This window comes from Aliiroseovarius sp. F47248L (assembly GCF_023016085.1).
Lineage (GTDB): Bacteria > Pseudomonadota > Alphaproteobacteria > Rhodobacterales > Rhodobacteraceae > Aliiroseovarius.
The window spans coordinates 1,533,571-1,591,241 of record NZ_JALKBF010000001.1; the positions used below are offsets into that span (position 1 = coordinate 1,533,571).

Annotated in this window: 52 protein-coding genes (2 of these 52 only partly in view); 27 read left to right on the forward strand and 25 right to left on the reverse strand. The window is 57.7% G+C overall.

The genetic code is table 11. From position 1 onward, the window contains the following. The 9 genes from MWU51_RS07625 to MWU51_RS07665 all read right to left on the reverse strand — a co-directional run. A protein-coding gene (locus MWU51_RS07625; protein WP_247036074.1) for a DUF2484 family protein crosses the window boundary here: on the reverse strand, positions 1–138 show its 5' portion. It extends 102 nt beyond the left edge of the window; the window shows 138 of its 240 coding nt (coding positions 1–138); it begins with the start codon at positions 136–138; its stop codon lies off the left edge, out of view. Further along, positions 135–1,331 (reverse strand): APC family permease, encoded by a 1,197-nt coding sequence (locus MWU51_RS07630; RefSeq protein ID WP_247036076.1) that lies wholly within the window; start codon positions 1,329–1,331, stop codon positions 135–137. The genes MWU51_RS07625 and MWU51_RS07630 overlap by 4 nt, the downstream gene beginning before the upstream one ends. A gap of 104 nt (positions 1,332–1,435) precedes the next feature. After that, complete coding sequence (gene murC, locus MWU51_RS07635; RefSeq protein ID WP_247036078.1) at positions 1,436–2,833, reverse strand: UDP-N-acetylmuramate--L-alanine ligase; 1,398 nt, start codon at positions 2,831–2,833, stop codon at positions 1,436–1,438. Positions 2,834–2,882: 49 nt separating this feature from the next. After that, positions 2,883–3,989, reverse strand: coding sequence for an undecaprenyldiphospho-muramoylpentapeptide beta-N-acetylglucosaminyltransferase (gene murG / locus MWU51_RS07640; RefSeq protein ID WP_247036080.1), 1,107 nt, complete (start codon positions 3,987–3,989; stop codon positions 2,883–2,885). Further along, positions 3,986–5,155, reverse strand: coding sequence for a putative lipid II flippase FtsW (gene ftsW, locus MWU51_RS07645; RefSeq protein ID WP_247036083.1), 1,170 nt, complete (start codon positions 5,153–5,155; stop codon positions 3,986–3,988). Before ftsW ends, murG begins: the two co-directional genes overlap by 4 nt. Positions 5,156–5,333: 178 nt before the next feature. Next, complete coding sequence (locus MWU51_RS07650; protein WP_247036085.1) at positions 5,334–6,260, reverse strand: DMT family transporter; 927 nt, start codon at positions 6,258–6,260, stop codon at positions 5,334–5,336. 104 nt (positions 6,261–6,364) lie between these two features. Continuing rightward, entirely contained in the window at positions 6,365–7,798 is a 1,434-nt protein-coding gene (locus tag MWU51_RS07655; protein ID WP_247036086.1) for an NAD(P)(+) transhydrogenase (Re/Si-specific) subunit beta, read from the reverse strand. A gap of 13 nt (positions 7,799–7,811) precedes the next feature. Further along, a complete protein-coding gene (locus MWU51_RS07660) occupies positions 7,812–9,383 on the reverse strand; it encodes a Re/Si-specific NAD(P)(+) transhydrogenase subunit alpha (RefSeq protein ID WP_247036088.1) in 1,572 nt (523 codons plus the stop codon). A 179-nt stretch (positions 9,384–9,562) separates the two neighbouring features. Continuing rightward, positions 9,563–10,021: a methyltransferase gene (locus MWU51_RS07665; RefSeq protein ID WP_247036090.1), complete on the reverse strand. Its 459-nt coding sequence runs from the start codon at positions 10,019–10,021 to the stop codon at positions 9,563–9,565. 142 nt (positions 10,022–10,163) lie between these two features. Here MWU51_RS07665 and kynU point away from each other — a divergent pair, with 142 nt between their 5' ends. After that, a complete protein-coding gene (gene kynU / locus MWU51_RS07670) occupies positions 10,164–11,366 on the forward strand; it encodes a kynureninase (protein WP_247036091.1) in 1,203 nt (400 codons plus the stop codon). Position 11,367: 1 nt separating this feature from the next. Here the strand turns inward: kynU and MWU51_RS07675 are convergent, their stop codons facing one another. Next, complete coding sequence (locus MWU51_RS07675; RefSeq protein ID WP_247036093.1) at positions 11,368–12,279, reverse strand: pirin family protein; 912 nt, start codon at positions 12,277–12,279, stop codon at positions 11,368–11,370. Positions 12,280–12,457: 178 nt separating this feature from the next. On the opposite strand from MWU51_RS07675, the gene MWU51_RS07680 reads away from it, so the two are divergent. Then, complete coding sequence (locus MWU51_RS07680; protein WP_247036095.1) at positions 12,458–13,651, forward strand: hypothetical protein; 1,194 nt, start codon at positions 12,458–12,460, stop codon at positions 13,649–13,651. On the opposite strand, the gene MWU51_RS07685 is transcribed toward MWU51_RS07680, so the two are convergent. From MWU51_RS07685 to MWU51_RS07695, 3 genes are all read right to left on the reverse strand, one after another. Further along, positions 13,641–14,291: a hypothetical protein gene (locus MWU51_RS07685; protein ID WP_247036097.1), complete on the reverse strand. Its 651-nt coding sequence runs from the start codon at positions 14,289–14,291 to the stop codon at positions 13,641–13,643. The two genes, MWU51_RS07680 and MWU51_RS07685, sit on opposite strands and share 11 nt — an antisense overlap. An 8-nt stretch (positions 14,292–14,299) precedes the next feature. Continuing rightward, the gene (locus MWU51_RS07690; protein WP_247036099.1) at positions 14,300–14,830 is read right to left on the reverse strand and encodes a TadE/TadG family type IV pilus assembly protein; all 531 of its coding nucleotides are present in this window, start codon (positions 14,828–14,830) and stop codon (positions 14,300–14,302) included. A gap of 95 nt (positions 14,831–14,925) precedes the next feature. Further along, on the reverse strand, positions 14,926–16,755 hold the full coding sequence (locus MWU51_RS07695) for a TadE/TadG family type IV pilus assembly protein (RefSeq protein ID WP_247036101.1): 1,830 nt from the start codon (positions 16,753–16,755) through the stop codon (positions 14,926–14,928). 326 nt (positions 16,756–17,081) lie between these two features. Between MWU51_RS07695 and MWU51_RS07700 the strand changes: the two genes are divergently transcribed. Next, positions 17,082–18,512 carry a Glu/Leu/Phe/Val dehydrogenase gene (locus MWU51_RS07700; protein ID WP_247038762.1) on the forward strand — a complete coding sequence of 477 codons (1,431 nt, stop codon included), beginning with the start codon at positions 17,082–17,084 and terminating at the stop codon, positions 18,510–18,512. Positions 18,513–18,575: 63 nt separating this feature from the next. Here the strand turns inward: MWU51_RS07700 and MWU51_RS07705 are convergent, their stop codons facing one another. Further along, positions 18,576–19,955, reverse strand: coding sequence for an N-acetylmuramoyl-L-alanine amidase (locus tag MWU51_RS07705; protein WP_247036102.1), 1,380 nt, complete (start codon positions 19,953–19,955; stop codon positions 18,576–18,578). 83 nt (positions 19,956–20,038) lie between these two features. After that, positions 20,039–21,016, reverse strand: a complete 978-nt coding sequence (locus MWU51_RS07710) for a DsbA family protein (protein WP_348646722.1) — start codon at positions 21,014–21,016, stop codon at positions 20,039–20,041. A 12-nt stretch (positions 21,017–21,028) separates the two neighbouring features. On the opposite strand from MWU51_RS07710, the gene MWU51_RS07715 reads away from it, so the two are divergent. Then, complete coding sequence (locus tag MWU51_RS07715; RefSeq protein WP_247036105.1) at positions 21,029–22,183, forward strand: aminotransferase class I/II-fold pyridoxal phosphate-dependent enzyme; 1,155 nt, start codon at positions 21,029–21,031, stop codon at positions 22,181–22,183. A gap of 262 nt (positions 22,184–22,445) precedes the next feature. Beyond that, positions 22,446–24,536 carry a Hint domain-containing protein gene (locus MWU51_RS17060; protein WP_281502653.1) on the forward strand — a complete coding sequence of 697 codons (2,091 nt, stop codon included), beginning with the start codon at positions 22,446–22,448 and terminating at the stop codon, positions 24,534–24,536. A 39-nt stretch (positions 24,537–24,575) separates the two neighbouring features. Here MWU51_RS17060 and MWU51_RS07735 read toward each other — a convergent pair whose 3' ends face one another. The 4 genes from MWU51_RS07735 to MWU51_RS07750 all read right to left on the reverse strand — a co-directional run bounded on the left by MWU51_RS07735 (position 24,576) and on the right by MWU51_RS07750 (position 28,551). Next, positions 24,576–25,046: a cytochrome c gene (locus MWU51_RS07735; protein WP_247036108.1), complete on the reverse strand. Its 471-nt coding sequence runs from the start codon at positions 25,044–25,046 to the stop codon at positions 24,576–24,578. A 70-nt stretch (positions 25,047–25,116) separates the two neighbouring features. After that, on the reverse strand, positions 25,117–25,902 hold the full coding sequence (locus MWU51_RS07740; RefSeq protein ID WP_247036110.1) for a gamma-glutamyl-gamma-aminobutyrate hydrolase family protein: 786 nt from the start codon (positions 25,900–25,902) through the stop codon (positions 25,117–25,119). 72 nt (positions 25,903–25,974) lie between these two features. Continuing rightward, the gene (locus MWU51_RS07745; RefSeq protein ID WP_247036112.1) at positions 25,975–26,403 is read right to left on the reverse strand and encodes a heme-binding protein; all 429 of its coding nucleotides are present in this window, start codon (positions 26,401–26,403) and stop codon (positions 25,975–25,977) included. A gap of 24 nt (positions 26,404–26,427) precedes the next feature. After that, positions 26,428–28,551 (reverse strand): malate synthase G, encoded by a 2,124-nt coding sequence (locus MWU51_RS07750; protein WP_247036113.1) that lies wholly within the window; start codon positions 28,549–28,551, stop codon positions 26,428–26,430. 189 nt (positions 28,552–28,740) lie between these two features. On the opposite strand from MWU51_RS07750, the gene pepN reads away from it, so the two are divergent. Continuing rightward, positions 28,741–31,293 (forward strand): aminopeptidase N, encoded by a 2,553-nt coding sequence (gene pepN, locus MWU51_RS07755; protein WP_247036115.1) that lies wholly within the window; start codon positions 28,741–28,743, stop codon positions 31,291–31,293. A gap of 170 nt (positions 31,294–31,463) precedes the next feature. After that, positions 31,464–31,904, forward strand: coding sequence for a PACE efflux transporter (locus MWU51_RS07760; RefSeq protein ID WP_247036117.1), 441 nt, complete (start codon positions 31,464–31,466; stop codon positions 31,902–31,904). On the opposite strand, the gene MWU51_RS07765 is transcribed toward MWU51_RS07760, so the two are convergent. After that, complete coding sequence (locus MWU51_RS07765; RefSeq protein WP_247036119.1) at positions 31,886–32,482, reverse strand: transglycosylase SLT domain-containing protein; 597 nt, start codon at positions 32,480–32,482, stop codon at positions 31,886–31,888. The two genes, MWU51_RS07760 and MWU51_RS07765, sit on opposite strands and share 19 nt — an antisense overlap. A 331-nt stretch (positions 32,483–32,813) precedes the next feature. Between MWU51_RS07765 and gatB the strand changes: the two genes are divergently transcribed. Both gatB and MWU51_RS07775 read left to right on the forward strand, forming a co-directional pair. Next, positions 32,814–34,328 (forward strand): Asp-tRNA(Asn)/Glu-tRNA(Gln) amidotransferase subunit GatB, encoded by a 1,515-nt coding sequence (gene gatB / locus MWU51_RS07770; RefSeq protein ID WP_247036122.1) that lies wholly within the window; start codon positions 32,814–32,816, stop codon positions 34,326–34,328. Positions 34,329–34,449: 121 nt separating this feature from the next. After that, positions 34,450–34,863 carry a DUF4177 domain-containing protein gene (locus MWU51_RS07775; protein ID WP_247036124.1) on the forward strand — a complete coding sequence of 138 codons (414 nt, stop codon included), beginning with the start codon at positions 34,450–34,452 and terminating at the stop codon, positions 34,861–34,863. A 14-nt stretch (positions 34,864–34,877) separates the two neighbouring features. On the opposite strand, the gene MWU51_RS07780 is transcribed toward MWU51_RS07775, so the two are convergent. Further along, complete coding sequence (locus tag MWU51_RS07780; RefSeq protein WP_247036125.1) at positions 34,878–35,135, reverse strand: BolA family protein; 258 nt, start codon at positions 35,133–35,135, stop codon at positions 34,878–34,880. 74 nt (positions 35,136–35,209) lie between these two features. On the opposite strand from MWU51_RS07780, the gene MWU51_RS07785 reads away from it, so the two are divergent. The 5 genes from MWU51_RS07785 (at position 35,210) to MWU51_RS07805 (ending at position 41,324) form a co-directional block, all read left to right on the forward strand. Then, a complete protein-coding gene (locus MWU51_RS07785) occupies positions 35,210–35,836 on the forward strand; it encodes a J domain-containing protein (RefSeq protein ID WP_247036127.1) in 627 nt (208 codons plus the stop codon). Positions 35,837–36,075: 239 nt separating this feature from the next. After that, entirely contained in the window at positions 36,076–37,062 is a 987-nt protein-coding gene (gene cobS / locus MWU51_RS07790) for a cobaltochelatase subunit CobS (RefSeq protein WP_247036129.1), read from the forward strand. 84 nt (positions 37,063–37,146) lie between these two features. Next, positions 37,147–39,021, forward strand: a complete 1,875-nt coding sequence (cobT, locus tag MWU51_RS07795; RefSeq protein WP_247036131.1) for a cobaltochelatase subunit CobT — start codon at positions 37,147–37,149, stop codon at positions 39,019–39,021. A gap of 97 nt (positions 39,022–39,118) precedes the next feature. Beyond that, a complete protein-coding gene (locus tag MWU51_RS07800) occupies positions 39,119–40,918 on the forward strand; it encodes an aminopeptidase P family protein (RefSeq protein WP_247036133.1) in 1,800 nt (599 codons plus the stop codon). A gap of 64 nt (positions 40,919–40,982) precedes the next feature. Then, positions 40,983–41,324, forward strand: coding sequence for a DUF427 domain-containing protein (locus MWU51_RS07805; protein ID WP_247036135.1), 342 nt, complete (start codon positions 40,983–40,985; stop codon positions 41,322–41,324). 34 nt (positions 41,325–41,358) lie between these two features. On the opposite strand, the gene MWU51_RS07810 is transcribed toward MWU51_RS07805, so the two are convergent. Continuing rightward, entirely contained in the window at positions 41,359–42,447 is a 1,089-nt protein-coding gene (locus tag MWU51_RS07810; RefSeq protein WP_247038768.1) for an anhydro-N-acetylmuramic acid kinase, read from the reverse strand. A 141-nt stretch (positions 42,448–42,588) separates the two neighbouring features. Here MWU51_RS07810 and tyrS point away from each other — a divergent pair, with 141 nt between their 5' ends. From tyrS to trpE, 4 genes are all read left to right on the forward strand, one after another. Next, positions 42,589–43,842 carry a tyrosine--tRNA ligase gene (gene tyrS, locus MWU51_RS07815; RefSeq protein WP_247036136.1) on the forward strand — a complete coding sequence of 418 codons (1,254 nt, stop codon included), beginning with the start codon at positions 42,589–42,591 and terminating at the stop codon, positions 43,840–43,842. 176 nt (positions 43,843–44,018) lie between these two features. Further along, positions 44,019–45,200 carry an aminotransferase gene (locus MWU51_RS07820; RefSeq protein ID WP_247036137.1) on the forward strand — a complete coding sequence of 394 codons (1,182 nt, stop codon included), beginning with the start codon at positions 44,019–44,021 and terminating at the stop codon, positions 45,198–45,200. Between the two features lie 81 nt (positions 45,201–45,281). Continuing rightward, positions 45,282–47,126, forward strand: a complete 1,845-nt coding sequence (locus MWU51_RS07825; protein ID WP_247036138.1) for a SurA N-terminal domain-containing protein — start codon at positions 45,282–45,284, stop codon at positions 47,124–47,126. A gap of 31 nt (positions 47,127–47,157) precedes the next feature. Then, positions 47,158–48,669, forward strand: coding sequence for an anthranilate synthase component I (trpE, locus tag MWU51_RS07830; RefSeq protein ID WP_247036139.1), 1,512 nt, complete (start codon positions 47,158–47,160; stop codon positions 48,667–48,669). A 65-nt stretch (positions 48,670–48,734) separates the two neighbouring features. On the opposite strand, the gene MWU51_RS07835 is transcribed toward trpE, so the two are convergent. The 3 genes from MWU51_RS07835 to MWU51_RS07845 all read right to left on the reverse strand — a co-directional run bounded on the left by MWU51_RS07835 (position 48,735) and on the right by MWU51_RS07845 (position 50,941). After that, the gene (locus MWU51_RS07835) at positions 48,735–49,709 is read right to left on the reverse strand and encodes a DUF3179 domain-containing protein (RefSeq protein ID WP_247036140.1); all 975 of its coding nucleotides are present in this window, start codon (positions 49,707–49,709) and stop codon (positions 48,735–48,737) included. A gap of 97 nt (positions 49,710–49,806) precedes the next feature. Further along, entirely contained in the window at positions 49,807–50,448 is a 642-nt protein-coding gene (locus MWU51_RS07840; RefSeq protein WP_247036141.1) for a peptidylprolyl isomerase, read from the reverse strand. Further along, positions 50,441–50,941, reverse strand: a complete 501-nt coding sequence (locus tag MWU51_RS07845) for a peptidylprolyl isomerase (RefSeq protein ID WP_247036142.1) — start codon at positions 50,939–50,941, stop codon at positions 50,441–50,443. Before MWU51_RS07845 ends, MWU51_RS07840 begins: the two co-directional genes overlap by 8 nt. Positions 50,942–51,102: 161 nt before the next feature. On the opposite strand from MWU51_RS07845, the gene MWU51_RS07850 reads away from it, so the two are divergent. The 9 genes from MWU51_RS07850 to MWU51_RS07885 all read left to right on the forward strand — a co-directional run. After that, positions 51,103–52,293 (forward strand): phosphoglycerate kinase, encoded by a 1,191-nt coding sequence (locus tag MWU51_RS07850; protein ID WP_247036143.1) that lies wholly within the window; start codon positions 51,103–51,105, stop codon positions 52,291–52,293. A gap of 182 nt (positions 52,294–52,475) precedes the next feature. Next, positions 52,476–52,601 (forward strand): hypothetical protein, encoded by a 126-nt coding sequence (locus MWU51_RS17065; protein WP_281502654.1) that lies wholly within the window; start codon positions 52,476–52,478, stop codon positions 52,599–52,601. Then, positions 52,598–52,768 (forward strand): hemin uptake protein HemP, encoded by a 171-nt coding sequence (gene hemP, locus MWU51_RS07855; protein ID WP_247036144.1) that lies wholly within the window; start codon positions 52,598–52,600, stop codon positions 52,766–52,768. The genes MWU51_RS17065 and hemP overlap by 4 nt, the downstream gene beginning before the upstream one ends. Before the next feature lie 222 nt (positions 52,769–52,990). Then, on the forward strand, positions 52,991–53,884 hold the full coding sequence (locus MWU51_RS07860; protein WP_247036146.1) for a fructose bisphosphate aldolase: 894 nt from the start codon (positions 52,991–52,993) through the stop codon (positions 53,882–53,884). A 165-nt stretch (positions 53,885–54,049) separates the two neighbouring features. Next, positions 54,050–55,282, forward strand: a complete 1,233-nt coding sequence (locus tag MWU51_RS07865) for a Hint domain-containing protein (RefSeq protein WP_247036147.1) — start codon at positions 54,050–54,052, stop codon at positions 55,280–55,282. Between the two features lie 166 nt (positions 55,283–55,448). Continuing rightward, complete coding sequence (locus MWU51_RS07870) at positions 55,449–55,751, forward strand: septum formation initiator family protein (RefSeq protein WP_247036148.1); 303 nt, start codon at positions 55,449–55,451, stop codon at positions 55,749–55,751. Between the two features lie 209 nt (positions 55,752–55,960). After that, positions 55,961–56,989, forward strand: a complete 1,029-nt coding sequence (gene pdhA, locus MWU51_RS07875; protein WP_247036149.1) for a pyruvate dehydrogenase (acetyl-transferring) E1 component subunit alpha — start codon at positions 55,961–55,963, stop codon at positions 56,987–56,989. Next, positions 56,989–57,378, forward strand: a complete 390-nt coding sequence (locus tag MWU51_RS07880) for a VOC family protein (RefSeq protein ID WP_247036153.1) — start codon at positions 56,989–56,991, stop codon at positions 57,376–57,378. Before pdhA ends, MWU51_RS07880 begins: the two co-directional genes overlap by 1 nt. A gap of 3 nt (positions 57,379–57,381) precedes the next feature. Next, positions 57,382–57,671: the 5' end (the start) of a pyruvate dehydrogenase complex E1 component subunit beta gene (locus MWU51_RS07885; protein WP_247036155.1), read on the forward strand. The gene runs 1,084 nt beyond the window's last position; only the first 290 of its 1,374 coding nucleotides appear in the window; its start codon is at positions 57,382–57,384; the stop codon falls past the right edge of the window.

A 57,671-nucleotide genomic window follows, 5' to 3' on the forward strand; every position in this document is an offset into this window, starting at 1 on the left:
CATCCCGATCCAGACGATCAGAACGGGTGCCGCGACCAGAAGCACCAGACCCGGCGCGAATTGGCGACGCATGGGCAGAAATGCCACGGCGCTGGCGGCAATCACCCAAAGGGCTGCGGCAATCAGCGGCGCGCTCATTGCATTTCACCGGTCAGAAAGGACGCGACAAGCGCCAAAAGTGCCGCGACCAGACCAAGCCAGGGCACCCATTGTGCTGTGCGAAACGGGGCTTCAGGTTCTTTGCGCTTCAGTGCGATCAGGGCAATGTTCACGACCGCAAAGACGACCAGAAGGACGGTCGACGTTACTTCGGCCAGATCGGACACCGGCAATGCCAGAGCCGCTGCAACCACGCCAACGCCCAAAAGAACCGTCGCCAGAATCGGCGTTCCAAACCGGGGATGGGCGCGATAGAAGATCGACAGAAACCTTTCACGCCGTCCCAACCCAAACAGCACCCGCGCCGCCATAATGATCTGCGCCAACACACCATTCAGCGCCGCAACCACTGCAATGGCCCCTAACATGGCCGGGGACATCAGGAACGCGGCCTCCCACACCAGAACCAAGGGTCGGTCAGAGCCAGCCAGTTCGTCCACCGGCACGGCCCTAATCGCCGCCAGCGAAACCATGGCGTAAAGCGCAGTGGTCACAACCAGTGCAATCAAGATTGCACGTGGCACAGTGCGGGTGGGGTCGCGGGCTTCTTCGGCCATGTTCACCATGTCCTCGAACCCAATAAATGCAAAGAAGGCAAGAGCGGCGGCACCTGCCACGCCGGGCCAATAAATAGATGACAGGTCGGTAAACTCGGCCACCGGCGGGGCGCTGAACCCCGCCCAGATCACAGTGGCCAGCCCCAACACTTCGATGATGGTAAACAGGGCCACAAGAGCAAGGCTTTCCAGAACACCCGCGACGGCCACCAGCGTCAGGGCCACTCCGATCCCGATGATCGCCCAAGTCGAGGGTATGTCGATCAGCGACAGCAGATAGCCGACCCCGCCGCGCAATACGGCTGCGGCAGAGACTGTGCCAGCCAGCACAATCGCCAGACCGATGAACACAGCCAGCAGATGACTGTTCAGCCCCTTTTCGACATAAGCAGCCTCGCCCGCGGCTTCGGGGATGCGCGAGCTAAGTTCGGCATATGACAGGGCGGACGGGGCTGCGATTACCCCGGCCAGCACGAAGGCCAGTGGCGCCCAGATACCCGCTTCGGCAGCAACAGCACCCACCAGCACATAGATGCCAGCCCCCACCATGACGCCGACGCCATACATGGTCAAAAGGCCAAGACCGAGATTGCGTTTCAGCGGGGCTGGTTTCATGTTCCCATCTTTCGTCAAACGGCGCACAGCAAAGCACCATTGCTCAAATCTGGACCTTCACCGTTAAAAATTAAGCGGCGCGTAACCCGTTGCGACGAACGACCTCAGCCCAATCGTTTCGGCAGATTGTTTGCCCAGGTCGAGATCGTGCCCGCCCCAAGACACACCACCATATCACCGGGATTGGCATGGTCTTTGACAAGCGCAGTCAGCGCATCCTCGTCCGGGATCGCGATGGCATGGCGGTGACCGTGGCGCACGAGTCCCGCGACCAGGTCGTCGCGGCTTGCGCCTTCGATCGGGTCCTCGCCAGCAGCATAGACATCGGCAATGCCCACCACGTCGGCCTCGTTAAAACAAGCGCAGAAGTCTTCGAACAATCCGTGTAGGCGGCTATAGCGGTGGGGTTGATGCACGGCGATCACACGACCTTCGGTCGCTTGACGTGCCGCTTTCAAAACCGCGGCGATTTCTACGGGGTGGTGACCATAATCGTCGATGATCGTGATACCATTGACCTCGCCCACACGGGTGAACCGTCGGTTGACGCCGCCGAAATTCTTCAATGCTGTGCGAATTTCGTCGCGCTTCATGCCCAGATGGCGGGCCACCGCCACGGCCGACAGCGCGTTCGAAACATTGTGATCCCCCGGCATCGGCAGAGTGCAGCCGTCGATCCGGGTGCCTTCGTTGTGCAGCTCAATATCGAATTGCGCAACACCACCCTTATAGGTCAGGTTCACTGCCCGCACATCGGCCTGCGCATTGAACCCATACGTCACGACGCGGCGGTCGGTGATTTTGCCGACCAATGCCTGCACCTCCGGGTGGTCTGTACAACAGACGGCCAGACCGTAGAACGGAATGTTGGACACAAAATCAAGAAAGCCCTGACGCAACGTGTCAAAATCGCCCCAATGCTCCATATGCTCGGGGTCGATATTGGTCACGATGGCGATGGTCGCGGGCAAACGGTTGAATGTGCCGTCGCTTTCATCAGCTTCCACGACCATCCATTCACCCTGCCCCATCCGCGCATTCGAGCCATAGGCGTGAATGACGCCGCCATTGATCACGGTGGGGTCGATGCCGCCATGCACCAGCAACTCGGCGACCATGGTGGTGGTTGTCGTTTTGCCATGCGTGCCCGCAATGGCGATGTTGGATTTCAGGCGCATCAACTCGGCCAGCATCTCGGCCCGGCGCACCACCGGCAGGCCACGTGCACGTGCCGCGTCCAGTTCCGGGTTGCCCGGCTTGATGGCTGACGAGATCACCACGACCTCTGCATTCTCAAGGTTCTCGGCGCGTTGCCCGACGAATATCTCGGCCCCCAGATCCTTCAGGCGATCGGTGATTTTCGAGGTCTTCAGGTCCGACCCCTGCACCCGATAGCCATGGTTCAATAGAACCTCGGCGATGCCCGACATGCCAATCCCGCCGATCCCAACAAAATGGATCATCCCCATTTCGGTGGGAAGTTTGGTCGCTGCTGCGTTCATCTAAATACCTTTCACTCGTCGGGGGACGCCGGCCTTGTTTCACGCAGCGTCATGCAGTTGGGGCGGTTCGTGTCAATCGCTCGACCAAATCCACCAACGCTTCGGTCGCGTCTGGCCGGGCGTGCCCTTGCGCGGCGCGCGACATTTGCATCGCCCCTTCGGGATTGTCCAGAACCGTTCTGATCTGCTCGGACAACGTATCCACATCCAACCGGCTTTCGGGAATCAGGATCGCTGCGCCAGCTTCGACCAATCCGCGCGCATTTGCCGTCTGGTGATCGTCCGTCGCGTAAGGATAAGGCACAAGGATCGATGGGCGACCAATCACCGAAATATCCGCCACCGACGAGGCACCTGCCCGACTGATCACCAGTTGGGCCTCTGACATGCGGCGTGGGATATCGTTAAAAAAGGGCTGCACATCGGCCCGGATGCCATGTTCGGCATAGAACGTACTGACCCGCTCCATATCCTCATCACGGGCCTGATGACTGACCGAGATGTGCTGCGACAACTCGGTCGGCAGGGCGGCAATCGCAGGTGGCACAGTATCTGACAAGGCGCGCGCGCCCTGCGAGCCACCGATCACAAGGATCGACATCGGATAGTCGCCGGGCGCGATATAGCCCGAGGTGTCACGGGCCAGCACCTCTGCCCGGACCGGGTTGCCGGTATAGATCCCATTCGCGCCGTCCGGCAGTTCGGTCGGCCATGTGCCGCAGGCAACTGCATCGACCCGCGTTGCGAAAATCTTGTTTACCCGCCCCAGCACGCCATTTTGTTCGTGGATCATGCGCGGTAAGTTCAACACCTTGGCCGCTGCCAGCGCGGGAATGGTCGGATAACCTCCAAAACCAACGACCGCCTTGGGTTTGTCACGGCGCATTTTCAGAACTGCGCCAATGATGCCTGCACCAATGCGCATGGGCACAAATGCCTTGGCCAAAATCCCTCCACGCGCGAAGGTTGCCGAAGAGACCTCCTCGATCTCGACAACATGGGGGAAGCCGCCCGTGTACCGTGCGCCGCGCGCGTCGGTGGACAGTTTCACCCGCCATCCTTTACGCAACATCGCTTCAGCAAGGGCTTGGGCAGGGAACATGTGCCCACCCGTGCCGCCGGCTGCGATGATTAGAAGGGGCTGTGGCTCGTTCATCGTCCTTGCCTGTTTGCAAATACGTCCTGCATGCGACCTTGCGGGCGGGTGCGGGTAAAGGCCAAAAGCATGCCAAGTGCAATCCCCCCCGCGATCAGGGAGGATCCACCATAACTGACAAACGGAAGCGTCATGCCCTTGGCCGGCAGAAGGCGCACCGCCACACCCATGTTGATCAGCGCCTGAATGCCAAACATCGCAGCCAGACCCGAACCTGCCAAACGCGTGAACGTGTCACGTTCGCGGATCAGGCGCAGGAAGCTGCGCACGACGATGGTGGCATAAAGCGCAATGATCACAAGGACCAGAATAAGGCCGTACTCTTCGGCGGCAACTGCAATGATGAAATCTGTATGCGCATCCGGCAACGACCACTTCACCTGCCCCTCGCCCACGCCAACACCGAAGAACCCGCCTTCGCGGATGGCATTGGTGGCATAGCCAAGCTGCGTTGTCGGATCGACATCGGGGTTCAGAAACCCGTCGATGCGGCGGGCGAAGTGCTCGGAATTGTTATAGGCGAACATCCCGCCCAGAACGACCACCCCGGCAGCAGCGGCCAAAAGCAGGATCGGCGCACCGGCCAGAAAATACATCACGCCCCAACCAAACAGCACCAGCGCGGCCTGCCCGAAATCCGGTTGCAGCGCGAGAAAACCGACGATCACCAGAACCAACGCCAGAGACATCGAGCGGCCGGGAGGACCGTTGATCTCTTGACTGGCGGCCATAAGCCACGCGGCGACCACGACGAAACCGGGCTTCAGGAACTCGGACGGCTGGATCGAGGCAAAGCCCAGCGAATACCAGCGCACCGCCCCTTTGCCGAAATCTGTGCCCAGCACCGGCAGGAACATGACCGCCACCAAGGCAACCAAAAACCCCATCACACCAAGGCGGCGCACCATTTGCGGGCTCATCATCGTGGTGGCAAACAGGGTGATCAGAGCGACCAGACCAAACACCAGTTGGCGTTCGACATAGTGAAACTGCGACAGCCCGTTGCGTTCCGCCAAGGGCGGCGACGCGGCCAGCCCCAGCAGGATGCCGATCCCAAACAGGATCAGGATGCAGGACACCGACCACTTGTCGATCGTCCGCCACCACCGTGGAAGAATGGGGTCGCCGTCACGCGCGGGAACCGCGCCATATACCATCTCTGTCATGGGAAAATGCCTGCCACTTGTCTGTACCGCTCGTCTTCACCAACAGCAGGCCCCGTTTTCGGGCTATCTCTGCTACTGATCCTCATTCGCCCGTCTGATGCGGGTCATTGCGCGAAGGATAGCTAGGTTTTCATTGGTTTTCCAGAGAATTCGCGCCACACGCGATCCAGATGCGCAATCAACTGCCGGGAGGGCCGACGGCGCGCGATTTCGAGCGGTCGCGCCCAAGCTGGCTTTCGCGCCAGATGATCACCAACCCAGCGCAAACGACGATGCCCGCGCCCGCAAGCATTTGCAGCGTCGGCAGCTCGCCGAAAAAGACATAACCAAGCGCCAGCGCAAAGATCATTGAAGAGTAGTCGAACGGCGCGATGGTCGAAGCATCGGCGTGCGTATAGGCCGTGGTCAGCATCAATTGCCCCACCCCTCCAAACAGCCCTGCCCCCAGCAAAAGCGCGAACTCCCACCCGGTTGGCCAAACCCAGCCGAAGGGTAGCGACAACAGAGACAGGCAAATCGCCGTCATTGATGCGTAGATGACAACTGTGGAAGGCGGATCAATCCCCACCAATTTGCGCACAAGGATCTTCGCAACAGCCATACAACAGGCAGCAACCAGCGCCAGAACGGCACCAAAAGCCCGAAGCGCATCATCTTCGCCTGATCCGCCAAAACCTTCCAGCCGTGGCCAGAGGATCACCAGAACTCCCACCAATCCCGCAAGCACCGCGCCGATCCGCACCATGCGCACCTGTTCGCCCAGAAAGATTGCGGCAAGCACCACGGTAATGATCGGAGCAGCGTAGAAAATCGCTGTGACTTCGGGCAGTGGTAGATAGCCTAGGGCGGTGAAACTAAGGGTCATTGCCAACACACCGATCGTTCCCCGGCTGATATGCCCCCATGGATTGGTGGTGCGAAGTGCGGAATGCAACCGCCCCTCATACGCCAACCAACCAAGGATCACAGGCAGCGCGAACAGTGAACGAAAAAACACGGCCTCGCCCACTGGAACATGGACGGTTACGGCTTTCACCATCGACTGAAGCGAGATGAAAAAAGCGACGGATCCGAGTTTGAGGGCAATACCGCGTGAAGGGTTCATGCCACTCGCTTAGCGCGTTTTCACGCCTTGCGAAAGCTGGAGAGTGGCGGAAACGAAAAACGCCCCCAACTTTCGCGGGGGCGTTTAACTTGGTATGCTCTGCCTTAGCTGATCATCGTCAGTAGCGTATCCAGCGACTGTTTCGCGTCTCCATAGAACATGCGGGTGTTTTCTTTGAAGAACAGCGGGTTCTCGATGCCCGAATACCCGGTCCCCTGACCACGTTTCGACACGAAGACCTGCTTCGCCTTCCAGCATTCCAGAACCGGCATGCCGGCGATGGGACTGTTGGGGTCTTCCTGTGCAGCAGGGTTCACGATGTCGTTCGAGCCGATGACGATGGCGACATCCGTCGACGGGAAGTCGTCGTTGATCTCGTCCATCTCAAGCACGATATCGTAAGGAACCTTGGCTTCCGCTAGCAGCACGTTCATGTGTCCGGGCAGACGACCCGCAACCGGGTGGATTGCGAAGCGAACGTTCTTGCCCTTGGCACGCAGACGGCGGGTCAGCTCGGCCACGTTCTGCTGGGCTTGCGCCACAGCCATACCGTAACCGGGGATGATCACCACGCTGTCGGCATCTTCCAAAGCGGCTGCCACACCATCGGCATCGATGGCAATCTGCTCGCCTTCGATTTCCATGGCGGGACCAGAGGTGCCACCAAAGCCGCCCAGGATCACGCTGATGAACGACCGGTTCATCGCCTTACACATGATATAGGACAGGATCGCACCCGACGAGCCAACCAGCGCGCCGACTACGATCAGAAGATCGTTGCCAAGCGAGAAGCCGATCGCCGCCGCGGCCCAGCCTGAATAGCTGTTCAGCATCGACACAACGACGGGCATATCCGCGCCGCCGATGCCCATGATCAGGTGGTAGCCGATGAAAAAGGCGGCCAGCGTCATGATGAACAAAGGCAGGAAGCCACCGGTGTTGAAATACCAGATCAGGCAGATCAACGAGATGATCGCAGCGCCCGCGTTCAGCATATGCCCACCGGGCAGCTTTTCCGCAGCCGAGGTTACCTTGCCGGCCAACTTACCATAGGCAATCACTGAGCCGGTGAAGGTCACGGCACCAATGAAGACACCGAGGAACAGCTCGACCCGAAGGATGTTCTGCTCAACCGGTGTTTTATGCGCCAGAAGGGCAGCAAAACCCTCAAGCCCGTGGCGGGCTTCTTCGCTCATCGCCAGCACATTGCCTAGTTCGATATGGGCGTTGTAGCCCACGAATACGGCGGCCAGACCAACCAGCGAGTGCATCGCCGCCACAAGCTGAGGCATCTCGGTCATCTGGACCTTTTGCGCCACATAGGTGCCGATGATACCACCGCCGACGATCAGAAGGATCGACAACAGCCACAAGCCCGAACCGGGGCCAACCAGCGTGGCAACAACCGCCAGCGCCATGCCGACAATGCCATACCACACCGCGCGTTTCGCGCTTTCCTGCCCCGACAAACCGCCAAGGGAGAGGATGAAAAGAACTGCCGCAACAACATATGCGGCTGTGGTGAAACCAAATTCCATGATCCCTACCCCCTTACGATTTCTGGAACATGGCAAGCATGCGCCGTGTGACGAGGAACCCGCCGAAAATGTTGATCCCGGCCATGAAGATGGACACCGCCGCCAACAAGATCACAAGGAACGACCCCGACCCGATTTGCATCAGTGCGCCCAGAATGATGATCGACGAAATGGCGTTGGTGACAGCCATCAGCGGCGTGTGCAGCGAGTGCGAGACATTCCAGATCACCTGGAAGCCGACAAACACGGCCAACACAAAGACGATAAAGTGCTGCATGAAGCTGGCGGGCGCATAAAGCCCAAGAAGCAGCATCAGCACACCACCGACCCCCAGCAAGGTAAATTGCTGTTTGGTCTGGGCTTTGAACGCGGCCACTTCGGCGGCGCGTTTTTCTTCCGGTGTCAGCTCCGGCACCACCGCTTTCGGTTTGGCCGCGATGGCCTGCACTTTCGGGGGTGGTGGCGGGAACGTAATCTCGCCCTGATGTGTCACGGTCGCGCCACGGATCACATCGTCTTCCATGTCGTGATTGATCTTTCCGTCCTTTTCAGGCGTTAGATCAGTCATCATGTGGCGGATGTTATTGGCATAAAGGCTGGAGGCCTGCGACGCCATGCGCGACGGGAAGTCGGTATAGCCGATGATGGTCACGCCATTATCGGTCACGATCTTCTCGTCTGGCACGGTCAGTTTGCAGTTACCGCCCTTCTCTGCCGCAAGGTCTACGATGACTGAACCGGGTTTCATGGCTTTCACCATGTCTTCGGTCCAAAGCTCGGGGGCTTCGCGGTTGGGGATCAACGCAGTGGTGATGACAATGTCGACTTCCGGGGCTAGTTCGCGGAACTTGGCCAACTGAGCCTCGCGGAACTCCGGGCTGGACACAGACGCATAGCCACCGGTGGCAGCGCCGTCCTGCTGGTCTTCCTCGAAATCCAGATAGACGAACTCGGCCCCCATCGACTCAACCTGCTCGGCCACTTCCGGGCGCACGTCAAACGCATAGGTGATTGCGCCCAGCGAGGTCGAGGTGCCAATCGCGGCCAGACCGGCAACACCGGCGCCGACGACCAGAACCTTGGCTGGCGGCACCTTACCAGCGGCTGTGACCTGACCGGTGAAGAAGCGGCCAAAATTGTTGCCCGCTTCGATCACTGCGCGATAACCCGCGATATTGGCCATCGACGACAGCGCGTCCATCTTTTGCGCGCGCGAAATACGTGGCACCATTTCCATGGCGATGACATTTGCGCCTGACGCTTTGGCCTTCTCCATCCCGGCCTCATTGCCGCCGGGATTGAAGAAGCTGATCAGCGTTTTGTCCGATGACAAGCGCTTCAGTTCAGCATCATTGGGTGGGCGCACTTTCGCGATGATGTCAGCCGCCTTCCAAAGGGCGGCGGCAGTCTTGACGACCTCGACACCTGCCTCTTTGTAGACTGCGTCCGAAAACCCCGCGGCCGCACCGGCCTTGGTTTCGATCACGCAGTCATAGCCCAGCTTTTGCAGCATCTGGGCACTTTCCGGGGTCATTGCGACCCGGTTTTCGCCCTCAAAAACTTCCTTGGGTACACCGATCTTCACAGTATCTTCCTTCTCCCGTCGTGTGCCGAACGAGGGGGTATCCCTCAGCCCCGGCGGTTTCCTGCGCATCCTATACGCGGCTCAGGCGCAAGATGCTATCGTTACGGAGCGTATTGCGACAATATTGTTTCAATACGCGCTTCCCCATCGCAGAGCAATGCTGCTTTGCAGCAGGGCCATCAAACCCAGCGACGCACCTGCCCGGACCAGTCGATGAAAGCGTGACCGAAATTGGCGGTCAACGCCTGTTCTTCCCACAAAATGAACCGCTTGGTGATAATAGTGGTGAACACTGGCACAAGCAGCAACGCTGGCAACACATCCCACCTAAGTATAAGACCCGTCAGGATCATTGCGTCGCCCAGATAGATGGGATTGCGTGTCCAGCGGTAGATCCCGCGCGTCAGCAAAACTGTCGGCTGTTCGCCGGGGATTACGGTGGTGCGGGCACGCATGAATTCCCACATCGCTATCCCCAGCAGACAAAGACCAAGCACGATCAGCAGATTTCCCAACCAATATGTGATACTCAGACCGAAGCCCATCCCGGGCGCGACATGGTCCAAACCGAAAGCCAATGCGATCATTGCCACCAGCCAGACCGGCGGCATATCAAGCCAGCGGATCAGATGTTTCATCAAGGTACTAAATTTGGGTCGTTCCATGTTGCAAAAGTTGTAATGGATCAGGGGCGATGTGCAACGCCGATTGCACAGATATCTCCCTTGTCCGCGGCTGCGAAATGCATACTCTGCCTTCAAACCACAGCCGGGGGACAAAATGACTGACTTCAGCAGCACCAAACCGCTTTTTGCCCTTCCAGAAGGCGTGACCTATTTGGACGGGAACTCGCTTGGCCCCTTGCCGATTGCAGCCAAGGAGCGCGTGACGGCCTGCCTGCGGGATGAATGGGGCGAAATGCTGATCACCGGGTGGAACAAGGCAGGTTGGATGGACCAGCCACGCGCCTTGGGGGATCGGATTGGGCGGTTGATCGGCGCAGCGCCGGGCAGCACGGTTGTTGGCGACACCTTGTCAATCAAGGTCTATCAGGCGCTGGCTTCAGCGCTGGAACTGCGCCCCGACCGCCGGGTGATCTTGTCTGACAGTGGCAACTTTCCCACTGACCTTTACATGGCTGACGGGCTGGCACGGTCGCTTGGCCAAGGCCACCGGATCGAGACCCCTCCCCCCGAGGAGGTTGGCGACCGAATTGCCGCGATTGGCGAAGACCTTGCCGCGTTAATGCTGACCGAGGTCGATTACCGCACCGGACGGCGGCACGATATGGCCGCGCTGACTAAGGCCGCACACAAGGTAGGCGCGCTGGTGATTTGGGATCTGGCCCACTCGGCGGGAGCTTTTGCAGTGGATGTAGGTGGCACGGATGCGGACTTCGCGGTCGGCTGCACTTACAAATATCTGAATGGCGGCCCAGGTGCGCCTGCGTTCATCTATGTTGCACCGCGCCTTGCCGATCAGGTGCGACCTGCCCTGTCAGGTTGGTTGGGCCACGACGCACCGTTCGCGTTCGACCCTGATTATCGCCCCGGCCCCGGCATTGACCGGATGCGCGTCGGCACGCCGCCCGTCGTTCAAATGGCCGCGTTGGAGGCCGCATTGGATATCTGGGACAACGTGGACATGAACGCCTTGCGCACCCAATCCGTCGTGCTGTGCGAACGGTTCATTAAGGGGGTTGAGGCCACCTGCCCAGACCTAGCCCTTGCCAGCCCGCGCGATGCAGCGATGCGCGGGTCTCAGGTCAGTTTCCGGTTCGAACATGGCTATGCGGCGATGCAGGCTTTGATCGCACGTGGCGTGATCGGTGATTTCCGCGCGCCGGATATCATGCGGTTCGGTTTCACGCCACTTTATATCGACGAAGGGGATGTCGACAGCGCCGTGGAGACCCTGTCTGACATCATGGCGACGCGCAAATGGGACCGGCCCGAGTATCACACCCGGGCCGCCGTGACTTGATCTAATGCGCGGGGCGGATAAATGTCCCGTTGCGCAGATCGGCCATGGCCTGACGCAGTTCGTCCTTGGTGTTCATCACAATCGGGCCATGCCACGCGACGGGTTCACGGATCGGTGTGCCTGCGACCAATAGAAAGCGCACACCTTCAGGTCCCGCCTGCACGCGCACATCATCGCCCGCGCCAAAGCGCACAACGGTGCGGTTGCCGGACAAGTCGCGGATGTTGACCTCCTGCCCCATAACCTCTTTTTCCAGAAGCACACCCTGCGGTGCGGCCGCGTCGGTGAACGCACCCGCACCTTCAAAGATGTAGGCAAAGGCTTGACGGCGCGTGTCCACGGGGAAGGTCTTTGTGACACCAGCGGGCACGCTGATATCCAGATACAGCGGGTCCGCCGCGATCCCGTCCACGGGACCTGACTTGCCCCAGAAATCACCGACGACGACGCGCACCTTGGTGCCATCATCTTCCTCGATCACCGGAATTTCGACCGAGGGCACGTCCTGATACTTCGGCGCGGTCATCTTCAGGTCACGCGGCAGGTTGGCCCAAAGCTGGAAACCGTGCATCTGCCCCTTGGTGTTTGCGTGGGGCATCTCCTGATGCATGATGCCAGAGCCTGCGGTCATCCACTGTATGTCACCCGCACCAAGACGGCCGGTGTTGCCAAGGCTGTCCTCATGCTCGACCTCGCCCGCCAGCACATAAGTGATCGTCTCGATCCCCCGATGTGGGTGCCACGGAAAGCCTTTTTCAGACAAGCGCGGATCATCGTTGCGGAAGTCGTCGAACAACAGGAACGGGTCATAGGCTTCCGGCTCGTGGAAGCCGAAGGCGCGATGCAGGTGAACGCCTGCACCCTCCAGCGTGGGTTTCGACTGCGTGGCCGACAAAACAGGACGAATGGACATGTGATCCCCCTTTCAGAAGGTCAAATAACGTTGACCTCAATCTAGGCACGGCCTGCTTGTTCTACAATTGCGCACAGCATAACAACACGTTTGCATTTTTGCACAAAACGCATAGGGGAAAGCGCGCCGGGCATATTCCTGCTATACTTGCAGCATTCTTTTATGGATTGAGGCAATCATGGCCCAGCATTTCACCGACGCCGAATGGCTTGAGATCGAGGCGCATCTGGACGCGGCCCTTGCGCAGGATCCGCAAGCCTATGGCCTGCCCGAACGACGTGACGAGTCGGTGATCCTGATGTCGTGGAACATCCGCAAATTTGGTGCCGTGGCTGATCGGGATGGTCTGAAGAAAAGCGCGGGCGCAACGCGGATGATCGAACGGATCACGGCACAGGCCGATCTGTTGTCGATACAGGAACAACAAGACGACACCGGCGCGCTTGAGGCATTGGTTGCGTCCCAAAACGGTGCTTACAGCGTGATCTACAGCGACGTCACCGGGCGCAGCCCCGGTTACAAGGGCATGTCCGAGCGGTTTGCGTTTCTGTATCGTCATGACCGCTTGCATTTGGGAAATCTGGCATCTGACCTCTCCTATGACCGCACCGCAATTGCCGCAAACATGAACGAGGCGCTGAAAGAATCCTTCGACACCAGCGTACCCGGGCAGGATGACCCCGGCTATCTGGAGCAATTGATGAATTGGGTCCAGAACACCACGCGGCTTATGGGATCGCAGTTTTCAAAATTCGTACAGTTTATTCGCAGCCCGTATTTGGTCGAGTTCCTGATCGACGGGCCGGATGGGCAATACGAGGTCTACGCGGTCAATGCCCATCTAGTATCCGGCAAAAAGAATGAACGCGAACAAGAGTTTTTCGCCTTGCTGGAATGGTTGCTACATGACAGCCGCAAGACGGTCAGCAAACGCAGTAAGATCATTCTGATCATGGGGGACCTTAATCTGGATTTCGACAAGTCCAACGAAGACCGGAGGATCGGGATCGAAAACTATGTCACCGGGATCAATGCAAAGCGACGGCTGGATGCTAAGGTGAATTTTCCGTTCTTAGACGGTAGTTTCAACACCAACGCGCGACGCACGCAGACCTATGATCACATCGCTTGGCTGGCCGATGACACACGCCTTCCGCGCGGGCGGCATAACAATCTGTCGGGTACACTTGGTCCAGACCAGTTCGATTACGGCATGTTCGATTTCACGCAGTTGTTCATGGATGCTGGGCCCGGCCTTTTGCCAGATGGCACACCCGACTATGACCGCTTTGCCCACGATCTGTCAGACCATATGCCGATTTGGATCAGGCTACCCATTCCCAGCACGACACAGCACAGGTTTATTGTGTGACTGGCACCGGGCAAGGGTTTGCTTGAGTGTCGAAACACAAAGTCTGATACTCGCGCGGGCTGGTGACGACCACATGTTCGGTGTTGCGCGGATAAATTCCGGTCCAGAAACCAGCAAATGGCGGTTCATACTTCGCGACGGTTTCCACCACAATCAACTCTTCACCATCATACATCTTCGGAATATGTGGCCCCAGATACTGACGCATGGTTGGTTGCGTGTGAGGGTTGATGCCACTGCCGTTGCTGACCTGTGAATCGCCCGGGTCCAGCGTCAACTTGCGCGGAATCGCGTCGTTGCATTCCGCAGCGGTGAGTTCGCATTTCACAACCGTGACACGCACCCAGCTTTCTTCCCCGGTGCGTGACATATACTCAAAAAGCTCGTCCAGCCCTTCCAATGTGATGCGATCATATTTGTCGATCCGTGACAGGAAATCCGAGACAGCATAATTCGCTTTCAGGGCCAGGCTTTGGTGGCGATAGGCGTCGAAATAGGTATGCACTGCCTGAAGACCGAACAGAAGAAGCGGAAGAATGATAACGCTTTCGATGGTCACGGTCCCCCGCTCGGTTCGAACGAACCGAGCTAGACGCTGACCCAGAGCAGCACGCATTTGGCTAAGGATTGTGTTTGTCATGCTCACCCCTATGGCTCGTTCACAAAGGTTGACACTGCAACAATTGACACGCCACCGGACGGGTCGCGCGGCAAGCCCATTACATACGGAGTTGTGCCAAAAAACGGATCGCGCACAAGACAGGCACGTACCAACATAAGATCGCCGCCGCCACCCGGAGCATAGGTCGTCAGAGGTTTGATATTCTGGGCACGGTCCACACAGGGGATCGCTCCGGTGGGCAGGTTCCAACTGCCTTGATCGACCAGCCGCAGGTCAACCGAAATTTCGTCTTCGCAATTTCGGAACAGGATCGTGTCTTCGCAGATGGCTTTCTTGAAATCAGCCAGATTGGCAGGACGGCTGACGCCCAGCCGCAGCTCACGCACGTTCAAATCCAGTGCGCGTTCCAGCATCATCGAGCGCATCCCGTAAAAGCTCAGTTCGAACGATGTCAGGAATAACGTCATGAACAATGGGAACCATAACACGAATTCGACGGTCGAGCTGCCATCGGACGCGCGCATCCGCCGCCAATATGCCTGCAATACCTGTTTCATTCGTTACATTCCGTTCTACGTTTCGCCTCGATACAGGCGCAAAAGAAAACACGTGGTTACTTTGGGCTGCTCTTCGCACGCGCAGCCCAGCGTTGTCAGTTGATCAGCCGCAATTTGTTGATGTCTGCAGCGATCTTCGAGAACACTTGTGACAAGTTCACACTGCTGTCGCCTTTGGTCACCTTATAGTGCAGGCGTTTGCCTCCTTTTACAGATGCACAGGATTCCAGCGAGCTTGTATCTGTTGACGAGCTTGTCTCCATCTCGATCGTATAGATTGTCATCCCGGCGTTCTTCGCGGCGGTGCATTGATCGCGCAAACGTTCATCAATATCACCAATTCCGGCCAGGTCACCATCCGAGTTGTTGCTGTTCGAGATCTTTCGGCCAGGGTCTCCAAGCCAGCTAAACCGATCGACATAGCCCCAGACAAAATCCATTTTCCAGAAATTTTGCCAAGACAGACGGGTCGGTTCTGCGACGCGCGGTGTTTCCCAACTGCTGGTCCCTGTCTCAGTAGCGCAGACATAATCATATGATCCGCTAAAGCAATCGTCAGGGTCATCTCCAAATGGATGATCATGCCATTCGGTCCGAGGAGAGTTTCTCGACCCACGGTAATAGAACCACAGATACTCATCTGTACTGGACTTATAGACTGACATGATTTCGCGCTCTTTGTCCCGACCGCGGCTGTCTTTATAAGGCGCATTGGTTAGCCAGAACGGTGAAGGTCCAGTGCGATAGCCATCATACAAGTGATGGTGGTTGGTGTTCTGACCATCCGTCATCAACACGAGGAATTTCGAGGATGACGTAGTTGCCGGGTTATACGGGCGGCCAGCAAACTTGCTGTTCACAACACCGTCCCCGATCAGGCTGGTGATCGCAGGCTCGGCTTCATGGTGCAGAAGGGCCGCGCCCCATTTCACCCCGATGTCAATCGCGGTGTCACCCTCGGCTCGCAGGGCTTCGATCTTGGTTTTCATGACGGTCGGCGAATGCTCAAAGGTCACAATCTCGCGCCAGCCATCCGTATGGCAGGACAGGTAGGCATCAGAGTTGGTGTTCTTGTAGCTTCCGCCATACCGATAGAACTTCGCCGCTTGCCGAATGATCCTTGTCGGATCCGCGATTGGATCGGCATCTGACATGACCCCCGCCTGATTGAACTGTGCGTCCTCAAATGTTGCACAATAGGCGTCCGTCTGCGCGTCCATCCGGTTGAACTTGGTCAGCAATGTCTGCCCAACATTCACCTGCGTCGAATATGGCACCAACGAGATTGACGTCTTGAAGTTGTCAATCGTGCAGTCGGTCGACTTGCTGCCGTCATTGGGGTTGCACAAAAGCAGGTTCGAAAATTCTTTCGCGGCCTTGCGCAGCTCGTAAATCTTTGTATTTCCCGTCGTCGCATTATCGTTCATCGACCCGGACACGTCCACCACCAGCGAAATTTCGGTCAACTGGTTGATCTTCGCCGCCCCGCCGCTGGCTGGTGCATTCATGAAGTCGACACCAACCGCGCCAAGGAACGGCATGCCTACTCTCATATTCGCGGTGGCTGTCACCATCGTGCCATCGGACGCGACCGTCACTTTTACATCTTCTCTTTTGATGTAGTTGCCCAGCCCGGAACGTGCAAAATAATCTAGAACCACATCTTTGCGGTCGTTTTCCTGATCGGGATGCGCTGCTGCCAAAAGCGCGCGATCCATGGTCGCCTGCAAGCGCGTCCGCTGAAGCTCGTATCGCATAAGATCGACAGATAAGCCCGAGACAATTAGCAGCGTGATGAACAGAAACATTGCGAGGATGAACATCGCGCCATCCTCGTCATCTGCAAATTTGCCGATACGTCCCCAGCGCAAATGGCCGGTCAGCCGTGAATTCATAATCCCCAAGCGGTCCCTACGTCGCGCCATTTCGAACTCCCTTCCCATGCCCCCGCACGGTACAACTCGTAAACCAATACACGGTTTAACCTATTTGTAGATTATCAATGGCTGTGGCGAAACTAAGGCATTTTTTTAACAAATATGATTTTATCCATAGAATGACACGTTATTGTTCGCGCTAAGGCGACAGAAACTGCACAAAGCGACCTCTGACCCAGCTTGCGCACCAATCGCACAGGGATTGCGGGGGTGGCATTGGTGGCAATTAAGCCTAACCTGTTCAAAGAAGCGCCGCAGGAATTGATTCTGCGGCAGCGCAGAAAAGACCTCAGAGGTGTAAAAAAATGGCTGATATGGCTAATATCAAAGAGCCGAGTTTCCGCGATTCCGTAAACCTGATGTTCGACCGGGCGGTCGCATTGATGGATATTCCCACCGGTTTGAAAGAGAAAATTCGCGTCTGTAACTCGACCTATACAGTTCGATTTGGTGTGCGGCTCAGGGGGGAAATTCGCACCTTCACCGGGTACAGATCTGTCCATTCTGAACATATGGAACCCGTTAAAGGCGGCATCCGCTATGCCTCGGCTGTAAACCAGGACGAGGTCGAGGCGCTGGCTGCTCTGATGACCTTCAAATGCGCGCTGGTGGAAACACCGTTCGGGGGATCGAAAGGCGGGCTGTGCATCGAACCCCGCGACTATGAAGAACACGAGTTAGAGCTGATCACGCGTCGCTTTGCGTATGAGTTGGCCAAGCGTGACCTGATCAACCCGTCGCAGAACGTCCCCGCGCCCGACATGGGCACCGGCGAACGCGAGATGGCGTGGATCGCCGACCAATACGCGCGCATGAACACGACCGATATCAACGCACGGGCCTGTGTGACTGGCAAACCCACCCATGCCGGCGGCATTGCTGGCCGGGTCGAAGCCACCGGGCGCGGTGTTCAATATGCCCTGCGCGAGTTCTTCCGCCATCCCGAAGATGTCGCGATCGCAAACTTGTCTGGCAAACTGGAGGGCAAGCGCATTGTTGTGCAGGGTTTGGGGAATGTGGGTTATCACGCCGCCAAGTTCCTGTCGGAAGAGGACGGTGCGAAAATCGTCGGTATCATTGAACGTGACGGCGCATTGGTGAACGACGATGGGCTGGATGTCGAAGCCGTTCACCAGTGGATCGTGCAACATGGCGGCGTCAAAGGGTTCGGCGATGCGAAGTATCATGAAGACGGGGCGAAGGTTCTGGAATCTGACTGTGACATTCTGATCCCCGCAGCGCTTGAAGGGGTCATCAACCTGTCCAATGCGGATCGCATTCAGGCACCTTTGATCATCGAAGCGGCCAACGGGCCTTTGACCTCGGGCGCGGATGAAATTCTGCGAAAAAAAGGCACGGTGATCATTCCTGACCTTTATGCCAACGCGGGCGGTGTGACCGTCAGCTATTTCGAGTGGGTCAAGAACCTGAGCCACATCCGCTTCGGTCGGATGCAACGCCGTCAGGAAGAAGCCCGTCACCAACTGGTGGTGGACGAACTGGAGCGGCTGGATCGTTACCTTGGCGATGCGTGGTCGATGACACCGCAATTCAAGGAAAAATACTTGCGCGGCGCGGATGAACTGGAGCTTGTACGCTCGGGTTTGGATGACACAATGCGCACCGCCTATCAGGACATGCGAGAGGTCTGGCATTCCCGTGATGACGTGGATGACTTGCGGATGGCGGCCTATATTGTTGCCATCAAACGCGTGGCGGCAAGTTACCGCGCTAAGGGTCTTTAATTAAAAGCCGCCTTATTGTCCAACACGTAAAGAAGGCGGCGCAACCTTTTGGGATAAAAAGACTTACTGCCGTAGCCGTTCGGCCTTGGCAGCGTCTTGCAGCGACCAATATTGCAGGGCATCGCGTATGCCCTCGGCCGCTTGTCTGCGCCAGTTTTCGTCTTGCAACAATTTGCGATCGCGGGGTGACGACAAGAACCCCAATTCGATCAATGCCGACGGAATATCTGGCGCTTTCAGCACCGAAAACCCGGCTTTCATCCGCGGGGTTTTATAGGTGGATCCAGTGGCGGAATATATCCCTTCGACCAACGCATCGGCCAGCGACTCGGCGCGTGGTGTGGTTTCAGTGCGCGCCAGATCCATCAAGACCAGCGCCACCTCGTCAGATTGCCGGGACAGATCGACGCCCGCCAGTATATCACCCCGATCGTGTCGCTCGGCCAGCGATTGCGAGGCCGCGTCGGTCGCGTCTTCTGACAAGGTATAGACCGTGGCGCCGGTTGCCCTTCCCTGCACCAGCGCGTCTGCGTGCAGAGACAGAAACACATCCGCGCCTGCCCGGCGCGCAATGGTCACTCGCTCCTCCAATGGAACGAACATGTCGCGGTCACGGGTCATCACGACTTTGAAGCCACCGGCGCGCAACAGCGTTTCTTTCAGTTGCCGCGCAAAAGTCAGCATCAGGTCTGCTTCCACCACACCCTCGCGCTCTGCTCCGGGATCAATACCGCCATGGCCAGGGTCGAGCACCACCACCAAGTCACCAAACCCGGTCTGCCGGGTTTTCGGCGACGGCATGGGGCGTAGTGCATCTGGGGCGAAGACGGCGCTGTCCGGCGCGCCGCTGGTGGCTGCGAACGCGTCCGGCGTCGATTGCGCTAGGTCTAGCCGCATGATCACTGGCGCGCCGTCAGTTTCGGGGCTGGTCATCCACGCTTTTTCTACCACCATCGGGGCAGCAAGTGTCAGGACAAGGCGTGTCCAACCGGGACGGAAGAGCCCCGCCCGAACTTCGACCACCCGCTCTGAGGACGCCAGCACCGCTTGCGGATCAAGCCCCGCCCAGTCCAGTTCGGAAAAGTCCACCACAACACGCTGCGGATCATCTAGTGTAAAGACCCGCCAAGGCACAGTGCGGGTCATTCCGATCTCAAGCGCGGCTCCGCGCCAGCGATCTGTGATTGTAACGCTCGAGCCTGTGAGCCGTGCCAACCCGGTCAGCGTTTGCGAAGTGGTGTCAGGCACACGCGCTGGGGGAGCGGTCGTCATGGCGGTCGCGATCTCGGGCACTTCGACGGCAGCATGCGCAGGTCGCGGTTCCGGCGGCACGGATGTAAGCGGCGCGGCGGCTTCTTGAGCCATGCCCACCCCTGCACTAAGGGCAAACCCCGCCACAGCCAGCAAGATAGCCCCTGCCCTGCGCTTCTTCCGTGTTGTCATCGTGATTTGACCTTGACCGAGCTTTGTTCTGGGCAGAGCTTATCAAGCCCCGCCCGGAAGGTCAGCCGCTAATGGTCGTGGCTTCAGCTTTCTTCGCGCTTGGTGGCGATGATCTGTTCCATTTGCTCAAGCGGCATGTAGCCGCGCGCCATGGTGTCGTGCATGACGAAAGCCGGGGTGCCTGTGATCTGCAAACGCTGTCCCAGCGCCCGGTTCTCGGCTAAGACTTTGTCAACCTCGGGCGCATTCATGCCGTCGGCAATTCCCTGTCCATCCAGCCCCAGATCGTCGCCCAACTTGATCAGGCTTTCGACTGTCACATTGCCCCTGAGGGTGATCAAAGCATCATGCAACGTGGCATAGGCTTCTTCCCCAAACTGGTTCTGGGCCGAAATCGCATAACGCGCGGACAGCATGCTGGCTTCGCTGAGGATTGGGAATTCTTTCAGGATCAGGCGTACGCCTTGGTCCTTTTCCAGAAGCTCTTGCAGAACGTCATAGGATTTTCTGCAGTAGCCGCATTGATAATCAACGAATTCGACAATTGTGATGTCGCCATCGGGGTTACCCGAAACGTGGGAATAGCCGTCGTTGAACAGCGCGTCGGCATTGACCTTAACAAGGTCCTCATCCATCGCATCCTGTGCCGCTGCCTGACGCTGCTCTAGCACACCGATGGCTTCCATCAGCACCTCGGGATTGTCCATAAGATAAGCGCGGACCTCGTCGCGGAAGGCGTTGCGTTCGTCATCCGTCATGCTGGTCAGATCAAACGCTGTGCCCGGCAAGGCCGAAGCCATTGTCAGCGCGGTGGTCAGGGCCAGGGTCCGTGTGAATTTCATGTCGTTCGTCCGTTCTTGTTTGGTCGCACCGCTTAGGCACGCGAATACTCTAGCAATCGGGCGCGCCATGTAACTGCACAATCCCGCGATCATAACGCGTTTATGCCATTGGCGCGGCGCTGCCAACCGGCGACCTGCCCCAACACCTGCGACAAAAACCGCGACCGCGCGCCATTGACTTTGCTGCCCGTCAAGGGCACCCACACGGGCGCGCAGCATAGTGAGGACACCATGAAAAGCTCTACCCGCGGGATTGTCGATCCGTTTATCGTTATGGATGTGATGGAAGCCGCCCGTGCCGCCGAGGCCGCTGGTCGGGACATCATTCATATGGAGGTGGGGCAGCCTTCAACCCCGGCACCCGCCAAGGCACGCGCAGCCCTTGTTGGCGCAATGGAGGGTGAATCGCTGGGATACACTGTATCCCTTGGCCTTCCGGCGCTTCGAGAAGGCATCGCAAAGCTTTATAAAGATTGGTATAATCTGGATATCAACCCGGCACGTGTTGTGGTCACGCCGGGCAGTTCGGGGGCCTTCATCCTCGCCTTCACCGCGCTGTTTGATGCGGGCGACAAGGTGGGGCTGGGCGAGCCAGGATACCCTTCCTATCGCCAGATCTTGAAGGCCCTGAATCTGACGCCGGTGGGCATTCCGACCCGCGCGGAAAACCGCTTGCAACCGGTGCCGTCCGAGATCCCCGGCGATCTGGCCGGGCTAATCACCGCCTCGCCCGCCAACCCGTCGGGCACCATGCTGGACCACGCAGCCCTTGAAAGCCTGATCAGCACCTGCCACGCGCAAGGCACAAGTTTCATCGCGGATGAGATCTATCATGGTCTGCAATACGAAGGCCGTGCGATCTCGGCGTTGGAAGTGTCCGACGACATTTATGTTATCAACAGTTTCTCGAAGTATTTTTCGATGACCGGTTGGCGTGTCGGCTGGATGATCGTGCCGGAAGATCACGTGCGACTGATCGAACGGCTGGCCCAGAACATGTTCATCTGCCCCTCGCATGCCAGCCAGATTGCCGCCCTCGCCGCGCTTGATGCGCGCGATGAGTTGGACGCGAACCTTGCCACCTATGCCACCAACCGCCAACTTATGATCGACGAGCTGCCGAAGATCGGTTTCGACAAAATCGCGCCTCCAGATGGCGCGTTTTATATCTATGCCGATGTCAGTGACCTTACCGATGACAGCCGTGCGCTTGCCGCTGAAATCCTGGACAAGGCAGGCGTCGCGGTGACCCCCGGACTGGATTTCGACCCGGTGCGCGGGCATCAGACACTGCGGTTTTCTTATGCGCGGTCGACCGATGAGATCCGGGAAGGGCTAACACGGCTGGCTAGGTTAATGGCGACCCGGTCCTGTGATAAGCGCTGACACGCAAAGCGAATCAGCTTTGCTGCGCACCTTTGATCGACCTATCAGAAAACGGTCATTTTCTACGATCGGTGGACAATGCAGCACCCGAGACCAGTTTGACGCGTCCCTCCCCTAAAATAGTGAGGTGCCGAATTTCAAAATCATGAATTATGGCGCTTTTTTCTATATTTTGTCTTTTCTTTGCCCGGTTGACGTTTAAGTAATGGAACTATCGGAAGGTGGAACTTCCAATAGTGTTAACGAATGTATGAGTATTTAAATGCCCCAGGGTTATCTGGTTCAACTTGGCGACTATTCGCTGGATGCAGGCGACAGCATCGGCGGCCCACTGGTAACCTTCACGACCACTTCGACTATTGGTGCGGGCGAATGGGTTTGGTCTGGGACCTATAATGGCACCACATATACAAACACCACCGAACCCGGCGTGTATTACGAAGCATCGGACGGGAACGTCTATTTCGTACCCGATTACGGCCCCGTATCCACGATTTCATCATCTTCGGTGGTGTCAGCACCCGCCTATGCAACAGATGATGGGGTTCTGACCGGTACGTCGGGTGACGACGTCATTGATGGCAGCTTCACCGATGAAGACGGCGATGTGGTCGATGGTGGCGATGGCACCGGCGTAGGCGGCAATGACGATGTGATTTTCGGCTACGCGGGCAACGACACAATCGCGTCCGGTGCGGCAAATGACACAATCGAAGGTGGCGAAGGCAATGACACGATTGATGGCGGCGCAGGTGATGATGTCATCTATGGCGACGACAAACCGCCGGTTGACACAACTGAAGTTCTAGACTGGAGTGCGCAAGGCGGCGACGGTACCAATCTAAGCGCGGGTTTCACTCAAAACACCGGCGAAATGGACGTATCCGTCAGCTTTAGCAGTGATGGGACCAATGCGCCTGTCTATCGGGTCGAGACAAGTGATACGACCTATGTCGCAGCTGGCGAGGATTTTGACAACAATTCGAGCCTGTACCTTTATGGTAGCGGCGATGGAACGACGTCGACGACGACAATCGATTTCGCAGCTGCGGCAGGCAGCAATTCGCTGGATGATGTTCAAAATGTCTCGTTCCGGATCAACGATGTGGACTGGGGCGCTGGTAACCACACCGATATAATTACGGTGAACGCGATTGACGCCGCCGGCAATCCGGTGACCGTCACCTTGACACCGGGCGGCGGCGACACCGTGTCCGGCAACACAGTCACCGCCAGCACGGCAGCTAACAGCCAGAACCAACTTGACGGATCAGTTCTGGTCGAAATCTCGGGGCCGGTCAGCGAGATTGAGATTGTTTATGGCAACCTTCAGTCTGGCACACAGGCGATCTGGGTCTCGGATGTGCATTTTGAAACGATCCCCGATCCGTCCGTGGGTGGCAATGACACCATCGATGGTGGCGATGGCGATGATGTCATCTATGGTCAGGGCGGCAATGACACGCTAACCGGCGGCCTGGGTGCCGACACACTGGATGGCGGTGATGGCACGGATACGCTGAACGTTGCGGCTGGTGACACCGCTTCGGGCGGTGCTGGATCGGATACGTTCAATCTGGATGCCGCGACGGCGCTGGACGGATCTGGCCCGACAATCACCATTGATGGTGGCGAAGACGACGATGACGGCGACACCGATACACTCTATCTGAACCACCTGGTCGATGACTGGAACGATGTGGTTTTCGATCCGGGGAATTCAGAGAACGGGACCGCGACCCTTTCGGACGGCACCACCCTGACTTTCACCAACATCGAAAGCGTGATCATCTGCTTTACCACGGACACGATGATCCTGACGGAGCGTGGTGAACGCCCCATTCAGGATCTTCGCCCCGGTGACATGGTCGTAACCCGCGACAACGGGCTGCAGCCTATTCGTTGGATGGGTCAGAAAACGGTGTCGGGCACCGGAAAACTCGCCCCGATCCAGATCGCTCAGGGACAGTTTGGGAATGACAAGCCTCTGCTGGTCTCGCCTCAACACCGGATGGTTTATTCCGGGCACGAGGCCACATTGCTATTTGCCCAACGCGAAGTGATGGTGCCAGCCAAACACTTGCTGGATGGTAAAGGCGTCGTGACCAAACCCATGGATCAGGTGACCTATTTCCACATGATGTTCGATCGGCACGAGGTTGTGTTTGCCAACAAAGCAGCGACCGAGAGCTTCCATCCGGGCCATGAAGGCCTTGGTGCCATCGAAGCTGCCGCGCGAGAAGAGTTGTTTGTGCTGTTTCCCGACCTGCGCGCAGACCCGCGCCATTATGGCGACACAGCTCGCATGGTATTGAAGGGTTATGAGGCGCGCGCCCTACCCCGCGTTGCTTAGAGCGAAAAGTGGGTGTCCGACGGGCACCCCATTTACCCTTCAATAGATGCCGTTTTCTCGCTGCACCGCGCGAATGAAATCAATGACACTTGTCACTTCAGCACGGGTAATACCCGTGACCGGTTCCATATTGCCAAATTTCCAGTGATGAGCCTGTACGCCAAGCTCGGCGGCGCGGTAGAAAGCAAAGTCAGCGTGGTGGGACGGCTCGTATATTTTGTGAATTAGGGGTGGCCCTACCCCGTCAACACCCCCGGCGGTGTTCCCATGGCAGGACGCGCATTTCGCGGTAAATACCTTCTGGCCGATCTGTTGGGCGTCATCCAGCGTCGGCATCTTCACCGGAACAATCTGATCGTTTGATGCAATATCTGCGGGCATGGCGTCATTATCTGTCGTCGTTGCTTGCGTATCTTGCGAGCCGACAAGACGCGACACGCTGAGACCCGCCAGAGAAACAACAACCAAGGCAATACCAGCATAGACCACAGTTGTGTTGGCTCGAATCATGAGAACTCCTTTTCTTAGCCGCCACCATGGGCGTTCCAGCTACAGGAAGGTCAACACAGAAGAATGCAGATCAGGCGACAGAAGACCGCATGGGACGCTGTTTATTCGATCTGGCAGCCCACATGCGCACCGCATCCCCAAAGGCGCGAAACAAGATCTGTGACACGGGATCCTGTGTGGCTTGGTATTCTGGGTGCCATTGCACAGACATCGTGAAGCCCGGCGCATCCTTAATCACGATGGCTTCTGGCGTACCATCATCGGCGTGACCTTCGATCACAATTCGCGACCCGGCGGTTTTGATCCCCTGCCCGTGCAAAGTGTTTGTGCGCACACAGGTGGACCCCAACAGCCTGTGAAAGGTTCCGCCTTCCTCAAAATGCACATCATGCCGGATGGCAAACTTTTCCTCCAACGTGCCGTCCGGCGGCATCCGATGGTTCATGCGCCCGGGTAAATCGCGAATTTCGGGATAGAGCGTGCCGCCCATGGCGACGTTGACCTCTTGAAACCCGCGGCAGATGCCAAAGAAAGGTTGGCCGCGATCAACGCAAGCGCGGATCAGGGGCAAGGTGATGGCATCACGGCAGCGGTCAAACTCGCCATGTGCTTCTGTTTCGTCCTCGCCATACTCTGCGGGGTGGACGTTGGGACGCCCGCCGGTGAACAGAAAGCCATCGCAGGTGTCTAGCAGTTCATCCACCGTCACGAAGCGCGGATCAGATGGCACGATCAGTGGCAGACAGCCTGAAACCTGCGAAATTGCTTCGGAATTCATCGTCCCGCCGGCGTGGGACGGATATTGGTCATTAATCAAATAGGCGTTGCCAATGATTCCGATGATGGGCCGTGTCATACCTGCTCCGGGAAATAGGTTTGATTGCAAAGAATACTGGAACGCATGAAGCCGCACAACGGGGGATACAGTTTACCCTTCTGCCACAAGACCGGCAGCTGTGATCCCTGCATCCCCTGCGGCCATGTCGTTTTCGGACGTGTCGCCCGTGACGCCAACACCGCCAACGACATCGCCCGCGGCGTTCCGGACCACAAAGCCACCCGGCACCGGCACCAACTTACCACCATAGGCCGCATTGGCCGCGGCGATGAAATAGGCTTGGGCCTCGGCACGGTCACGTTGTGCGGTGCCTCCGATGCCCAACATGACCGAGCCATAAGCCTTGCCCAGTGCCAATTCGAACCGCCCCACGGGCGCACCGTCTGCCCGTTCAAAAGCGATCAGATGCCCACCCGCATCGACCACAGCAACCGACAGGGGTTTCATCTTGGTCTTGCTGGCATGGTTTAGTGCTTCGCGGACAATTAGGCGTGCGGTGTCCAGTGTGATCTTGTTCATCTCAGTCCTCCTTCAGAGGTTGGCTTATCCCGCCATCTGTGCCTTTTTGGCCAGTCGATGTGCGTGAAGCATGGGTTCAGTATAACCCGAAGGTTGCGCGCGTCCCTTGAAAACAAGATCACAGGCAGCTTTGAACGCTTCACCATCGAAGTCTGGCGCCATCGGTTCATAGGTCGGGTCGCCGGCGTTCTGGCCATCCACTTTCACCGCCATGGAGCGCATTGCATCCATCACCTCGTCTTCTGAGACCACGCCGTGATGCAACCAGTTAGCCAGCGCCTGACTGGAAATCCGACAGGTTGCGCGATCCTCCATTAGCCCAACATCATGAATGTCGGGCACTTTCGAGCATCCGACACCCGCGTCGACCCAGCGGACAACATAGCCAAGAATGCTTTGTGCGTTGTTTTCGATCTCGTCACGGATTTCGGCGTCAGACCAATTCACACCTTGCGCGACTGGAATGGTCAGTAGATCCGCCAACGTGCCACGCGGCCCAACGGCGGCGATCTCGTCTTGACGGGCCAGAACATCGATCTGGTGATAGTGGGTTGCGTGCAATGTCGCGGCGGTCGGGCTTGGCACCCAAGCGCAGTTTGCACCCGCTTTGGGGTGGCCGATTTTCTGTTCCAGCATATCCGCCATCCGGTCTGGCATCGCCCACATACCTTTGCCGATCTGCGCTTTGCCACGCAACCCGCAGGCTAAGCCGATATCAACGTTGCGATCCTCGTAGGCGCTGATCCAGGCGGCGTCTTTCATATCGCCCTTTCGCACCATCGGACCGGCCTCCATCGAAGTATGAATCTCGTCCCCGGTGCGATCAAGAAAGCCGGTGTTGATGAAGGCCACGCGGTGTTTTGCCGCCCGGATACATTCTTTGAGGTTCGCGCTGGTGCGCCGTTCTTCATCCATAATGCCCAACTTAACGGTGTATTGCGGCAGGCCCAGCATCTCTTCGACGCGGGTGAAAATCTCATCCGCAAAGGCAACTTCATCCGGCCCGTGCATCTTGGGTTTCACCACATAAATCGAACCTTTGACCGAATTGCCATCATCGCGCATCAGGTCATGCATCGAACACAGCGTGGTGATCACGGCGTCCATAATTCCCTCGGGCACTTCCTGTCCGTCGCGGTCCAGAATGGCCGGATTGGTCATCAGGTGGCCAACATTGCGCACCAACATCAGCACCCGGCCTTTATGGGTCACGGGCGTTCCGTCAGGCGCGGAATAGTGGATGTCATCCGCCAGCTTGCGGGTGATGGTTTTGCCACCCTTCGCAACCTCTTCGGTCAATGTGCGATCCATCAGACCCAGCCAGTTGGAATAGGCCAGAACCTTATCTTCGGCATCCACGGCCGCCACGCTGTCTTCGCAATCCATGATTGCCGACATCGCGCTTTCCAGACGAATGTCCGAGATACCGGCCCGGTCTTGCTGACCAACGGGTGTCGTATCATCCAAACGAAGCTCGATCATCAAGCCGTTGTTTTTCAAGTAGATTCGACCCTCGGCATGACCTGCGAATTGCGCAGGATTATTCAGCACGGGGGCCAGTACACCACCCTTTACCGACACGTCATCAATTTCCGCCCAGCTGCCACTTGCCAAAGGTACCGCCTGATCCAGAAAATCACGCCCCCAAGCGATCACACGCGCGCCATGTTCGGGATCATAGCCACCCGGTTTAGGAGACGCGCCAAGCGCATCAGTGCCATAAAGCGCGTCATAAAGGCTGCCCCAACGCGCGTTCGCCGCGTTCAAGGCAAACCGAGCATTCATGATCGGCACCACCAGTTGCGGGCCGGGAATCTCGGCGATCTCGGGGTCTACATTTGTGGTTTCAATGTTGAAATCCGGGCCTTCGGGGACAAGATATCCGATCTCTTCCAGAAACGCACGATAGGCTGCGGCGTCATGCGGTTTGCCAGCACGGGCTTTGTGCCAGTCGTCCACCTGTTGCTGGATCGTTTTGCGCTTTTCCAGAAGGGCGCGGTTCTTTGGGCCAAGCTCGTGGATGATATCGGCAAACCCGCGCCAGAAGTCGTCATATTTCAAACCTGTCTTGGCAAGCGCGCGCGTTTCAAGAAAACGCCCAAGCTCGCGATGTACAGAAAGCCCTTTGCGGTCGATATAGTCGCTCATCCCCGGTCCCTTTGCCCAGCAGTCTCGAATTTGCGGTAGACTCTCGCATACAGCAGCTTTTCGCAAGCGGGATTTCTTGCCCCTGTAGATAAGCAAAACTTAATCGTCGTCCGCGCCATGCTCTTGCCTTGCAGCCTTCGGATGGCGGGTCTAACCTGCCGACTTGCACGCGAGCCGAAAGGACATCTGATGACCGACACCGCACCTCAACCCGTTTACCTTGCCGATTATACCCCGCCTAACTGGCTGGTCGAAGAGGTGTCGTTGACCTTCATGCTAAACCCAAAGGCGACACGAGTGCGATCCACGATCCGCTTTGTCCCCAATCCTGATGCCACGTCGCGCAACTTTTTCCTGCATGGTGAGCAGCTTAAGCTGGTCCGCGCTGCCATTGACGGGGCCGAGGTCACGCCCAAACTGGTCGATGACGGGCTGACAGCAGACGTGCCCGATGCAGCCTTCACATGGGAAGCTGAAGTCGAAATCAGCCCGGAAACGAACACGGCGCTGTCCGGCCTTTACATGTCGAACGGCATGTATTGCACCCAATGCGAGGCCGAAGGGTTTCGCCGCATCACATTCTATCCCGACCGTCCCGACGTGATGGCGCCTTTCAAGGTGCGGATCGAAGGCGACATGCCGGTGCTTTTGTCCAACGGCAACCCGGCCGGGTCAGGCAACGGTTGGGCTGAATGGCACGACCCATGGCCCAAGCCCGCCTATCTGTTCGCTTTGGTGGCCGGTGAGCTGATCGCCCGCGAAGACAGTTTCACCACCATGTCGGGCAAAGAGGTGGACCTGAAACTGTGGGTGCGCCCCGGTGACGAGGGCAAAACCGCGTTTGGGATGGAGGCGCTGAAAGCCTCGATGAAATGGGACGAAGAGGTTTACGGGCGTGAGTATGATCTGGACATCTTCCAGATTGTTGCCGTGTCCGATTTCAACATGGGGGCGATGGAAAACAAGGGGTTGAACATCTTCAACACCTCCGCCGTACTGGCCAGTCCCGAAACATCCACGGACGCGAATTTTGAACGGATCGAGGCCATCATCGCGCACGAGTATTTCCACAACTGGACCGGCAACCGGATCACTTGCCGCGACTGGTTCCAACTGTCGCTGAAGGAAGGGCTGACCGTGTTCCGCGACCAGCAGTTCTCGGGCGATATGCGATCCAAGGCCGTGTGCCGGATCAACGATGTGTCTGCCCTGCGTGGCCGCCAGTTCCGCGAAGACAACGGCCCTCTGGCCCACCAGGTGCAGCCCGACAGCTTTGTCGAGATCAACAATTTCTATACCGCGACCATCTATGAAAAAGGCGCCGAGCTGATCGGGATGATGAAAACACTGGTCGGCGAAGAGGAATATTACAAGGCGTTGGACCTCTACTTCACCCGCCATGATGGCGAGGCTGCGACCATCGAAGATTGGGTGCGCGTGTTCGAAGACAGCACAGGCCGCGATCTGACCCAGTTCCGCCGCTGGTACAAACAGGCCGGGACACCCCGAGTGAAGGCGGCGGATGACTTCAAGGATGGCACCTATACGCTTCATTTTGAACAAGAAACACCGCCCACACCGGGGCAGGACGAAAAGTTGCCGCAGCATATCCCAATCGCCGTTGGCTTGATCGGCCCCAACGGGGACGAGGTGGTCGGCACGCAAGTTCTGGAGATGACCGAGGCCAAGCAGAGTTTTTCGTTCGACGGTCTGGGTGCAAAACCTACGCCGTCGATCCTACGCCACTTCTCGGCGCCAGTGATCTTGCAGCGTGATAGCACGCCGCAGGAGCGTGCCTTCCTGCTAGCCCATGACACCGACCCGTTCAACAAGTGGGAAGCCGGGCGCACGCTGGCCAAAGAGGTGCTTGTGGCGCTGATTACCGGCGAAGACGGGCCATTGGACGCATATCTTGACGCGATTGCGGTGATGTTGCGCGACGACAGCCTTGACCCGGCCTTCCGCGCGCTGACGCTGGGGCTGCCAAGTCAGGATGATCTGGCGCAGACGTTGTTTGATGCCGGTGTCACACCTGACCCGCAGAAGATTTACAACGCGCAGCAAACGCTGTGGCAGGCCATGGCGGAGCATGTGCATGACCTCCTGCCCCGCATGATGGCCGAAATGGACGTGACCGAGCCGTATGCGCCGAACGCAGAACAAGCCGGCAAGCGTGCCCTTGGCCTTGGCCTGTTGAACCTGCTAAACCGTCTGGACGGCGGGGCCGCGGCGCAGGCGCTTTATGACCGGGCGGACAACATGAGCTTGCTGCTGGGGGCGTTGGGGTATCTGCTGCAAGTCCAGAAAGGCGAAGCGGCGCTTTCTGATTTCCGCAGCCGCTATGAAAATGACGAACTGGTCATGGACAAATGGTTCGCCATGCAAGTCGCCCATGCGACGCCTGAGACAGCGGCGGATGTGACAGAGAGGCTGACCAAGGACCCCGCGTTCAACTGGAAGAACCCCAACCGCTTCCGCGCCTTGTTCGGCGCGCTGGCCATGAACCACGCAGGGTTCCACCATGTGTCCGGAAAGGCTTATGCGCTGACGGCAGACTGGTTGATCCGGCTTGATCCGGTGAACCCGCAGACCACAGCACGGATGACAACCGCGTTTGAGACGTGGCGCCGCTATGATGCAGATCGTCAGGACATGATGACGGCTGCCTTGAAGCGCATTCAAGCGATTCAGGGCTTAAGCCGCGACAGTCAGGAAATGGTCGGGCGGATGTTGGGCGACTGAGCATTCGTCGAACTTTGAACAAGGCGGACCAATCAGGTCCGCCTTTTCGCACCCAGTATATGCAACCTGATTGACACGCCCCATCACAATCCTATCTTAGAAAGGGTGAGGACGACCTCCCCCAACATGGGAAACCACACGGGACGGCCCGGACCTATCAGGGGCCAAACATGCGAACGAACCGCGACCGAATCCGACACGCAATTAGCTTTGAAATCATCGGCATTCTTCTGGCCATCCCGCTTGGTTCTTTGGGATTTGGTATGCATGCCGGCGACATCGGGGTCGTTACAATCGCAGCTGCGACCATCGCGACCGTGTGGAACTATTTTTATAACATCCTGTTTGATCGCGCGATGCTGAGGATCAAGGGAAAAGTGATCAAGAACATGTTCGAACGGGTCGTGCATTCCGTTCTTTTTGAACTTGGTCTTTTGATCGCAACCCTACCACTGATCGCGCTGTATCTGGGTGTCAGCCTATGGCAGGCGCTGTTGATGGATCTAGCATTCGTCCTGTTTTACTTGGTCTATGCTTTTATCTTCAACTTCGTCTATGACCTTGTATTTCCTGTGTCGGACATAGACGATTATCAACCCGCAGAGCAGTAGGGCTGATCTTTGATCCACGCCCGCATGGCTTCGCGTTTGCGCTTGGAATGAAACGGTCCCCAATCAGCCGCCACGCCGCGCATACCCTGCGATACCACGTTGTCACGCGGCACGGTCACAGACATGATGCGGATCGCGCAGCTCAGGTTCAATTCTCCGTTTTTCAATGCATCGCCAGAGCGTGCTTCGCATCCATACCCACGTGCGGTGGCCGGAAGGATTTGCACAAGGCCATACCATTTTCCACCGCCACCGACGGCGGTCTGGCGCCATGTGCTTTCGTAGAATGATAGGGTCGACAGAAGTCCCGTCCAGAAGGCGTTGCGGCCGATTGTGTCCTGCGCCTCGTAGCCCGGGCACCAGGCGTCGATGTCATCGGGCACGGTTTCCGACAGGATCGTCCCATGCGATTCCAGCGCCTGCATGGTGGCGTCTGTCCAGGCCGAAGCTTGCGGCTTGGTATCCCATTTCATCGTCAACACCGGCGCACGCACCCCGCGCGAGCCGAATATGTCGTTTGCCTGCGCAGCTGGGGCAATCATCACCGCCGCCAACAGGCCCATAATAAGTCGTTTCATCGTCCCTCGCTCAGGTCCGGTTGCGTTCTCACTCAAATCATCCCGGCCTCGTAAGGGGGGCGGTTGCATTAAGCAACCTCACGAATGCGGCAGCGCAGCAATTGGCAGAGTCTCGCTGATATTCCTTGTGTGCAAGGCCGGTATGCGCTCACGCTTTTCTACTCATACCAGAAATTCGCCCCAATGCTGCACCGCAGCACAATCTTATGGCGATAAACCCGCTATTGCGGGTCGCACGACGCCCTACGCCGTGTCCCGCCCGCAACCTCTTGCCCCGCGCCTGCACCTGCCCTAGAAGGCCAGAAGATCACGAAACACGGGAAAAGAGCACATGCTGGATCATCTCGCCTATGAAGCCCCTGCCGTTAAAACCATCGCCGGAGCCAAGGACGATTGGGAGCTGGTTATCGGGATGGAAATCCACGCGCAGGTCAGCTCCAATTCCAAACTTTTCTCAGGCGCGTCCACTACATTCGGTGCCGAACCCAACTCGAATGTCGCCTTTGTGGACGCTGCCATGCCCGGCATGTTGCCCGTGATCAACGAGTTTTGCGTTGAACAGGCGGTGCGCACAGGGTTGGGCCTGAAGGCCGAGATCAACCTGTTTTCGGCGTTTGACCGCAAGAACTATTTCTACCCGGACCTGCCGCAAGGCTATCAAATCAGCCAGCTATATCACCCTATCGTGGGCGAAGGCGAAGTGATCGTAGATATGGGCCCCGGCGTGGCTCGTAAGGTGCGCATCGAACGCATCCACCTTGAACAGGACGCGGGAAAATCGGTGCATGATATGGACCCGAACATGTCCTTCGTGGACCTGAACCGCACCGGTGTCGCCTTGATGGAGATCGTCAGCCGTCCTGATATTCGCGGCCCCGAAGAAGCCGCCGCCTATGTGACCAAGCTGCGCCAAATTCTACGTTATCTGGGCACCTGCGATGGCAACATGCAAAGTGGCAGCATGCGCGCGGACGTGAACGTCTCGGTCTGTCGACCGGGGCAATATGAGAAATACATGGAAACGCAGGATTTCGGCCATCTCGGCACCCGATGCGAGATCAAGAATATGAACTCGATGCGGTTCATTCAGGCGGCCATTGACTATGAGGCACGCCGGCAGATCGCCATTTTGGAAGACGGGGGCGAAGTCACGCAGGAAACGCGCCTATATGACGCCGACAAGAATGAGACGCGGTCGATGCGCTCCAAAGAGGAAGCACATGATTATCGTTACTTCCCCTGCCCTGATCTGCTGCCTCTGGAAATCGAACAAGGCTGGGTCGATGACATCGCCAAGACCCTGCCCGAACTGCCGGACGAGAAGAAAGCCCGCTTCGTAACGGGGTTTGGCCTGTCCGAATATGACGCGAGCGTTCTGACCGCTGACGCCGAAAGTGCTGCCTTCTTTGAAGCCGTCGCTGAAGGTCGCGACGGCAAACTGGCCGCCAACTGGGTCATCAACGAGTTGTTCGGTCGTCTGAAGAAAGAAGATCATTCGATCACCCAGAGCCCGGTCAGCCCGGCGCAACTGGGCGCTATCATCGAACTGATCACCAAGGGCGACATCTCGGGCAAGATCGCCAAGGATCTGTTTGAGATCGTCTATACCGAAGGCGGCGACCCGGCCAAGATCGTTGAAGATCGTGGTATGAAACAGGTCACCGACACTGGTGCCATCGAAGCTGCGGTGGACGAGGTCATCGCCGCCAACCCCGCACAGGTCCAAAAAGCCAAAGAAAACCCGAAATTGGTGGGTTTCTTTGTTGGTCAGGTGATGAAAGCCACCGGTGGCAAAGCCAATCCAAAAGCGGTCAATGATATCGTGACCGCGAAACTGGGATTGTAAACCTAGCCCGCTGAGCGTGGCTGGGCCGCGCTCAGGCGGAATTCCGCAAGCCGTTCAATCCTCTTTGGTAGGCCGGGCGCCGATCGTTTAGGGTGCGCCAGCCAATTTAAGGAAACATGCCATGACGCAGTTCGAATATGAAGCGATCCCCGCCCCGCGCAAGGGCAAGAAGGCCCGCGGGATCAAGACCAATGAAGACCGGTTCGCACATGCTGTGACCGAGCTTTTGAATGATATGGCAGCGGATGGCTGGGAATATCTGCGCGCCGACACGTTGCCTTGCGAAGAACGCTCTGGATTTACCGGGCGCACGACCGTTTACCAGAGCATTCTGGTGTTTCGCCGCGCCTTGGTGGTGGATGAAGCTGTGGAAGCAGAGGTCGACGAGGCACAGGACGAACCGGTCCACCGTGCGCCAACCATTGCGGCCCCAATTGATGTCGAGGACGCCCATAAGGCTCCGACCCTGCCGTCAGCCGAAGAAGCAAACACAGTCAGCGAGCGCGCGCCTGCCATCAACCGTCAGGAAACATAGCTTGACGCGGTGACTTAGCTGGCCACGTCCAACGCCAACGCGTGTATCTGCCCGACCAGTTCAGCCCCCAGTGCGGCGTGAATCGCCCGGTGACGGGCAACGCGCGTCATTTCGCCGAACATGGACGCGCGGATCACGACGCGGAAGTGACTTTGCCCGCCCTCCTGATAACCCGCATGCCCCCTGTGGCTTTCACTTTCATCAATAACTTCAAGATGTTGAGGCGAAAACGCTGCATCCAACGCCTGATAAATCTGGTCTGCCCTGTTCATTTCCTGCCCTTTCCCTCTTCAATCAGCTTGAAAATGCAGTAAACTCTCGGGTCCGAGTCGAAAAGAGTATTCCCATGCCCAACAACGATCCTTTTGGTTTTGATATGTCGGTTTCGGCCGCCAAGAAAAAGAACCCACGCGGCAAGCGTGGGATGTCGGGGGCATTCGAAACCTCGAAACGGGTGTGTGAGCACGATGGCTGCCAAGAACAGGGCCAATATCGCGCGCCGCGTTCGCCTGATCATCTGGATGAGTTCAAATGGTTCTGCAAGGATCACGTGCGGGAGTATAATCTGAAGTGGAACTTCTTCGACGGGGCGCCAGAGAACGAAGTCCATGAACAGTTCGAAAAAGATCGCGTGTGGGAGCGTGAGACCAAACCGTTCGGGTCAAAAGATGAACAACGGGCTTGGGCGCGCCTAGGTGTGGATGACCCCCATCAGGTGCTGGGTGAAAACGCCACACGCAACCCCGGTAAGTCGATCACTGGCACCCGCAAACTGCCGCCCACCGAACGCCGTGCCGTCGATATTCTGGAAGCCAAGGACCACTGGACCAAGGCCGAGATCCGTAAAGCCTATAAGAAGCTGATCAAGGTGCTGCACCCAGACATGAACGGCGGTGATCGGTCGCAGGAAGAACAGTTGCAGCAGGTGGTCTGGGCGTGGGATCAGATCAAGGAAAGCCGTAGCTTCAAGTAAGGCACCGCCGGCCTGAGTTGCAGGAGGGGTATAGGGGCGTTGCCCCTCTACGCTGCGCGCATTCACCCCAGGATATTTGAGGCCAGAAGAAACAGAGAGAAGCTGTCGGGCCAGTTCCATCTGTTTCTGGGACCAGCATGATCTGGCGTCATAAATCTCACCCTCTTCCCCTTGAACCCGTCTCGTTGATCAGGCATCAAAGCCGGGTTGCGACGCGCGAGGCAGAAGGAACTACGCAGATGGCTGACGGCACACAGGATATGAACGCAAAACCCACCGAAGAGATCTCGGTTCGCGAGGTTTTCGGCATTGACAGCGATATGCATGTCAAAGGCTTTGCCGACCGCATGGAACGTGTGCCCGAAATCGACAGCACCTACAAGTTTGATCCTGACACGACATTGGCAATTCTTGCAGGGTTTTCACACAACCGTCGCGTGATGATCCAAGGCTATCACGGCACCGGGAAATCGACCCATATCGAACAGGTTGCTGCCCGTCTGAACTGGCCCGCCGTGCGAGTGAACCTTGACAGCCACATCAGCCGGATTGACCTGATCGGGAAAGACGCGATCAAGCTGAAAGACGGGATGCAGGTCACCGAATTTCAGGAAGGCATCCTGCCGTGGGCGCTGCGCAACCCGACCGCCATTGTGTTCGACGAATACGACGCAGGCCGCGCGGACGTGATGTTCGTCATCCAGCGAGTGCTGGAGCATGACGGCAAGCTGACCCTGCTGGACCAGAACGAGGTGATCACCCCGCATCCATCCTTCCGTCTTTTTGCGACAGCAAACACCGTGGGTCTGGGCGACACGACCGGGCTGTATCACGGCGTGCAGCAGATCAACCAGGCGCAGATGGACCGCTGGTCTCTGGTCGCCACACTGAACTATCTGAGCCACGACGCGGAAACCAACATCGTGCTGGCGAAGAATCCACTTCTGAACACCGAGAAGGGTCGCAAGACCGTGGCCCAGATGGTCACCGTCGCCGACCTGACCCGCACCGCGTTTATGAATGGTGATCTGTCGACTGTGATGAGCCCGCGGACGGTGATCAACTGGGCGCAAAACGCGCATATCTTCCGCTCGGTCGGGTATGCATTCCGCCTGTCCTTCCTGAACAAATGTGACGAACTGGAACGCCAGATCGTGGCCGAGTTCTATCAGCGTTGTTTCGACGAGGAACTGCCGGAAAGCGCAGTGAGCATGAGCTTGGGGTGATCAGTGATCGCTTGATATCCTTCTGCGATGTCCCGTCTCAAGATCGGGCAGAGCCGACTTACGGGACTTCGATAGGCTGATCCAATGAAAAAACCCACCGACAACCCTGCTGATCCGTTCAAGAAAGCGCTGGCTGAGGCGACGAAGACGCTTGCCGACGAGCCGGAGCTATCGGTCAGCTTCACGGTGGACCCGTCGGGGGTGACGAAGGACGCGATGCGGCTGCCGCAAGTCACGCGGCGGATGACGCGGGACGAGGTGTTGTTGGCGCGTGGCACGGCGGATGCCTATGCGATGAAGCTGCGCTATCACAACGAGGCGACCCACGCGAAATACGCCCCTGCCAGCGGCATGGCGCGCGAGATTTACGAGGCGATGGAGACCGCCCGTTGCGAGGCGATGGGCGCACGCGACATGCCGGGCACGGCGGGCAACATTGACGCGAAGATTGAAACAGACGCGATGCGCGCAGGCTATGACCAGATCACCGCCACCGCCGACGCGCCCTTGGCAGTTGCCGCGGGGTATCTGATGCGCCATCTGGCCACGGGGCGCGACTTACCCCCTGCTGCGGCCAACGTGATGAATCTGTGGCGCGACTTTATCGAGGGTCAGGCGGGCGACCATCTGGACAATCTGGGCGAGAAGCTGGGCGACCAGCAGGAATTTGCGCGCTTTGCCCGTCAGATCATTGAAGATCTGGGCTATGGCGATCAGCTTGGTGACGACCCGGACAGCGAAGACGACCAGGCCGAGGATGACGCCGAACCGGATGAGGATCAGGCCGAGGACGATCAGCAAAACGAGCAATCACAGGACGATCAGGAAGAAGAGGCTGATCCAGAACGGTCGCAAGAGGATCAGATGGATCAGTCCGAAGCGCAGGTGTCTTTGGATGACATGGCCGAGGACGAGATGAGCGACGAGGCGGAAATGCCCGAGGCGGACGCCCCACTGGAGCCGCCCTCGCCGCCACCAGCGTCGGACGCGGATCCCGATTATCTGGTCTATAACAACGAACATGACGAAGAGATCATGGCCGAAGATCTTGCCGAACCGGCCGAATTGGAACGCCTGCGCGCCTATCTGGATCAGCAGTTGGAGCCGCTGAAGGGCGCTGTCAGTCGTCTGGCGAACAAGTTGCAACGGCGGCTTCAGGCTCAACAGAACCGGTCGTGGCTGTTTGATCTGGAAGAAGGCATTCTTGACGCAGGTCGCTTGGCGCGCGTCGTCGCCAACCCCACAACACCACTGTCGTTCAAGATGGAAAAGGATACCGAGTTCCGCGACACGGTGGTGACGTTGCTATTGGACAATTCAGGGTCCATGCGGGGGCGCCCGATCTCGATCGCGGCGATCTGTGCCGACGTCTTGGCGCGCACGCTGGAACGCTGTCAGGTGAAAGTCGAGGTTCTGGGCTTCACCACCCGCGCTTGGAAGGGTGGGTTGGCGCGTGAAAAATGGTTGGCCGACGGCCGCCCGCAGCAGCCCGGTCGCCTGAACGATTTGCGCCACATCATCTATAAGAAGGCCGACGCTCCGATGCGGCGGACCCGCGACAATCTGGGCCTGATGATGAAAGAAGGGCTGTTGAAGGAAAACATCGACGGCGAGGCGCTGGAATGGGCGCATCGTCGGATCACGGCCCGGCCCGAGCAGCGTAAAATCCTGATGGTGATCTCGGACGGGGCGCCGGTGGACGATTCAACTTTGTCTGTTAACCCTGCGAATTACCTGGAAAAACACCTTCGTGACGTGATCGCAATGGTTGAAAAACGCAAACAGGTCGAGCTGTTGGCAATCGGGATCGGCCATGATGTCACACGGTATTATGACCGCGCTGTCACCATCACGGATGTTGAACAATTGGCGGGCGCGATGACAGAACAGCTTGCGTCACTATTTGACAGCGACCCACGGGCGCGGGCGCGTCTTTTGGGGATCAAGAAGGTCAGCTGACCCCTTTCCACCGACTTCATTTCACGGCATGTTGCGCGCGAGCAGCGATGACATCGCGCACCCCTTTTCTGATCACGCCAGAACCCGGAGAACGTCCATGTTCCAATCCTTTGACACAACAGCCGACCCGACACATGGACCCGTCCGGTTAGACCGATTGCGCCGCGCAATGGCGATGAAAGGTTTGGACGGCTTCATCGTGCCGCGCGCGGATGCCCATCAGGGCGAATATGTTGCTGCGTGTGATGCGCGATTGCGGTGGTTGACCGGGTTCACCGGGTCCGCCGGGTTTTGTATCGCTTTGAATGACCATGCAGGGATTTTCGTGGATGGACGTTATCGCACACAGGTGCGCGCGCAGGCTGACATGAAGGCGTTTACACCGGTCCACTGGCCCGAAACGCTGCCCGGCCCGTGGTTGAAGGAGACACTTGCTGGAAAGGTGGCCAAGATCGGATTTGATCCGTGGCTGCACACCAAAGGCGAGATCGAAACCATCGAGAAAGCGCTTGAAGGCACAAAGATCACGTTGCTCCCTACCGACAATTTGGTCGATCAGATCTGGGACGACCGTCCCCCTGCCCCCAATGGCAAGATCATCGAACAACCCGTTGAATTTGCAGGCATGAACAGTGCAGACAAGCGATCAGAACTGGCCGATGGATTGCTGTCAGCGGGGCAAAAATCATGCGTGATGACTTTGTCAGACAGCATCGCATGGATGCTGAACATCCGCGGCGATGACCTGCCTAGCATTCCTGTTGTGCAAGGCTTTGCGATTTTGGGTGACGACAGCTCGGTCGCGTTTTTCACCTCGGAAGGACGTGTGGTCGAGGCACAACTGGACACAGATGTGTCGCTGCACCCGGTCAAGGACTTTGCAAGCCACTTGAAGACCCTCGACGGCCCCGTGCGCGTGGACAAATCGACCGCACCGCTGGCGGTGTCGCGTATTCTGGAAAAGGCTGGAATATCCGTCGATTGGGGCAGCGATCCGGCGATCCTGCCCAAGGCGCAAAAAAACCCGACCGAGTTGAAATGCGCACGTGAAGCGCATCTTCGCGATGCCGCCGCCGTAATCGAGTTCTTAACTTGGTATGATGCAGAAGACAAAGCCACGCTGACCGAGATTGATCTGGTCAAGACACTGGAAGAAAAACGCCGCGCTTCAAACGCGCTTTTGGACATTTCGTTCGAGACGATTGCCGGTGCCGGGCCGAACGGGGCCATCATGCATTACCGCGTGACGAATGACACGAACCGCCCGCTTGCCCCCGGTGATCTGGTGGTTCTGGACAGTGGTGGACAATATCGTGATGGCACCACAGACATCACCCGAACTTTGCGGGTCGGTGACGTGGGCGATGAAGAAAAACGCTGTTATACCCGCGTCTTGCAAGGCATGATTGCCTTGTCGCGCGTCTATTTTCCAAAGGGCCGCACGGGCCGAGATCTGGATCCGATCGCCCGCTATCCGTTGTTTGCGGCGCATCAGGATTTCAACCACGGCACCGGGCATGGCGTCGGGGCCTATCTTTCTGTGCATGAGGGGCCGCAACGGTTCAATTCAATCTCGGATGTCGAACTACTGCCAGGCATGATCCTGTCAAACGAACCGGGCTACTATCGCGAAGGGGCATTTGGCATTCGGTTGGAAAACCTGATCGTGGTGGAACAGGCAACTTGCCCCGCCGGCGGCGACGCCGAGCGCGAGATGTTGTCCTTCGAGACGCTGACCTTTGTCCCTGTCGACACCAGCCTTGTGATCGCCGACATGCTGTCCGGCGAAGAACGGGCTTGGCTGAACGACTATCACGCAACATGTGTCGAAAAGCTGACGCCGTGGCTTAGTGACGCTGCGTTGCAGTGGCTCAAATCGGCCTGTGCGCCTATTTGACACGCGACCTTCACATAATTTCTGATAATGTCCCGCGCGAGTGACCTGCAAAACGAGGATGACCATGGCTGACCAAATCAAGATCCGGCCCGCAGAAGGAAAATGGACCGTTCGTGCAGGTGGTGCCGTGCTTGGTGAAAGCCGGTCAGCGTTGGAGGTGACCGAGGGCAATCGCGCCCCGGTGATCTATTTCCCCGCGGCTGATGTGGCGATGGCGTTTCTGGACAGAACCGACACGGTCACCACTTGCCCCTATCGCGGCGAGGCCCGGCACTATTCGATCCAGACGAAATCGACGGTGATCGAGGATGCAGGCTATATGTATGACGCGCCGGTCGAAGGATTGTCCGAGTTGAAGGACCATCTGGCTTTTTACGCCGAGAAGGCAACAGTTGCCCGCACTTGATCGCCCGAATGCGCGGTCAATGATCCCTTCTCGTTTAATCCTTTTTAGGAGTCGCGATATTACCCCCGCCGACAGCGGCGGCGACGCCTGTCGTGGTTGGCGCTGACGTGGTTAGCCCCCGCGCCACCCGCACCGCAAGATACGCAAAAGCCTGTGCCTCAAGCATATCGCCGTTTAACCCAGTGGAGTCGATGTCTTCGACCGGGACGGACAACCGCGTCTGAATTTCGTCCATCAGCGCCGCGTTGTGACGCCCACCGCCTGTCACCAGCACCCGCGTTGGCGGGGTTGGACAGTGTTCCATCCCGCGCGCAACAGCCGCCGCAGCACAGGCGGTCAGCGTGCGCAGGGCATCGGCATCCGACAAATCTTTGACCATTGCGGGAAGGTCTGGAAAGTCATTTCTATCCAGTGACTTGGGAGGCATCCTGTGGAAATACCGATGGCTTAGGAACCTGTCCACAACCGCCTCGTCGGGCGTCCCTGACAACGCCAGCGCGCCGCCTTCATCCCGCGATCTGCTTAACCGTTCCTGCATCAGATCGTCCAATGGTGCATTCGCGGGGCCTGTGTCAAAGGCCAGACAAGCATCAGGTGCTTCAGGCGTGGGACGCGATGGATCAACCCATGTCACATTGCCCACGCCGCCCAAATTCAGAAAAACCATGGGCGCATCAGCTTCGATAAACCGCGCACAGGCGTGATGAAAAAAAGGCGCAAGCGGTGCGCCTTCTCCGCCCAGCTTGACGTCTGCACTGCGGAAATCCCACACCACCACCAATCCGAGCGATTGTGCCAATGTCTGTCCGTCACCCGCCTGATGGGTGCCCTTCCCCTGCGGATCATGAGCAAAGGTCTGTCCGTGAAACCCGACAAGAACGGGTCTCGGGTCATTTTGCAGCAGACTGGTGATCGCCTGCAGATGCACAGCTTCAACGATTTCAGCGGCGGCAGGAACTTCGGGCGCATCCTGCCATTTGCCCAAAGCCCCTCGCAGGGTTTGGCGCTGCGCATCGGAATAGGGATGAAACACGGTCGGACCAAACCCGGCGATCACATCGCCATCGGTTTCAACCAGTGCTGCGTCCACCCCGTCAAGCGATGTGCCCGACATGCAGCCCATCGCCCAGACTGGTCCCTGCCCCAACTGCACACGCAAGGCGCCCTTGTTTCCAGTCTTGTCGACGGTTTTCAACACGCTCTTTTCCTTTTCCCGCCCCCCGTCTATATGGGGGGTTCAATGATCAGGATGGACCAAAAGAACATGACCTACCACCCAAAATCCGACTTCATGCGTGTGATGATCGAGCGCGGCTTTCTGGCCGATTGCACCGATTATCAGGCGCTGGATGATGCGCTGATTGCGGGGGTGGTTCCGGCCTATATCGGTTATGACGCAACCGCGCAGTCGCTGCATGTGGGACACCTGATGAACATCATGGTGCTACGCTGGTTGCAAAAATGTGGCCACAAGCCCATCACCCTGATGGGTGGCGGCACCACCAAAGTGGGTGATCCGTCCTTCCGGTCAGACGAACGCCCGCTGTTGGGGCCGGAGCAGATCGAGGCAAACATTGCCGGGATGCAGCAGGTTTTTGCAAAGTTTTTGCGCTATGGCGACGACGAGACAGACGCGATCATGCTGAACAACGCCGAATGGCTGGACGGGTTGAATTACCTTGATTTCCTGCGCGACATCGGGCGGCACTTCTCGGTCAACCGGATGTTGTCGTTTGAAAGCGTGAAATCGCGGCTGGACCGCGAGCAAAGTCTGAGCTTTCTGGAATTCAACTATATGATCCTGCAAGCCTATGATTTCCTTGAGCTGAACCGCCGCTATGGCTGCCTGCTGCAAATGGGCGGATCTGACCAGTGGGGCAATATCGTGAACGGGATCGACCTGACCCGTCGCGTCTTGGACAACGAGATTTTCGGCCTGACAACACCGCTTCTGACCACATCTGACGGGCGCAAGATGGGCAAGAGCCAAGGTGGCGCGATCTGGTTGAACGGTGACATGCTCAGCCCGTACGAGTTCTGGCAGTTCTGGCGCAATACAACAGATGCCGACACTGGCAAGTTCCTGAATATTTTTACGGAACTACCGGTCGAGGAATGCAATCGCCTGGGCGCGCTGGAAGGGGCCGAGATTAACGAGGCCAAGATCATTCTGGCCAATGAAGTCACGTCCCTTCTGCATGGTGCAAACGCTGCCAAGACCGCCGAAGCGACCGCGCGTGAAGTGTTCGAAAAGGGTGGTGCCGGGGATGACCTGCCGACATTGACGTTGAGCGCCGATGATCTGGGTGAAGGCATGTCCATTGTGCAGCTTTTCGTCAAATCCGGTTTGGCCAAATCCGGTAAAGATGCGAAACGCCTGATCTTGGAGAACGGGGCCAAGGTGAATGACGAGGCACTTACGGATGCAGGGCGAATGGTGGCTGCGGCAGACCTTGGTCAACCTATGAAACTGTCCGCCGGGAAAAAACGACACGCGCTCGTGGTGTTGAACGTTTGATCGACATACGGTGGCTCACGTTGTGAGCCTGAGGGGCGCTTCCCCTTCGGCCCAAATCTGCGATTTGGACCTACCCCGGGATATTTGAAGCCAGAAGAAACCCGGCATCATCAAGGTGAATTGCCGTTTCGGAATGTGGCGGCTACGGTGTCTGCAAAAGACAGGACGAGCTTGCCATGACGCCCTTTAATCCTAAACTTTCCGCGACCGTTTCGCCCCCGGTGATGGAGGCACGGCGGTGGATTGAAGGCAAGGTGTTTGGCGCAGATCGGCCGTTGATCAATGTCAGTCAAGCCGCGCCGGTTGAGCCGCCGCCCGCCGAGATGCGGCGAGCTATGGCGGATGTGGTGTTGCACCAAGCTGAGGCGCATCTTTACGGTCCAGTGTTGGGTTTGCCGGATTTGCGGTCTGAACTGGCACTTAACATCTCGCGCCACTATGGAGGGAGCATACAGCCAGAGAATATCGCCATCACCTCGGGCTGCAATCAGGCGTTTTGTGCCGCAATTGCCACGCTGGCTGGCCCGGGGAACGAGGTTATTTTACCGACGCCGTGGTATTTCAATCATAAGATGTGGCTTGAAATGAGTGGGATCAAAGCGGTTCCACTGGCGACGGGTGGCGATTTGGTGCCGGACCCAGACGCCGCCGCTGCTCTGATCTCTGCGCGCACCCGCGCGATTGTCTTGGTTACACCCAACAACCCGACTGGTGTCGAATATGCGCCTGAAGTCATCTCCGCCTTCCGCGATCTGGCTCGCAAAAGCGGGATCGCCCTGATCATCGACGAGACCTATCGCGATTTTCATTCCCAGCCCGGCGCGCCGCATGAACTATTTGTAGACCCCGACTGGCACGACACGGTGATCCATCTTTACAGTTTTTCAAAATCCTATCGACTGACCGGGCATCGGGTCGGGGCGCTTGTCACCGCGCCTGCGCGCATGGCAGAAGTTGAGAAGTTTCTGGACACGGTGACGATCTGCCCGGCGCAAATCGGTCAACATGCCGCCCATTGGGGTTTGCGCCATCTGGACAATTGGCTGGGGCTGGAACGCGAGAAGATACTGGCGCGAGCCTCCGCTATGCGGGACGGGTTCACTCCCTTGGCAAAGCAGGGTTGGCACCTTCTGGGATGCGGAGCATATTTTGCCTATTTGCAGCATCCGTATGACATACCTTCGGACGATTTGGCACGGGCGTTGGTGGATCAGTGCGCCATCCTTGCCTTGCCCGGAACAATGTTTGCCCCGAAAGGGGATCTGGACGGCGCGCGGCAGTTGCGTGTGGCCTTTGCAAATATTGATGAAACCGGCATCACCGAGGTTCAGAAACGGCTGACCGCGTTCTGCCCCTGACTGCGGCGTATCAACAGATATTGGCATTCCCGGCTGGCTCACCTAAAACCCTTGCAAACAGGTGGTAAAAGGAACACGCGTATGGCAACCGGCAAGACATCCCGCACCTTCGGCTGGATCCTGATGGGTCTGGTGATGGTGGGGCTCGTGGGCTTTGGCTCGACCAATTTTGGCGGCTCGGTCCGGTCGATCGCGACCGTGGGGGACACGGAAGTGGATGCCAACCGCTATCTGCGCGAGTTGCAATCGGAAATGAACGCGTTTCAGGCCGAAACCGGACAGCGTCTGACCATGGAAATGGCCAAGGGCTTCGGACTGGATCAACAGGTGTTGGCGCGCGTTATCGCAACGGCGGCGTTGGAGGATGAAACCGCACGGTTGGGCATTTCGGTCGGCGACGAACAATTGCGTGATCGGATCGTCGACATTCCGGCGTTTCAAGGCGTCGATGGCAAGTTCGACCGCGAAGGATACACATTCGCGCTGGAGCAATCCGGCCTGACAGCGACCGAGTTCGAACAAAGCCTGCGCGACGAGGTCAGCCGCCAGATTCTACAGGCTGCTGTGATCAATGGTGTTGCAACGCAGCCAGTCTATGTTGACACGCTCTATGGCTATGCACGTGAAACACGAGACTTTACCTGGGCAACGCTTCCGGTGGAACAGTTGGATACCGAACTGCCTGCCCCGACCGAAGAGACGTTGACCGCCTACTATGAAGCGCATCCTCAAGATTTCACCCTTCCGGAAACCAAAGTCATCACCTATGCGTGGATGAATCCGGAAGATGTCATTCCGACGATCACGGTGGACGAGGCACAGATCCGCGCACTTTATGACGAGCGTGCGTCGGAATACCTTGTCCCGGAACGTCGGATGGTCGAGCGATTGGTGTTCAACACGCAGGACGAGGCGGTGGCGGCGATGGACGCCCTTTCCACCGGCAATCAGACGTTCGAGGGTCTGGTGACTGGGCGCAATTTGCAACTTGCAGACATCGATCTGGGCGACGTGTCCAAGGACGAATTGGGGTCCGCAGGAGATGCCGTTTTCGCGCTGGTCAATCCCGGAACAGTAACCGGACCGCATGACAGTGACCTTGGTCCGGCGCTTTATCGTATGAATGCCATTCTGGAAGCGCGCGAGACGAGCTTCGAGGATGCGCGCGAAGAGTTGCATGGCGAATTGGCCGCAGATGCGGCACGCCGGCTGATCGGCGATATGGTGACCGAGCTTGACGACCAGATGGCCGGTGGTGCAACGATCGAAGAGGTCGCGAAAAGCCACAACATGCGGCTTGGCACGTTGAATTGGATTGCAGGGGACAGCGATGGCATTGCCGCTTACGATGCGTTCCGCGAGATCGCTGAAGTCGTCACCACAGATGATTTCCCCGAGATCACACTTCTGGAGGATGGCGGTGTTTTCGCACTGCGACTGGACGAGCTGCAAGCCCCTCGTTTGCAAGAACAGTCCGAAGTGGCAGAGGCCGTACAGGTGGGCTGGGAGGCTGAAAAACGGCTGGAACTTCTGTCCGAACAAGCCCGCGGGCTGATCCCACAGCTTGAGGGAGGGGAAACCCTGTCCTCGCTGGGTCTGACCGAGGTGGTTGAAGAGGCGCAATCACGTGAAGCCTTTGTCGAAGGCACGCCCCCTGCATTCATGGCTGAGGTGTTCGAAATAGAGCCGGGCGATTGGCGCATAATGGACGCAGCCAACGGTGTGGTTTTGGTGCGGCTTGATGCCATTCATGCCGCCGATCAGGACAGCGACGAGGCGAAGGCCCTGAAAGCCAATTTCGCGACCGGCGTCGCGCAAGAAATCGCGTTGGATGTCGAAAATGCTTTTGCTCGCGCCGTTCAGACCCGGGCGGGGATCGAGCTGAACCGCGCTGTAATCAATGCGGTAAACGCGCAGTTCCAGTGACCCATATCCCAGCGACCAGAAAGGACACCCAATGGCTCTGACACCCTCGTTCGAGGATTTCGAAGCCGGTTGGAATGCCGGACGGAATCAGGTGGTCTATACCCGTCTGGCCGCCGATCTGGACACGCCGGTCAGCCTGATGTTGAAGCTGACCGAGGCACGGCGCGACAGTTTTATGCTGGAAAGCGTGACAGGTGGCGAAGTTCGCGGGCGCTATTCCATCGTTGGTATGAAGCCTGATCTGGTCTGGGAATGCCGAGGCAATCACGCACGGATCAACCGGCAAGCGCGATTTGATGCCGAGGCGTTCGAGGATATGGCAGGCGATCCGCTGGACGCGTTTCGGGCGGTGTTGGCGGAAAGTCGGATCGACCTGCCCGCCGATCTACCTGCCGCATCCGCCGGGCTGTTTGGCTATCTGGGCTATGACATGATCCGGTTGGTCGAGCACCTTCCCGATGTGAACCCGGACCCGTTGGGCCTGCCCGATGCGATGATGATGCGGCCGTCTGTTGTCGCGGTGCTGGATGGGGTCAAAGGCGATGTCACGCTGGTGTCGCCTGCTTTTGTGGACAGCGGCCTGTCGGCCAAGGCCGCATATGCACAGGCGGCCGAGCGGGTGATGGATGCGCTGCGCGATCTGGAGCGCGCCGCCCCTGCCGAAACGCGCAATCTGGGTGAGGCGCGCGAGCTGGGGCCGTTGGTGTCAAACTTCGCGAAAGCGGACTATCTGTCGGCGGTGGACACGGCCAAGGACTACATCCGCGCTGGTGATATCTTTCAGGTCGTGCCCAGCCAACGCTGGACACAGAACTTCCCCCTGCGGCCCTTTGCGCTTTACCGCAGTCTGCGCCGCACCAATCCATCGCCATTCATGTTCTATTTCAACTTCGGCGGCTTTCAGGTTGTCGGTGCGTCGCCCGAAATTTTGGTGCGGGTGTTTGACCGAGAGGTCACGATCCGCCCGATCGCCGGCACCCGTCCGCGCGGTGCCACGCCCGAGGAAGACAAGGCCTACGAGGCAGATCTGATGGCCGATCAGAAAGAACTGGCCGAGCATCTGATGCTCCTGGATCTGGGGCGCAACGATGTGGGACGCGTGGCCAAGATCGGCACCGTGCGCCCGACCGAAGAGTTCATCATCGAACGCTATAGCCACGTGATGCATATCGTGTCGAACGTGGTGGGCGAGTTGCATGAAGATCAGGACGCCTTGTCCGCTTTCTTTGCGGGGATGCCAGCGGGCACAGTATCCGGTGCACCAAAGGTGCGCGCGATGGAAATCATTGACGAGTTGGAGCCGGAAAAACGCGGTGTCTATGGTGGGGGAGTTGGGTATTTCAGCGCCGGTGGCGACATGGACATGTGTATTGCCTTGCGGACCGCCGTTGTGAAGGATGAGAAGCTTTACATTCAAGCGGGCGGTGGTGTTGTTTATGACAGCGACCCAGAGGCGGAATACGAAGAAACGGTGAACAAATCCAAAGCCATCCGACGAGCGGCGGAAGATGCGGCAATGTTCACGCGGGGTGGAAACGGTTAAGGGGCGTTGCCCCTCGGCCATGCGGCCTCACCCCAGGATATTTTGAGCCAGAAGAAACCGCTGGGTCAGTTGCCCAGCATCCATGTGCCGTCTGGCCAAAAGGCGTGGAACGCGAAGGCGAACAGCACGTCATGGGGAACGTCGCGACCGTTTTTATCGCGTACCCGAATGGTACCGACATCCCTGCCCTTGGCAATTCGCGCCGTATCCAAAGCAGACGCCTGACCTGAGGTCCAGCTGATCGTCAGCCCGGCCTCGTTGATCTGGCCCGCTTTGGACAGGCGTGTCACTGGCCATGCGCGTTCACCAACACGAACGACGCGGGCCAGTGCAGGCACTCCGTGAGGGGGATTGTCGCCTGTAAAGAAAGGGTATGGGCGATTGCGACTGTCATATCCAGCATAGGGGTTTTGGCCATAGGGACGGTTTGCGGACGGCTGGTCCATCACCAACCCACCTGGATTACGGTTGGCAAACTCGGCCCAGCTTTCCATCCATGCCGGCATCTGTTTGAGTTGCGTTCCGGTGTGTTTTCCGACGATACCTTCGCCAAGCGCCTGTTGCCACCAGCTTTCGGTCTGGTGGTCATACATCACCATGTCGGAGTTTCTGAGCTTCCCCGTCACTCCGAAGGTGAGCGTCTTGCCGGACACGCGGCGGTCAAACACCATGCCGGAATTGCATAATGGACAGAAGGTAACGGCCACGGGAACACTGCCCACGCTGTCATTCACGATCTCGTGCCATGTCAGATAGCGCAGCGGATAGGCGCGGGGTTCGGCACCTTTCAGTTCAAGTGTGATAACAGGTTCGCGCGCACCCAGACGGGTTTCGTTGGCAACTTTTACAAATTTCGGGTCGCTCAGCGCCGGAATGCCGTCGCGTCCGGGGCCGCCGGACAGGATTTCGGACCAGCCGCCCACTGTCGTGCGAGCAAAATCAGTCTTTGGAAATTCCGAGGCCCAGCTGTCTGGTTCGGCGCGCAGTTCATGCGCCCAAAACCCGAGACTTATGGCGAGTATCGTTAGGAGGATACGCATGGGGCCTCACTTTCCTATGTGTCCGGAGACATCCTGACAGAGAAAGATGAGGCCCCATAGCCCCCTTCACAGGGGTTTGAGATATCGTGCGCGAGGGTTAATCAACCACGCGCGCATCCATGATCACATCGGGTTGGCTGGTGACAGCGCCGTTTTGCCCCTCGCCGCGCTTGATGGCATGGACCACGTCCATCCCGTCAGTCACATGTCCCACCACGGTGTATTTCCCATCAAGGAAAGGACCGGGGGCGAACATGATGAAGAACTGGCTGTTGGCAGAATTCGGGCTTTGCGCGCGTGCCATGCCGACAGTGCCTTCGACAAAGGGTTCGTCCGTGAACTCGGCTGGTAGGTCAGGATAGCTGGACCCACCCATACCGGCGCGGCTGGCATCGCTGGTGTCGACGCGGCCAAACTCCACATCTCCGGTCTGGGCCATGAAGCCGTCGATCACACGGTGAAACACCACATCGTTATAGGCCCCTTCGCTGGCCAGTTGGGCGATCCGCTCAACATGTTTCGGGGCCAGATCGGGGCGCAGCGTGATGACCACTTTTCCCTGTGCCTGCCCTGCGATGGACAATTCCAGTTTGGGCGCATCGCCAAGCGCGGACAGATCCACCTCGGCCGGTTCACGGGGCCAGAGGGTGTAGACCGCGTAGCCGACGATCATTGCGACACCTGCCAGAAAGGCGACCCAGAAGGTTGCCTTGTCACGTTTGCCGTAGTCCTCAGACATCCGCCGCGACCTTGACCGAGACCATCACATCAGGCTCCGCTGGCGGCTCGCCACGGGTGATGGCATCGACATGTTCCATACCCGAAGTGACGCGGCCGTAAACGGTATATTGGCCATTCAGGAAATGATTGTCTTTGAAGTTGATGAAGAACTGGCTGTTGGCCGAGTTGGGGTTCTGCGAACGCGCCGCCCCCAGCGTGCCGCGATCATGGGGCAGTTTTGAAAACTCTGCCGGCAGGTCAGGCAGCGACGAGCCACCAGTGCCCGCACGGCGCAGGGTCATCGGGTCTTTGCCATTTGCCACGTCGCCGGTTTGGGCCATGAAGCCGTCAATCACGCGATGAAAAACAACTCCGTCATATTCACCGGCACGCGCCAGTTCCTTCATCCGCTCACTGTGCTTGGGGGCCACGTCGGGCAAAAGCTCGATCACCACGGTGCCGCCTTTCAGTTCCATTACGATGGTGTTTTCTGGGTCTTTGTAATCGGCCATTTGGGCCTCCTTCCGGTTCGTCTGTTGGGTCTGTATTCGCGGGCCAACCTAAGCCTCAACGGGGCAAGATTAAAGAGGTGACCGGCGCATTTTCCTAACCATACCCGTTGACCCCGGCTCGCTTTTGATGTGCAACTGCAGCAGACCTGATGGAGGGACCAATGGCCTGGAAAACACTCGACGACATGGATCTGGACGGCAAGGTTGTGCTGACGCGCGTGGATATCAACGTGCCGGTCGAGGATGGGAAAGTCACCGACGACACCCGCATCCTACGGATCCTGCCCACGGTGCGCGACATTCTGGCCGCTGGCGGCAAACCAGTCCTGCTGGCGCATTTTGGACGACCTAAGGGCCAACGCGTGCCAGAGATGTCACTGTCCGTGGTGCAACCGGCGCTGGAGGCAGCATTGAGCAGCCCGGTTAAGTTTGCCGAAGACTGCATTGGTGGTCCTGCCAAAAAAGCGGTTGCGGCGTTGCAGAGCGGAGAAGTCTTGCTGCTGGAAAACACGCGGTTTCATGAGGGCGAAACCAAGAATGACGGCCTTTTTGCAGCATCGCTGGCCGCACTTGGGAACATCTATTGTAACGATGCGTTCTCGGCTGCCCACCGAGCGCATGCGTCGACCGAGGCGTTGGCCCATCTGCTGCCGTCATGTGCCGGGCGGTTGATGCAGGCGGAACTGTCCGCGCTTGAGGCTGCATTGGGAGATCCCGAGCGCCCGTTGGTTGCTGTGGTTGGTGGGGCCAAGGTCTCGACCAAACTTGGCCTGCTGGGCAATCTGGTGGGTAAGGTGAACCAATTGATCATTGGGGGCGGTATGGCCAACACGTTCCTTGCCGCGCAGGGCATTGATGTGGGCAAATCGCTGGCCGAACATGATATGGCCGACACCGCACGCGATATTCTTGCAAAAGCCGAGGATGAGGGCTGCGAGATTATCTTGCCTTCGGATGTTGTGGTGGCGCGAGAGTTTGCGGCCGGTGCAGCGAATGAAACGGTTGCCGCAGACGCCTGTCCTTCAGACGCAATGATTCTTGATGCGGGACCCGACACTGTCGCCCGCATCTCCGAGGTGTTTGACGCTGCGAACACGCTGATCTGGAATGGCCCGCTTGGCGCGTTCGAAATCGAGCCGTTTGACGCTGCCACCAATGCCGCGGCCAAAAAAGCCGCCGAGTTGTCGGCTGCGGGTGAACTGGTATCGGTGGCAGGTGGCGGGGATACGGTCGCTGCGTTGAACAAAGCCGATGCGGCCAAGGATTTCACCTATATCTCGACTGCAGGCGGTGCGTTTCTGGAATGGATGGAAGGCAAAGTACTGCCGGGTGTGGCAGCCCTTTCCGATTAATCAACTGAATTATCGGTAGTTTCAAACCCCGCGCCTTCATTGGCAGCGGGGTTTTCTTTTGTCTGATTTCTTGACTTGACTATTTCCTGAGTATTTTAGTAGGTTATGAATATCAGCCAGTTGCCATCGCAACCAGCCGGAGTTTTGCGAGCGATGTATGCTCACCCGACAGGAGCGTGACAATGACCAGCCCATTTGAAGGCCCCCACCTGGCCCAATCCGACATCCCATCCCCGCTGCCTATCCTGCCCGGCCTGCGTTCGCTGGCCACCTGGATCGATGCCTGCCTTGAAGGAGACCACAGATGACTGCCCCCCTGCCCAGCTCGGCTTTTGATTCGGCAAGCCAGACAACACCACCCAAACACGACGCCTTGGATCTGACCGGATACGGGAAGAAAGCGCAGATCGTTCTGAACGATATGGTTTACACGCTGACAATCACGCGGGCTGGCAAGCTGATCCTGACAAAATAGCCAACGCCACGGCGCGTGTCTGGCTGCGATCCCGCCCGACTGATTCCCCGCGCGCCATAGCTGGGGGCAAGGCCCACGACCGTTTCATCCAGCCTTGCCCCCAAAACTGATCCGCTGACCACAATCTGCCTTCTTCTTGCTTTCGTTAGCGCCAGCACAATTGCATGGTTCGGACCACTCCCCTAGAACAGGGGAAACTCACCAGATTGAGACAGGACCGACATGCGAAACCAAGCACAAATGGACAAGATCAAAGCCGGACAAGGCTTCATTGCCGCACTTGACCAGTCGGGCGGCTCGACCCCGAAGGCGCTGCGCTTATATGGAGTCGAGGAAGATGCCTATTCCAGCGAAGCCGAAATGTATGACATGATCCACGCCATGCGCTCACGCATCGCACAAGCTCCAGCCTTTACCGGTGACAAGGTGGTCGGCGCGATCCTGTTCGAAATGACGATGGATCGCGAGATCGCCGGGAAGCCCACCGCGACATACATGTGGGAAGAACGCGGCGTTGTGCCGTTTCTGAAGGTCGACAAAGGGCTGGCTGACGAAGAAAACGGCGTGCAGTTAATGAAGCCCATGCCGGAGCTGGACGCAGTTTGCGAACGCGCGGTGAAGGCTGGCATGTTTGGCACCAAGATGCGATCAGTCATCAATGCGGCCAATGAAGATGGTATCAAGGCCAACGTGGCGCAGCAATTCGAAGTCGCAAAACAGATCATGGCCCACGGTCTGGTGCCGATCATTGAGCCCGAGATCAATATTTCGATCTCTGACAAAGCTGCCGCGGAAGACCTGCTTCTGGCCGAGCTTACCGCGCAACTGAATGCTCTGTCGGATGATCAAACTGTCATGCTGAAACTGACACTGCCCGAGACTGCCAATCAGTACAAGGCGCTGGTGGATCACCCACGCATTGCGGCGGTGGTCGCTTTGTCGGGCGGTTATAGCCGGGCTGAAGCCAACGAACGACTGAGCCAGAACACCGGTATGATCGCCAGTTTCTCGCGCGCGTTGACCGAAGGACTTTCGGTCCAACAATCAGACGCAGAGTTCAACACGACCATCGCTGATACGATCGACAGCATCTATCAGGCTTCGATCGCGGGGTAACACAGCGATAGATTTGAATTGCGCCCGTGGCTCACGCTGCGGGCGTTTTTTGTTTTGGGTCCACGAAGATACGTGCTGCACCTCCGAGTTTTGCCTTTTCCGTGAAACCCTGCATACTGATTAGAGATGAGTTTGAGCAAGTGAACCAGTGAAAAGGCGCGCCTTATGGCCAGCACCCTTCTTGGCGGCATCACGATTAACGAAATTCTTGTTGATCCTAATGGTGCGAACAATTTCGACACGGATGGCAATGGTGTCGCACGAAGTGCGGACGAGTTTATTGAATTGGTCAATACTTCGAACAGCGCCATCGACATTTCCGGGTTGGAGCTTTGGGATCGAGGGCGTGACAACTGGTTTACCTTTCCACCCGGAACAGTCCTGGAACCAGGCGCTGTCGCGGTGGTCGTGCGAAATGTCCAAAACGGTGGCAGTTTGCCGTCTGTTACCGGCGACAACCTTGCGTTCGATGCCAACTATGGAAGCGGAGTTTTCAACAACAACGGCGACAACATCGTCGTCTATGACCCAACCAATGACGAGTTTATTCAGGCGATCTACAACGTTGACACCGTGGACGATCCCGTCGCTGGGCCGGGCTATTCCGGATTTTCCAGCACTGCCACCCAGTCCGGGACAACCGAAGATTTCGGAAACGATCAGGATGGGTTTTCGATCCAGCGGACTTCGGCGGGGTTCAACAACTCTTTGACCCCGACGCCGGGGGCCGACATCGTATGTTTTGCATCCGGCACATTGTTAGAGACCCCCAAGGGCTTCACCCCGATCGCCACTTTGCGCACGGGAGACCTTGTGAACACCATGGATGATGGTTGGCAGCCCATTCGCTGGATATTCGCCCGACGTGTCACCCTGGCTGATCTACTTGCGGACCCGCATCTGTTGCCAATTGAAGTCAGCGCCAAGATTATGGGTGATGACCAGCCGTCCAAGCCGCTTTTGATCTCGCGTCAGCATCGTATTTTGATTGAAGGAAAGATCGCCCAACGCATGTTTGGCTCTGAACAGATTTTAGCCGCCGCGAAGGATCTTACCGGATGTGAAGGCATCAGGGTGCACCGCCCCAACACCAGTTTTTTCTATTACCACGTCCTGTTGGAAAAACACCAAATACTGAACGCAAACGGAATTGCGGCGGAAAGCCTGTTTCTGGGATCAGAGGCCATGGCGATCCTGTCGAAAGATGCGCAAGAGGAACTACGCCTTCTTTTCCCTTATGACGGCCTTGAGGCACCCGCCCTGTCGCAAACGCCATCGCGGCCGTTGACCAGTGGCGCGCGTGTCAGAACTTTGGTGAAACGGCATGTTAAGAACGAGCGACAAATGCTGGCTGCATTCCAACAACCGCTGAAACAAGAACGCCACTTGGAAGGCTGACCAAAACGATCCGTTTCATCGCCCTGTCCTGGCGACCCTGTCCTTGCAGAAAAAAAGCGCCTGGTGATTCGATTTGGGATTCACAACACGAATCACCTGTGCGATAGTGCCCTTGCACCGTCCGAAAAGAGACGGGCAAGAGGCAGTACATACAGACAGGAAGCCTATGGGCGCACCTCGTGCACAAGCTAGTTTTGGTGGGGCGATCTACTTCGTAGTGATCGTGGGTCTTGGCCTATACTTCACCTTTGCCAGTGTGCAGGGCGACTTTGGGCTTTTCCGTCGCGTGCAGATCGAGGCTGAGACGCAAGCGCTTGTGAAAGAGCGTGATGCGCTCTCAGCCAAGATTGCAGCGCTGTCCAACAAGACCCACCGTTTATCCGATGACTATTTGGATCTGGATCTGCTGGACGAACAGGCCCGATCCGTTCTGGGCATGGTGCGTGGTGATGAGGTCGTTTTGCGCTGATCGCAATTGACTACAATCGCATTGTCTGCCCGTCGTTTTACTTAATAAACAGCAATATTTAAACTAGCAAACGGTCATGCGCGTGGCGCAAGACTGCCTTCCTGTCCCAGCGTCAAGTTTTTGTCGACCTGAAAGCGCAATTTCTGTATAAGATAGTTTAATACTAAACTACCGAAAAGCACCAGCTGACGCCAGGAGGAGGACGCCATATGGCAGCCCGGAAAAGCGCCCAGAAAAAACCCGCCAAATCAAATACATCCAAAGAAGAGCTTCTGAATCATTATCGCGAGATGCTGCTAATCCGTCGATTCGAGGAGAAGGCAGGCCAACTTTATGGCATGGGGCTGATCGGTGGCTTCTGTCACTTGTATATCGGTCAAGAAGCGGTCGTCGTGGGGTTGGAAGCCGCGGCACAGGAAGGCGATAAGCGCCTGACCTCGTACCGCGATCACGGCCATATGTTGGCGTGCGGAATGGACCCGAGGGGTGTGATGGCCGAACTGACAGGCCGTGAAGGCGGCTATTCGCGCGGCAAAGGCGGGTCGATGCACATGTTTTCGACCGATAAGCACTTTTATGGCGGTCACGGCATTGTGGGCGCACAGGTGCCAATTGGAACGGGTCTCGCTTTTGCGGACAAATACCTGGAAAATGGCGGCGTCACCTTCACCTATTTCGGGGATGGTGCGGCCAACCAAGGTCAGGTCTATGAAAGTTTCAACATGGCATCGCTCTGGCAGCTGCCGGTGATCTATGTGGTTGAAAACAACCAGTATGCCATGGGCACTTCGTTGCAGCGGTCCAGTTCGACCCCCGACATCTATACGCGTGGCGAAGCCTTCGGCATTCCCGGCGAAGCGGTCGATGGTATGGACGTGCTGGCGGTGAAAGAGGCCGGTTTGCGCGCCACAGAACACTGCCGGTCGGGCAATGGACCCTATATCCTTGAGATGAAGACTTATCGGTATCGTGGCCACTCCATGTCGGACCCTGCCAAGTACCGCACCCGCGAAGAGGTTCAGAAGGTCCGCGAAGAACGCGACGCCATCGAACATGTGCGTGAGCTTTTGCTGCAAGGCAAACACGCGTCTGAAGACGAGTTGAAAGCAATTGACAAAGAGATCAAAGGCGTCGTGAACGAGGCTGCGGAATTCTCGAAAAACAGCCCGGAACCCGCTCTGGAAGAGCTGTGGACCGATATTTACGCAGATGACGCTCGGCAGGAGGCTGGAGCCTGATGCCACATTTTGAAATACACGCAAGCGATGTCGATGCGGCCAAGACGTTCTATGCCGGGCTTTTGGGGTGGGAGTTCCACCCGATGGAAGGCGGTGAAGAGGTTTCCTATCACCTGATCGAAGGTGGCGATATCGGTTTGGAAAAAGCTGTGACCGGTGGCCTGATGCAACGCATGGGCGCAGATCCCGAAAAAGGGGCACCCATTCGCGGTTGCACGATGACCTTCGAGGTCAGCGATTGTGACGAGCGTTATGCATGGGCAACATCTAACGGCGGCAGCGAAGCGTTGCCGCCCCAGGATTATCCCGGCGTCGGTCGTTGTGCATATGTAGAGGACGGACAGGGAAATGTCGTCGGCCTCATCAAACCTTTGAATACGGAGCGCTAATCCATGGCTACTGAAGTATTGATGCCCGCCCTGTCCCCCACGATGGAAGAAGGAACACTGGCGAAATGGCTTGTGAAAGAAGGCGACGAGGTCGCGTCGGGCGACATCATCGCCGAGATTGAAACCGACAAGGCCACGATGGAGTTCGAGGCCGTGGACGAAGGCATCATCGGCAAGATCCTTGTCGATGAAGGCACCGAGGGCGTGAAAGTGAACACGCCGATTGCCGTCCTGATCGAAGAAGGCGAAAGCGCCGATGACATCGCGACCCCGGCGGCAGCGCAACCTGACAC

Coding starts and splice junctions, on each gene's coding strand:
- MWU51_RS07675 (WP_247036093.1), bottom strand. CDS start 12,279: ATGTCCATTCGTCCTGTTTTGTCGGCCACGCAGTCGAAACCCACGCTG.
- tyrS (WP_247036136.1), top strand. CDS start 42,589: ATGACCTACCACCCAAAATCCGACTTCATGCGTGTGATGATCGAGCGC.
- pepN (WP_247036115.1), top strand. CDS start 28,741: ATGACCGACACCGCACCTCAACCCGTTTACCTTGCCGATTATACCCCG.
- MWU51_RS07805 (WP_247036135.1), top strand. CDS start 40,983: ATGGCTGACCAAATCAAGATCCGGCCCGCAGAAGGAAAATGGACCGTT.
- MWU51_RS17060 (WP_281502653.1), top strand. CDS start 22,446: ATGCCCCAGGGTTATCTGGTTCAACTTGGCGACTATTCGCTGGATGCA.
- MWU51_RS07700 (WP_247038762.1), top strand. CDS start 17,082: ATGGCTAATATCAAAGAGCCGAGTTTCCGCGATTCCGTAAACCTGATG.
- MWU51_RS07735 (WP_247036108.1), bottom strand. CDS start 25,046: ATGATTCGAGCCAACACAACTGTGGTCTATGCTGGTATTGCCTTGGTT.
- hemP (WP_247036144.1), top strand. CDS start 52,598: ATGACTGCCCCCCTGCCCAGCTCGGCTTTTGATTCGGCAAGCCAGACA.
- MWU51_RS07845 (WP_247036142.1), bottom strand. CDS start 50,941: ATGGCCGATTACAAAGACCCAGAAAACACCATCGTAATGGAACTGAAA.
- murC (WP_247036078.1), bottom strand. CDS start 2,833: ATGAACGCAGCAGCGACCAAACTTCCCACCGAAATGGGGATGATCCAT.
- MWU51_RS07710 (WP_348646722.1), bottom strand. CDS start 21,016: ATGCTGCGCGCCCGTGTGGGTGCCCTTGACGGGCAGCAAAGTCAATGG.
- MWU51_RS07865 (WP_247036147.1), top strand. CDS start 54,050: ATGGCCAGCACCCTTCTTGGCGGCATCACGATTAACGAAATTCTTGTT.
- MWU51_RS07765 (WP_247036119.1), bottom strand. CDS start 32,482: ATGAAACGACTTATTATGGGCCTGTTGGCGGCGGTGATGATTGCCCCA.
- MWU51_RS07655 (WP_247036086.1), bottom strand. CDS start 7,798: ATGGAATTTGGTTTCACCACAGCCGCATATGTTGTTGCGGCAGTTCTT.
- MWU51_RS07825 (WP_247036138.1), top strand. CDS start 45,282: ATGGCAACCGGCAAGACATCCCGCACCTTCGGCTGGATCCTGATGGGT.
- pdhA (WP_247036149.1), top strand. CDS start 55,961: ATGGCAGCCCGGAAAAGCGCCCAGAAAAAACCCGCCAAATCAAATACA.
- MWU51_RS07685 (WP_247036097.1), bottom strand. CDS start 14,291: ATGACAAACACAATCCTTAGCCAAATGCGTGCTGCTCTGGGTCAGCGT.
- MWU51_RS07680 (WP_247036095.1), top strand. CDS start 12,458: ATGGCCCAGCATTTCACCGACGCCGAATGGCTTGAGATCGAGGCGCAT.
- MWU51_RS07665 (WP_247036090.1), bottom strand. CDS start 10,021: ATGAAACATCTGATCCGCTGGCTTGATATGCCGCCGGTCTGGCTGGTG.
- MWU51_RS07650 (WP_247036085.1), bottom strand. CDS start 6,260: ATGAACCCTTCACGCGGTATTGCCCTCAAACTCGGATCCGTCGCTTTT.
- MWU51_RS07840 (WP_247036141.1), bottom strand. CDS start 50,448: ATGTCTGAGGACTACGGCAAACGTGACAAGGCAACCTTCTGGGTCGCC.
- cobT (WP_247036131.1), top strand. CDS start 37,147: ATGAAAAAACCCACCGACAACCCTGCTGATCCGTTCAAGAAAGCGCTG.
- MWU51_RS07705 (WP_247036102.1), bottom strand. CDS start 19,955: ATGACAACACGGAAGAAGCGCAGGGCAGGGGCTATCTTGCTGGCTGTG.
- MWU51_RS07760 (WP_247036117.1), top strand. CDS start 31,464: ATGCGAACGAACCGCGACCGAATCCGACACGCAATTAGCTTTGAAATC.
- MWU51_RS07715 (WP_247036105.1), top strand. CDS start 21,029: ATGAAAAGCTCTACCCGCGGGATTGTCGATCCGTTTATCGTTATGGAT.
- MWU51_RS07630 (WP_247036076.1), bottom strand. CDS start 1,331: ATGAAACCAGCCCCGCTGAAACGCAATCTCGGTCTTGGCCTTTTGACC.
- MWU51_RS07750 (WP_247036113.1), bottom strand. CDS start 28,551: ATGAGCGACTATATCGACCGCAAAGGGCTTTCTGTACATCGCGAGCTT.
- MWU51_RS07780 (WP_247036125.1), bottom strand. CDS start 35,135: ATGAACAGGGCAGACCAGATTTATCAGGCGTTGGATGCAGCGTTTTCG.
- MWU51_RS07800 (WP_247036133.1), top strand. CDS start 39,119: ATGTTCCAATCCTTTGACACAACAGCCGACCCGACACATGGACCCGTC.
- ftsW (WP_247036083.1), bottom strand. CDS start 5,155: ATGACAGAGATGGTATATGGCGCGGTTCCCGCGCGTGACGGCGACCCC.
- MWU51_RS07835 (WP_247036140.1), bottom strand. CDS start 49,709: ATGCGTATCCTCCTAACGATACTCGCCATAAGTCTCGGGTTTTGGGCG.
- trpE (WP_247036139.1), top strand. CDS start 47,158: ATGGCTCTGACACCCTCGTTCGAGGATTTCGAAGCCGGTTGGAATGCC.
- MWU51_RS07690 (WP_247036099.1), bottom strand. CDS start 14,830: ATGAAACAGGTATTGCAGGCATATTGGCGGCGGATGCGCGCGTCCGAT.
- MWU51_RS07745 (WP_247036112.1), bottom strand. CDS start 26,403: ATGAACAAGATCACACTGGACACCGCACGCCTAATTGTCCGCGAAGCA.
- MWU51_RS07860 (WP_247036146.1), top strand. CDS start 52,991: ATGCGAAACCAAGCACAAATGGACAAGATCAAAGCCGGACAAGGCTTC.
- MWU51_RS07740 (WP_247036110.1), bottom strand. CDS start 25,902: ATGACACGGCCCATCATCGGAATCATTGGCAACGCCTATTTGATTAAT.
- gatB (WP_247036122.1), top strand. CDS start 32,814: ATGCTGGATCATCTCGCCTATGAAGCCCCTGCCGTTAAAACCATCGCC.
- MWU51_RS07820 (WP_247036137.1), top strand. CDS start 44,019: ATGACGCCCTTTAATCCTAAACTTTCCGCGACCGTTTCGCCCCCGGTG.
- MWU51_RS07870 (WP_247036148.1), top strand. CDS start 55,449: ATGGGCGCACCTCGTGCACAAGCTAGTTTTGGTGGGGCGATCTACTTC.
- MWU51_RS07785 (WP_247036127.1), top strand. CDS start 35,210: ATGCCCAACAACGATCCTTTTGGTTTTGATATGTCGGTTTCGGCCGCC.
- MWU51_RS07775 (WP_247036124.1), top strand. CDS start 34,450: ATGACGCAGTTCGAATATGAAGCGATCCCCGCCCCGCGCAAGGGCAAG.
- MWU51_RS07880 (WP_247036153.1), top strand. CDS start 56,989: ATGCCACATTTTGAAATACACGCAAGCGATGTCGATGCGGCCAAGACG.
- MWU51_RS07850 (WP_247036143.1), top strand. CDS start 51,103: ATGGCCTGGAAAACACTCGACGACATGGATCTGGACGGCAAGGTTGTG.
- cobS (WP_247036129.1), top strand. CDS start 36,076: ATGGCTGACGGCACACAGGATATGAACGCAAAACCCACCGAAGAGATC.
- kynU (WP_247036091.1), top strand. CDS start 10,164: ATGACTGACTTCAGCAGCACCAAACCGCTTTTTGCCCTTCCAGAAGGC.
- MWU51_RS07695 (WP_247036101.1), bottom strand. CDS start 16,755: ATGGCGCGACGTAGGGACCGCTTGGGGATTATGAATTCACGGCTGACC.
- MWU51_RS07810 (WP_247038768.1), bottom strand. CDS start 42,447: ATGGGCTGCATGTCGGGCACATCGCTTGACGGGGTGGACGCAGCACTG.
- MWU51_RS17065 (WP_281502654.1), top strand. CDS start 52,476: ATGACCAGCCCATTTGAAGGCCCCCACCTGGCCCAATCCGACATCCCA.
- murG (WP_247036080.1), bottom strand. CDS start 3,989: ATGAACGAGCCACAGCCCCTTCTAATCATCGCAGCCGGCGGCACGGGT.